Source organism: Paenibacillus sp. 23TSA30-6 (genome assembly GCF_014858585.1).
Lineage (GTDB): Bacteria > Bacillota > Bacilli > Paenibacillales > Paenibacillaceae > Paenibacillus.
Map to the genome: position 1 here is coordinate 57,672 of NZ_SLTL01000020.1, position 48,564 is coordinate 106,235.

Genomic DNA, 48,564 nt, shown 5'->3' on the forward strand with positions numbered 1-48,564 from the left:
ACAGCTCTCCCGCAGGCTATTCGGCACCGTTACACCGCGTTCGTTCTTGTCGGACAGCACATAGACGAGATCGAACAACGGCGACGGAGCATGAGATACAGGAATGGTCAGTTTGTCCTCAGTCATATGCAGTGGCGCCGTAAACGTATAATCCGGACTTTGAATATAGTCCAGCTCCCGCATAAAAGCGACTGACGCTGCGCTGCTGTAGCCAAATTGGGCTGCCTGATCGCTTTCGCTGACCAAAACGTACAAATCCATCTGCACCGACTTAAAGGACTGCGCAAAAATGTATTCCGCCAACAGCGTAATCTCGGGAACCAATACATTCATGGGATCGTCGGCTGTCGTCAGGATCGACAAATGGACACGCTCGAACGAGGAATACAAGCGACCGTAATCCGCCAAGTGCCCACTAGCCCGGCGCAACGCGGCGTTAAGCTCAATCAACTGCGATTCATGTGTATAAAAAGCCTGATGCAAATCACGGCGTCCGGTTTTGTGGCTGCTTTCCTCCGGTACCGCTACTGTATGGGCAATGACATCCATCGAACGGTCAACAGCGGCATGATCCTCCTGCGAGCGGATGTGGATGTACGTTACCCCTGTACTGTTATCCCACTTGGTCCGGTTGATATCTGCAATGGTGTTCATCGCCGGGCCCATACGGTCACCGATAAAAAGAAACACGGACGGGAAATGGATGCTGCTGCGTCCATCCCCGCTACCGATTAATTGATCCTCTGCGACTGCATAGTCAGCCGCATAACGTAACAGCTGCTCCCTCATACTTTACTTCAACTTTCTGCGGATATCGTTTAGTTTCCCGGACATTTGAGCGTAGAACGCATAGAGTTCCGCTCCGTTAGCCAGCTCCACCTTTTCATATTCCAATTGATTCCGGGCTTCCATGTAGGTTGCAGCCAGTTCATCCAGTTTCGCCAGCAACGGCGTAATATCCTCGGACGAAGTCAGGACAGCATCACGACGATCCGCCTTACGCATCAGAGCTGCATATTTCTTCTCTTCCAGACCACGGAAGTTCGTAAACACTTCAAACTCCACGTAATTGCGGCTCTTCATGACATTGGCAAACGGCTCCCAAGCCTCTTCCTCTTCGTCACGGTCATAGACGTACAAAGCGCCTTTCTTCGTAATCGTGTCGGTATAGAGTGCCTGAATGAACTGATCCAGCCATTTTTCCTCATCCTGATATTTGCCCAGCAAGGCTTCCAGCTCGGCAGCCTTCGCTTCAATTTGAGTATATTTCGTCAGCTCTTCACGAACCACCTGCGTTAACTCCGGTGAACGGATTAGATTTTCCTTCGCCATCTCTTCATTGATGCTGCCAAAGATGTCCTTGCTTCCCGCCTGTTCCAGCCCTTCAGCCAGCAGACGTTTTAGCTCAGACCATGCTCTCTTCACCTCACCCAGATTCGGCTTGGATTCCTGCAAACGCATATCGTAGCCTGCCAGCAGACCATTCAGATCCAGCGCACGTGAACGCAGCACAGTAAAGCGGCTGCTCGTATTCTGGTCAACATCCTTCTCACGGATCACGCCAAGTGACTTGGCACGGTCGAAGTCATTACGAATGCGGGCATTATAGGCTTGCACACGCGAATTGACATACGTTTCGCCCCAGGATTTTTCAGGAATCGGCGACGGCAGATTCGTCCAGTTGTTTTGGCCTGTTTGCACCAGATGGCGGCCAATACCTTCGCGGTCGAGAATCGTTTTTTCATAGCTTTCTTCATACACCTTGAGCGGCGTATAAACAAACAACGGCACACCATTGCGCGTATTGAGCCAGAAAATCCGGTTACGGACTTCGCTCTCTTTAATTGTAAAGTGTGATTTACCAATGGCATTATTTTGATAATTGCGAACGCCTTTCAGGATATTAGGCGACTGTACAGGTACCGAAACGAAGCCCCATGACGGGAAGTACAGGTTACCGGAGCTATTGCTCAGATGGAAAACAGGCACGGCTTCTTCATCCAGTTTGCTCGCAATATAGCGCTCCACGAATTTTTCAATGGCCTCATCCTGCCCGTATTTCATAACGAGGAAATCCTCCATCGAACGGGTAATCAGATCACCGAACTTGTCGGTCAGGAAGTTGGAGATGGAACTAATGATGTCGATATCCTGATCCTTCACCCATTGATCTGAATTTTCTAACAACTCTTGGGCAAAATCACGAATCAGATCATCACCGTCGCGATTATCCAGCAACTTGGTTACGACTTCGGAAATATCCGGCACGCTGACCAGATTCCAATAGTACGTCTTGTTGCCTCTGTGATCGGACTGTTCTTCGCCGTTGATCAGCAGATCGCCATTCTTCTCGAAAATCGCGCTCAGTGCGTTCAAAATTTCAGTAAATACATTATAAATGCGGCTGTTTTCCTTATTCAGCAGATCATACAGGTCTTCATAAAATTCAATAAGCTGCTCTGTACGCTCCACATCGGCCCGAAGCCAGTATTCATTAATTTTCGCTTCGATGTACGCATTTTTCTTTTTATCCTTGGACACGAACGCGCTCTTGGCGTCGCCCAGCTTTTCGCCCGCCTGTTCACGCGCCCATTCAATATCCGTAGGGATACGATGCAGTGATTCACGCAGCGTCTCAATGTACGAAAGCAGCATTTTCAGCAAGCTAAAGCCTTTTTCCGTATAAATCATACGGGATACATAAAACGGCCCTTGCTCGGGATGCAGGAACATCCGGCGAATTTGGTCGGTAAACTGCCCGGTAATTTCACCCGGAAGCTGCTTCTTCGCCTTGATATATTCCTCGCGGGCACGGGTCAGGAACGTCTGCTCCAGCTCTGTGTCCATATTAACGACTTGCATTTTGACCACATTGTTGTAGCTTAGTCGTTCACTGTTTTCAAAGCCCGGCAGCGGTTCAGGTACACGAGATTCAAAGTTTTTGATCATGCTGTCCAGATCGACACCCAGCTTGCGAGCAAACTTTTCGACATCCTCTTGATTCGGTGATTGCTCGAACATTTTGGACATTTTGCCAAACATCCGGTAGGCCAGGTATGTTGTCATTTCCTCCATCGGCAGTACCGCTGAGGAAGCCCCGATAATATTGTAATCGTAGTTGGCAGGATATGCCTTGTTCATTTGTGCAATATTGGTGCGAATGTTGCTGATATAGTCATGAATGGCAAACTCTTCGCCCGATTGCTTTTCCTCGCTCGCCATAAAGTTGGTGATGTTCTCGGCGGTGACATTCATGCAGTAATCATAAGCGTTTTCCAGTAGCTTGCCTTCTGTATTCGTCGCTGAAATGAGATGACACAGATTAAATGGCGGCAACGGTGAATTTACGGTCAAAATGTTGCCATACTGCTGTTTGAACCGTTCACTGCGGCTGTCCACATTCATCCAGTAATCCAGCTCTTTCAGCGCAGCATAGCCGTTCTTTTTAATATATTCACGTGTATGCTCGCTCAAGCTTTTGTTCGCCAGATTAATGTCCGGCGTAAACAGATAACCGAGTGTGTTCACGCGGTCCACACCTGCGGAGCCGTAATCACGCTCAATAATCCCACGGACGATATACGAGATATCGAGGAAGGTACCGCTTCCCGTACCGCCGGACAACCCGGACAGGAGGAACACCATCAGCTTCTTATTGGTGCCTTCAGACAGGGTTTTGATTTTCTTATCAATGCTTTGCACGACTTGATTGATTTTGGTGAACAGCAGCAAACGTCCAGCCTGACGCACCCCTGCGGCCCCGTTCATGCCATCGGTAATGCTCAGCTCGGGTGATAGCCAATCCGTAATGTACGGCTCCAAAATGCTGCGGTTTTGCAGCAAGCCACCGATTTCCGCATTGGACAGCAGGACAAACTCGTTGATCGGGTCCAAGCCAATACCTTTATATTTTTTGTTACGGTCCTGTTCATTCGTTTCAAAAGCGAGAAATTCCACGTTGTCCGGCTTCTCGCTCTTTTTCTTGGAAACCGGATCTGCTGGCAGCTTGAATCTGCGGTTAATTTGATATTTCAAACGGAGGAGGGCATCAATCCCCGTCCCTCCGAGTCCGATAATCAAAATGGGATTATCAATGGTATCAACCCTGATTTTATCGCTTACGATCCCTCCGCCGAGTGATACATCTAATTGCTGGATATGCTCTCTAACTACTGGTTTCATAGATTTGACCTCCTAAGGGTTCGTTTAGCTGTTTACTGAAATGAATTCCAGCAAAATGGTTTTGTCCACGCTTGCCAGCGGAATCGTCAGACGATCACCGTTTTTCAGCTCAAGACCACTGCCTGTATCTACAGCGCGTCCGGATTTTTCAATCGTAATCTCCGGAGTGCTGCGCACAATGATACGGTCCTGATTGGCTGGCGTGAACACCACCTTATCGGTTCCGGCAAATTCCGGTGCCAGTTGCAGCAACTGGTGCAGATTGAATTTGCCCCGGAAGGTGTTCAGCTTTTTGTATTGCGGATACGTTTTTTCGCCGGTATTTTCGTCCCGAATCTCCAGAACGATTTGTCCGACAAAGCCGCGGTTGGCTTTTTTGACAGCCTTCCAGATAAAGTAAGCTGCAATCAGCAGAACGATCAGTCCCAGCCCCAAAAGAATGAGGGGTAGCAGTTTGGACTTCTCGGCAGGTGCTGCTGGCGCCGTCGTAGTACCGTTATTCGTGCTACTGCCCGCCGCAGCCTTGGCACTGATGGTCACAGGCTGGGTTTCACGGTAGAAGCTCTTTTCCTCTGCTCTGACGGTCAGTTCATAGTCATGCTCATCCGGTATCGTGTAGGAGCCGGTAAAGGCGTCTCCCTCATTCTTCAATGGAACCTCATTCGTTGTACCGGAATCAAGGTCCTTGACCTTTAGAACTGCATTCATATTTGCATACAGTTCCTGATCCTGAAGCTGCTGGTTGTTACTCGTCAGGTAGGAACGAATTTGGACTGCGTCACCTTTTTTGTAAGCTTTGGCAGGCGGTGCATCCAGTTTCAGTTCCAAATCATAGTTGAACACCAGATTAATATCAATCTGATCCTGCTGGACTCCCTTGACCTGGAGCTTCCAGTCGCCAGCCACAGGCTTGAGCAGCTTAATCAGCGAGTAGCTTTTCGACTTGGACAGCAGTACATCACTTGAAGGAATCGGCTTGGTATTGCCCGACGGGTCTATCAGTCTCGCATCCACCGGCTTGGAGGACATAATCGAAATATTAGCCTCCAGCACGCTATCGTTCGGTACAGTTACCGTAACGTCCTGATAGTTGCCGTTAGCCGTAATGGACTGCAAGGGAACAACCTTCAGCTTCAAATTGCTGGCGAAAATTTCACTCAAGATGTTCGGCAGATCATCCGCCGAGCTTGTAATAAAGGATTTACCGCCCGTTTGCTGCGCAATGTCTGCGAGCTTGTTTTTATTCAGTTTTCCGTTTGCATTCAAACCGATGGTGTAGATCGGAACGCCGCTATTTTTAGCTTCGGCCACAGCCTTTACCATATCCTGATCGGATTGGCTTTCAGTTCTGCCCGTCGTTTTATTTAAATCGTTGTTACCATCGGCCAGCATGACGATCATAGGCGCATGTCCCGCTGTTTTGCCATCCTTCAAAATTCGGATCGCTTCCTTGACACCTACGGAGGTGTCAGTATACGCCCCCCGGTTCAGCCCGTCAATGAACGACTTCAGTTCCTGCTTGTCCGCTTCGGACGTAATATTAAGCAAAGCCTTCTCGCGCTGTACGACATCCGTATACGCTACAATGCCGACCTTGTCGTTTTGCGTCGACAGCATATCAATGAACATTTTCATGGCTTCATTGCCAATTTTGCCTGGATCACTGGTGTTCATGGAATTACTCACATCGACGAGCAGCACCGCATCCACCTTGGAGGCGGAGGTTGAAGCGGCATTCGCCGTCTGCGGCTGCCATGCCGAAATTGAGGTCATGATCATTGTACATATGATTCCGATGACCAAAAACCATTTTCTGTCTCTACTAAACATCGCCTGTACCCCTTTGCCGATTAGTTCTCATTCTAAATTACAGTTGTACTCCCCTACTATTAAATTATAATGAGTTTTACATGAGAGCTAGCTGAAAATGGTGCCCGAATAGCCTGAATACACCCAAGAAGTCTATTACACCGCAGGATTTTACCAATATCCTGCAGTAATGATATAATTATACCCCAACGAGGGCAATTGGGCACCAGCCTTCTCCTTTATACGACAAAAATGACAGAAGCGAAACCCGCCCTTGTAAAATATCGCTGTAAAAATCTGAGCAGAAAGAGGAAGTACACTATGATCTCATACGGATGTTTGGCGATTTTGTTTCTTTTTGTCGCCATCAAATTAATCATTTACTCTATACATAAAAAACGCGCTCCCTCGATTACGCAAATGAACACTGAGCTTCTAGCCCTGCTGAACCGGAGAAGTGATCGCAATGAGTAGTTCCAAGCAGCCTGTACAATTTCGTCCGTTTACCCACACCGAGCATGCGTACCAAAAGCTGCGGATCTGCAAACGATGCGGACAGTTCACTGCCCTATGGGAGAAGGAATGTACGTCATGCGGTCGCGACGCACTGGTGCCTGTAGAGCAATATGCCAACCGCAAAGCCAAGCTTTATTTTCGCAAGGACCTCGCCTTCGGCATCGCGCTGCTGGCCGCCGCCGTCTTTTTCGGTCATTCAACCCAGCAAATGCTCCTGTGCGGTATCATCGGCGCGCTTCTCCTGCTACCCTTGGTGCTTCTACAGCAGCATATTCGTCCCTATGAGCAGCACAGGCAGCTTATACGCCTGTTCAGAGGCCGCATAGAACAGATTAAAGAGGGCCTGAGCATCAATCATAAAAACGCGGTTGCCCTGCGACAGCTCAGCGAGCGTGTCTCCTATGAAATGCTGCGTGAGATTGCCGTACTCATTCACAACGACCGGATAAGGCTCCAACAAGTCGCCTTGCTGCAATCTTTTGTTCTCCGCAAGGATATGGAGCTAACGCTCGACCCTCTCCTGATCAAAAGCTTTGAACCGCTTATGGTCAGATATATTGGAGAGATTGCGAGATTAAATCGCGAGCTAATTAAGGATCGAACGTTCCGTTACGTCACCTTTTATGAGCGCCGCATTCTGGAAATGGCAGGAGGCGAGGATATTCTTGTCCGTGTTGCCAGCGCAGCAGTCCGTAAAAAGCGCTATGTGGTCATGCACGCCAGTTTTATTTCCAGATATGTGCGCAAACTGCCAAAGGAACGAGTCCAGCGTTTATATCATATCATTCAGGAGAATCCTTATGAACCCTTTGGCGATTTGGCCGATGAGGTCAAGATCGTATACCTGATGGAGCAGTATAAAAACTGATCTGTCCTAACACCCTTCTATATATGACGTCATTACCATGACAAACCACTGCAATGAAGCAGCAAAAAAACCGTCAGGATCGCCAGCGCCTCCGGACGGTTTTTTAGTTCTGGCTTTTGGATCAGCCTTGCAGCTTTTGCTGCGCTTGATTTATGGAAGTAAAATTAAAAGCACGTACACCCTTGCTGTCATACACGATAATATCCTTATTCAAATACGGGTGCAGACCGTTAAAATAACCGGGCATAATCAGTCTGCGCGTGAACAGGTTTTTACCTAGCATGCGGGGAGAATTTGTCGCCACAACAAGCATTTGTTGGCTTTTGGACCACGGGGCAGGCTGGATATACGAAAGACAATACTCGCCTGCCGTAAAATCGCCGTCCAGTATATACCCTTTTTCCGTACAGGTGATCTGCAAATGGGCTTGATGCCGCTGAAGCAGCTCATGTCGGGACAAGCCCGAGGTGATACAGATAACGTTACTGTCAGCCAACTCTTCCTCCGAAATAGCATGAGAAGCCACGACAGGGTAATGAACACCGATATACGGATTCCAGGTTGATGTGCGTGGGCTGGCCAATGCCTTCGCCGTCCGTTTTACCGCCTGCTCTTCTTCGGGTGTAGCATAGCTGGACGGAAGGACAATGTGCAGGCGCCCCATATAAACGTCGAGCACTCCCATACCATGGCCAGAAGGATTCCGACCTGCGCTTTTTAACCTGAACGTTGCCGTTTCGTCATCCGTTTCTTTTCCAGAACTCCCATACGTTTCGCTACCCCGTTCAGCAATCAATCGATATTCAGGTGAGGGGCGTTTCCGCGACTCTATTTTAACAAAGCGAAAGCGGTTATATTCTAGTAAATCCAACACGAAAACCCGCGCTCCAATACGGACATGGACAAGCTCCAATGGTACGATCTCATGTGAGAGGTGAATAATAAATTCATCAACGTGGACGGCTCTAACATCCAGTTCACCCGTTTTGCTCAATTCACCGTAAAGTTCGGCGTATTCCTCGGTTTCATCCACTTGTGTCAGCTCCAGCCAATAAGCCCGGTTATGTCTCCCCCGCTCCGTTCGGTAGGCAATACGCTGAGGTACCATCACTCTCTTCCATTGCATTAGCCAGCTCAGTACACCGTCCAAAAGCCTCAGTTCATGCGTGTCCCAATGGTTGGCCCACCGTTCCACTACTCCTTTATAATGGTCGGATGAAAGCTCGGTTTCAGGAGCCGTATAAGCTTGCGCAAACAAGTAATCCTGATCTCCAACCACATTGAATATGGGCATATTCAGTAAGTTCATCAGATGCTTCGGATGCGGTGCGCCAGCAATGACAGCAATAGCCGCAAAACGCGAAGGATACGCCTGTGCCATCGCCCAGGCAGCGTATGCGCCGTTAGAATAGCCCGTCAGATAGATTCGGTCTTCATCCACCCGGTACGCTTGCAGAATGACATCCAGAGCCTCCAGAAAAGCGGCTTCGCCAATGTAACTGCCTAGCGTAACTCCACGGCACGAAAAAGTGACGAATATCGCCTCTTCCTCCCAGCCCCGTCCAAAGCCCCGTTTCTGAAAGTCCGGCAGACCCAGCTCATACCGTTTGCCCGGCATCAGGACGATCAGAGGATACTGCCGATCCGCCGAATAGTTTCGGGGAAGCTGTATCGTGTAGCGTTGAAGGCTGTTGTCCAAACGGGAGACAAAAAAGCCTTCGCCAATCCCGTCAGGGCACAAAAGGATGTTATCTTCCCGAGATGGATGCTGAGGTCGTTCCGTATATGCATGTGTGAAAATCCGTTTTAGCAGCTTGATATATTCCCGCACTATGCGATAATCCCAGATTTCAAAAGGGTCTTCCGGCAAAGCCGTTAACCTTTTCAGTTCCTCCAGCAAGCCTTCTGCCTGTAAATTCCTCGCAGAGCCGGGAGCATCTATATTATAAAAATGATTATACTGGTCGTACTCTTCTTGCAAACCCTCCACAACCGCCGACAAAGGCCGCACAAGCATCGAGTACACAAAATAATGCTCTCTTGCCTCATGGTCCTGATATGTAACCGTAAAATGCAGCATCCCCGTATTCCCGGTAACTTCCTCATTCCAGGCATATTGCTGCTCCTGCTCCCAAACCGCTTGAAACCGATCCAGCAGCGTTCCCTCATCATTCGTTACCTCGACCCACAATGACTGATCTACAGGAAGATCTATACGATCCTTGCGCAGCAAATAAAACGAGACCGGACTGTCTTCCCCCTCTCTGCCAGCGGGTTTCTCCACCTCCAGCCATGCCATATGAAAACGTATATTGCGCTCTACGAATTCCTGATGCAGCTCCGCCACATCTGCACTGTCATAAATATGAGTTCCACTAATCCGAATAGAGCGAGCTTCATCGGGAATAAAGGCTACAACGACCACCACCGTATGATTACCTTCCTCCAAATACAAGCGCAAAGGACCGGATTCCGCATATACCAATATGCCGTCCACCCAAATTTGTCCTGTTCCTTCAAACGGTCTGAAAATAACTTCCTGTGCTGCCGCGCAGCGGAGATTCGAAACCAGCAAAAGCCTTTCTTGCTCAGTCAGGGGCGGAAAGACACCTAAATTCAATTCGGCGTTTCGAGGGTCCAGCTCAGTTAATAAGCGGCACGCTACCTTTCCTCCAGCCGAAAGCTCCAGTCCTTCTTCATTACAAGCCCTTTCCAAATCCCATTCCTCAGGGGTAAAATGATCAGACCATGCCCTACCCACACCGCAATTTTCCGGCAGCTTGACCGGACCGACTGCATAAGCAGACGTCAGACGAACCGGATGATCCAACAGCACAGTTGTCGCTTTTTCCAGATGCGTGAACCTCATAACATTCCCCCTCCAGGTTTTTGTTTCCTCAGAGACGTCGCGATAATATTCCGTTAACATTCATTTTAACTATATAAAGCTATTCGTTATCACCTTTGCGTACTCCTTTCTTCCTCCCAAAAAAAGAGGCTATTCTTATAAAACAAAAAAACGAAGAAAGCAGAGTGCTTAACTTCGTTATTGAAAATTTCTATACTTATAAACCTGTTTTTAGCTGTCATGATTATTGCTATCTCTACTAGGGTATAGTATGTTTAGGAAGAAGTTACTATTTCCAAATGATGAGGAGGGAAAACAATGGAAAAGATGTGTATGGAAATGATGATGACCATGTGTATGGAAGACATGATGGCTAAAATGAAAAGCATGAACATGTGCATGGAAAAAATGTCGGATATGGATATGATGGACATGAACATGGATATGATGATGACTAAAATGCAAGAATGCGACGAAATGATGACGATGATGATGAAAATGATGCGCGACATGAAACAAACTTCAAAATAATTTCTTTGTATTGAGCATTATTTTTCAACTGATTTTCGCGAATTCTTGGCATTGCAGTTACAGCTGCATGCCTTTTTTTATCTAGTTTTGTTATATTTATTGGTATGCCGAACCCTTAATAATGTGCATAACTCGCTTGAATTTGCTTTTCTAACTTGATGCGCTCCAGCTTCAGTTCCCAAATCTGTTCGCTCCACGAATTTCTCTCTACCGTATTATTACTATTTCGTAAAAGATCAAACAACTCCAATAATCTATCGTTAATCTGGTCAAAATGCTGCCAAAGCGCATTGATTTCAGAATCTTTAGTCTCTTTGCCATTCTCCAGCAATTGATGCTGTAAGGCTTCTTTAAGCTCTTGCTGCCACTCTGTATCGTTTAATTGTTTCGCATAATTAAGTAGATCCAAATAGTCATCCACTTGCAGATAGCTATGTGTTTTTATCAGTTGCATATTGTCTCTCTCCTTATGATGCACCCTATTACCAAGTATTATACTCGGTTATCTAGGGAAATCAATACCTTCTTCCACATTTTCGAAAAAAAAGAGGCGGCCTCAGCCACCCCTTACTTTTCAAATGATTCTTAGCCTTGCAATGCCGCCTGTAAGTCTTCAATTAAATCCTCAAGATCTTCAATTCCTACTGAGATCCGCACCAGTCCTTCGGTAATTCCCAATTCTGCGCGGCGTTCTACCGGAATAGATGCATGTGTCATGCGTGCCGGAACACTGATCAGACTTTCAACCGCTCCCAAGCTTTCAGCCAGTGTAAAATATTTCACCTTTTTCAGAAGTGCAACCGCGTTAGCGTCGCTACCTACATCAAAGGAAATGATGCCGCCAAAGCCTTCGGCCTGGATTTTGGACAGCTCGTGCTGCGCATGGCTTTCCAGTCCAGGATAGTACACTTTGCTAACCTTCGGATGTTTTTCCAAAAAGGCTGCAATTTCCTTCGCATTTTGCTCAATCGCTTCCATACGCAGACCCAATGTTTTAATACCGCGGATCAGTAACCAGGAATCATGTGGGCCGAGAATAGCACCAATGGCGTTTTGCAGAAAATGAAGCTGCTCTCCCAACTCGTCGCTGTTCACAACAGCCAGACCAGCTACAACATCGCTGTGGCCGCCCAAATATTTGGTAGCAGAGTGAATGACGATATCGGCTCCAAGCGTAAGTGGTGTCTGCCAATATGGAGTGGCAAATGTATTGTCGACGATTAGCAACAGGTCGTGCTTTTTCACCAGCTCCGAAACCGCACGGATATCCGTAACTTTCAGCAGCGGGTTCGTTGGCGTTTCTACATACAGTGCCTTCGTATTTGGTCGGATCGCTTTGGAGATGGCCTCCAGGTCGGTCGTATCCACAAAAGTAGCCTCTATGCCAATCCGGTTAAGCACCTTGCTTACAATACGGTAGGTGCCGCCGTATACATCATCGGTCAACAAAATATGATCTCCTGCATTAAACAGTGAAAATACCGCATGGATCGCCGCCATCCCCGAGCCGAAAGCAAAACCGCGTTTTCCTTCCTCCAGCTCCTTGATCAACTCTTCCAGCGCAAAGCGGGTCGGATTGCCTGTACGCGAATATTCGTAGCCCTTATGAACGCCGATTTCCTCTTGCTCATATGTGCTTACCTGATAGATAGGGACGTTAACTGCACCTGTATGCGGATCGGTAGGGAGGCCGCCGTGAATCAGCTTTGTTTTACGTTTCATTTTATATCCCGCCTTCATATATTTTTTTGCTCAGATAACGTTCACTGCTATCCGGGAAAATGGTGACGATATGTGCGCCATCCGCTGCGTTCTCTGCTTCCAGTAAAGCGGCATGTAATGCCGACCCGGAAGAGCTGCCGACAAGAAGTCCTTCACGCGCTGCCAGCTCCTTGACACGGTCAAACGCATCGACGTCGCTAATCGTGTGAATGGCATTAAAATAACCCTTATCGATAAACTCAGGAATCAATTCCATGCCAATCCCTTCGGTTTTATGCGAACCCGATTCTCCGCCGTTCAAAATGGAACCTTCCGGCTCCACGATTACGGTTTTAATGGATGTATTTTGTTCCTTAAGGTAACGCGAGGTTCCCATAAAGGTTCCCCCCGAACCTGCTCCTGCTACAAATACATCTACTTTTCCGTCCAGATCGTTCCAAATTTCCGGTCCCATCGTCGTGTAATAAGCCTCTGGATTATCCGGATTGCTGAATTGACGTGGCAAATAAGCATCTTGAAACTCAGCAGCCAGCTCCTTCGTTTTCTCGATGGCTCCCTTCATCCCCTCACTTGTCGGGGTATGAACGATACGTGCTCCCAGCGCCTTCATCAGATCCTGCTTTTCTTGACTAAACTTTTCAGGCACAGCAAAAATAACCGAGATATTATAATGGAGCGCTGCCATAGCAAGACCAATACCTGCGTTGCCTGCTGTGGCTTCAATTAAAGTTCCGCCAGGCTTTAACTGACCGGTTTTTAAGGCTTTTTCAATCAGAGCCTTGCCCACCCGGTCCTTCACGCTACCGCCGGGGTTCATAAACTCCAGCTTGGCGAACAGACGAATCCCCCTCGGCAGAGAATAGCTGTGCAGTTCTACTAGCGGCGTGCGCCCGATTAATTCCAGCGTATTATGATATACATTCATGATTTCAAGCTCCTTTTAATGACGAATCCTAATAAACCAATGGTCAAAAATACAGACCTATTGTCGGAGAAGTTCGCTATCATCTCCGAGAAAACACAGTAATACGGTAAGTATTGACGCAATAAGATTTTATGTGTATTTGAAGCTTTTGTCAAATGACATCCTTCACAGCACCCACACCCCTGACCTTCTTCCTCGATATGATAGATGGTGTGTTACACAATGGCTATAATCATAAGGAGGATTTCATATGGGAAAGCAATTCATTAAAATAGCTGCTGTGTATTTTGCCCTCGGTGCGCTGCTTAATATGATTATTGGCGTGTCGGGGGATTACAGCCTGTCCAGCGTTCAGTCTCATATTCATTTGCTCGGTTGGACGGCTCTCGGAATGATAGGTTTGGTCTATATCGCCTTTCCTGCGCTTTCGGTTACCGCACTGGCACGCGCCCATTTTTGGCTGCATAATATCGGCCTTCCGTTATTAGTATTAGCGATTGCAGGGAAAACGTATGGGGTGCCTGATATTGGGATTTTGATCATCATAGGGTGGGTACTACTGGCGGCCGGGGTTGTGCTGTTTATGGTGAATGTGTGGGACAAACTGCGCTGAGACAGACGAATATTTTTGGAATGAGCATGAAAAAAGGAGCCTGATCAATTACATCAGGACTCCTTTACATACTTCGTTATACGGGGGCTATCACACCCAAGCGTTCTATTTCGTTACTTTACGGCTCCGTCCTGCACATGCTCTTTGCAGAAGCTCTCAACAGCCTGCAACTCATCCTCTTCCAATTCAAGCTCGATGTAACGGTTCGTTACTTTTTCAATCAGCTCGTATTTCAATATTCCTGTTTTCTCTTCGTCTACTAAATAAAGGGTGCGAATATACAGCCCGTTTTCGGTGTAGAGCTCGTCGTCCTCTTCAACCTCTACATCAATTATAAATTCATAACGCTGCCCACTCAAAATACCAAAAGCGTCTTTAATCTGATCTACCGTGTACGTTGTAAAATTTAACATGTCTTCATTCCCTCCGGATTTCCTTCGATTACAGTGCATTCTACGCCCGCAGGCAGTAGTTGTAAAACCTGTGTACGTACTTCTTGGCGGTTCAGATCCTGGCCCATGATGGAGATCCAGCCCCGATCATTTCGCGAGCGAATTAATCGCCCGATGCCTTGTCTGAGTCTGAGCGCCATGTGAGGCATATCTATTTCCATAAACGGATCTGTCGCATCCTTGCGCAGTGCCGTAAAAACCGGATCATTCGGAGGAAAAGGCAGCGACCAGATAATGACGTGCGACAGGGACGGGCCCGGAATATCCAGTCCTTCCCATAACGTAACAGCACACAAGACGCTTTCCTCATCATTTTGGAAAGATGAGATCAGATGGCTGATTTCAGCCGATCCTTCATATAGAAAACGAAAAGCAGACGCTTCACGGTAAGCCGCGAGACCCGTTCTGAATGCAACCAGTTCCTCCTGTGATGGAAACAGGATAAGCGCTCTTCCCTGCGATTTCTCCAGCAGGGCCAACGCTCTCTGGATTGGATCATGCCCCACCTGCAATGGATACAAGGCCGCTTGCATCTGGTCGTTGTAATCATACGGTGAAGCAACGGAAAACGTGAGCGGATTCTCAATACCGAGACTTTGCGCCATATAATCAAAGGAGTTCTCCACGGAAAGTGTAGCTGAGGAGAATACAATCGGTATATGCTGTGCAAATACCCGTTCTTTGAGAATCTCTTTTACCATCTTGGGCATAACCACAAGCGTTAATCCATCATGATCCTCCATTACCCACGAAATCAGGAGTTCCGGGCGCTTAAACAAGGCCAACGCCGTCTGAATCATTTCCAGATGTTCTTCCACGATTTTGACCTGGTACTCATCCAGAGAGAATAACCCGCTTTCAAATACAAGCTCTTCTTCAATCGTGCCAATCAGTTCGCCAAAGCGGTTTACCTCTAGAATCAGCGACTCATTCAAGGTAAACTCCTTGCGATTAGAACCCTGTACAGGCTGACTGTTCTTATCGAGCGCAGCGAACAAAACCTCACTTTGGGTTATCGCATCTTCAATCGTCATTGCCAGCGATTCTCGCACTTCCCCCTCTAGCAGACGGGTAATAATGGCCTCGAATTGAGCGTGCTTCAGCTTATAAGTGAGTGCATTCTGCGCCGCTGTCTCCAGCAGATGCCCTTCGTCAAAGACGACAGAGCTGTGCTCCGGCAGTAACGACAGCTGACCCTCACGCTTTCTCGCTTCATAGGTCCATACATGCTCCATATAAAAATCATGAGAGCAGATCACCAGATCCGCTGCTTTGCGGTAATGATCACGGGACAACGTCTGTCCACAACGATGCCGCTGATGGCAAACGAGACAATCTTGAAATACATCCCAGCCCAGTCTGCTCCACTGTCCGTCCGTTAGCTCGGGATACTCTTTGCGGTTCCCGTAAGGGGTAAAGGATTGTAGCGTATCCGGAAAATGGACAAAATCCGGCAGGTCCTGATAGATATCACGGAACACATCCGCGTCATCATCCAATCCGCCTCGTACGTTATCCAGCTTGTTCAGACAAATATACTGATCTGGCGACTTACCCAGTCGGGCATCAATCGTCAGGCTCAAATGCCGCGCCAGCTTGGCGATATCCCCCTCCGGTTTCACCAGTTGTTCAATCAGCGACTCGTCCGCGCAGGCGATAATCGCGGGCTTTCTCATGTACCGGGCATATGCAATAGCGTACAGGAGGTACACCAGCGTTTTGCCTGTGCCCACACCTGCTTCCGCGAAAATCGTTTTCTTTTCCTTATAGGCACGCTCCAACTGGAATGCCATATAAATTTGTTCATCCCGAACCTCAAAGCCGACTTCAGGCAAAACTTCATAAAATACATCCGCAATCCAGTCACTTGCCTGCTCAATAAACGGCTTGGACGGATCAAAGGCAAAAGGATAAGTAGTCAATCGGGCTGTGCCTCCAATTCGTTCATAATGTGCATCCTTTCATTATAACGCAAAACAAGCTAAAAAGAACATGGAAACTGTGCGAACAGCTTACATTTTTTTATTTCGCTATGAAAAGGAAGAGATTTCTCTGTAAAAGAAAGGGCATGGGTGGTCGGCTGTGTGAAGGCGATACGCGTAGGATTTGATCTTACGATCGCTGTTGCCGTCTGTTCATCAATTCATGATATTCGTAGATACCGGGGATAAAGACGGATGCTGTTCATGTCGTTGCAGCTCTTTTTTATTCACAACCAAGGTTTTGGCACAAAGATCGTGTAGTCCCTGTTTTTTTGCAGTAAAAGCAACAACGATGTAAATAATATGAACAAATACACCAGAAATAGCTTTAATCCAATAACGCCCGGAGGCGTGCATGAATCCAAGACGCTTTCCTTCCTCGTTCACGACAATTAGAGAAAACGCAAGCTTGCCTGGTGTCGCTTGAGCATTCGATGACTCCCACAACACACAATACAGCCACGGCACTATAAGCCATAGGATCAGCGGCCACAACATATGTAATGCTTTTATGAAGCCAACCTCCTCCATGTCTAGAAGGACTGGAATCATGGAAAATATTCCCGCTACTAAAAGAGCCATTACAGTTACAATGATCAGATCAATCACAAACGCAGCCGTCCTTTTCCAAAACCCTCCGTATATCTGTTTTTCACTATCGTTCGTTGTTTCCATGGTGATGCATAACTCCTTTTTAAATGAGATTTAAAACCCAATTTATCCCTTTATCCAAGAAGTTATCATACGGATGCCTACCCCCTTTGTCAATTTACGAATAAATTCTCATAAACAAGCAACAGGACCTATATCCATGCATTAAAATGAAAAATTTTATAAGAGCTAAGAGCTTATCTTTAATATTTTCCCTCTGATTTAATATGAGCTAAACAAAGCTATCCCCTCTCTTCTACTAGAAGTAGTTCTTTAGCATCGAATTGCAATCAGCTATTTCGGTTATAAAAAAACAGCGTATATGTAATTGAAAATTACACACACGCTGCCTTCACCGGCCCTACAAGGCACCTACGCAAATAATAGTCCGGCCTGCCGTAGATTTTCCGCATCCCGATTCCCCGATAATCCCGAATTACACACTAAACAAGCCTTCTTCTCCACGCAGCTTTGCCAGCGCCTCGACAAAGAAATAATCGCCGTAGATGATGGGAACGTTAATGTACTTTTGCTCGGGATAATGTACAGTTCCATTCATGAGCAGTCCCTCCTGATCCTGCTCCCATGCTGTACAGGTCTCATGCAAGCCCTTGAGAATGGATTTCGCTGCCGTCGTAAAATGCTCCGCACGCGTCGAGTATTTTGCCAGCTCCAGTAGGCCACTCGCTGCAATCGCAGCAGCAGACGAATCCCAAGCTTCACGGTGCCCCTCCTCCGCTCTAAAATCCCACACAGGCAGGCAAGCATCGCCCAGTTGGGACAGGAAAAAATCTGCCGTGTTCTCGGCCACCTTCAAATAACGCGAATCGCGCGTGTACCCGTACGAAAGCGTAAAGCCGTACAAAGCCCATGCCGTGCCACGTGCCCAGGCAGAGCCGGGTGCAAATCCCTGTCCGCCGTGCTCGGCGCGTTTTTTTCCAATCTCCGGGTCGAACTCGATCACATGCGCAATCGAACCGTCAGCACGGACAAACTCACGCGCTACGGTATCGGCATGCTGCACAGCCAGAGCGGCAAAACGCGGGTCCCCGCTTTCCTGCGAAGCCCAATAGAGTAAGGGCAGATTCATCATGCTGTCTATAATCGCTACGCCCCGCGTATCCATGTCCTTGGCGTGGAAATTCCACGCGCGAATAAAACGGCCATTCACGTTAAATCGGGCAGCCAGCAGGTTAGCGGCTAACAGCCCACGTCTTCTGGATTCTGGATCTCCAGTCAACCGATGGGCTGCCACACCGCTCAACAGCCAAATAAAGCCAAGATCATGGTCTACGGCTTCACTGTTGTAGAGCACCTTTTCCAGACGTTCCTCGCACTGCTGTGCAATTCTAGCTGCTTCGCTGTCAAGGCGCGCCCGATGTATCAGCCATAGCAAACCCGGATAAAAGCCGGCCGTCCACCATTCTTCCTCACGATGATCATAACGTCCACCTTCTGCAACATGTGGAAAGGAGTCCCCCAGTCTTGCCGCCAAGGCAAGCGTTTTATCCAAAGCCAGCTCCCACGATCGTTCCAGCCACGCTTCTGTTTCAGTCATTGCTCTTCACTCTCCCTTTTCCACATGTTAAAAAATCGATTGTTCCGACCCTTATTTATGCTGGCAAATGAATGATAAAAGAAATACGGCTACCCTCGCATTCCAGACGTGCTCCCTTGAGTAGTCCATTCCGACAGGCCACAGAAGCCAGTTCTTCTGGCCACACGACATTCGTTCCTTTCGTTGCTGGAATAACTTCCAGACTCGCACCTGCATATTCCACCCGAATGCTTTCCTTTTCTTCACCTGCCGACATGACATGGTGAATGACACTGTGTTCCTGGCCGTCATACGCCATTAAAGGAATAAGCGCCCCCACCGACTGAATATTGCCTTGAAGCTCATACGTCACTTCAATTTTGCCGGATACCTGCCGATAATGCGTTCGAATTTCCCATACGCCCGGGAATGGACCCTTCCACAACAACGTAAAATCAGTCTCTCCATCAGATGTGGTGCTTTGCTCCATCTGTACCGATCCTCCGCCGTCCAGCGGATCAATGCCTCCGTCCCGGTCGAACTCCAGCGTGCCGGGAATGCCTTCCGACAGGCTGTGCCATTTCCCATCCTCCGTTTGCCAGGCCGGGGTATAGCTGAGCGGGAAAATATCCCCTTCCGCAAAGCCTGTAAAGCCGCGGTCTGCATGCCCTGCCGAGGACGGACCGATGAGCGGCGGCAGCGTGGAACGCTGGATACGTGCGATGCCGGGAATATTGTACGGGTCATTGACCGATGTTTGCACAAGCATTTGCTGTCCATCTACGGTCGCAATGACGGTCTGGAACCAGCCGTCCGTTTCCAGCACTCGGCTGCCGATTTCCGCCGGAATTAAGGATGGTGAAATGCGCTCCACATCCGCTCCGTGCAAAAGTGTGTAAGCCAGTGCAGCGGCCGTCCACAGGCTGTAGCAGGTATGGTTCGAATACACCTCGAAGCCATGCCGCGCCTCGGACGAATAATGGTTGCGGACGATATGCAGCTTGCCTTCGTCGGTCTGCCAGCGGCCAATTGCCTGCCAGCACAGGTCCGCTGCCCGCCGGAATGCGCCTGCCAGCCCATGCGCGCCCGCTGCAAAAGCCTGCTGCGCATGTGTCGTGAAAACGAAGGCCGCTGCCGCTTCGTTCCACTGATGCTGCGCGCTTCTTCCACGCGGCGGAATTTCCCCGTGTGGGGATAACGCCAGCAACGAACTGAGCGCCCCCTTGCGAAGATGGTCGCGCAGCTCAGTGGCGCAGCCGCCATCATATCCACTTTCCAGCATCACGCCCAGATGAAAGCGTGTGACGATGTCGTAGGCGAACGGGCTATTGGGCCGATCCAGCGGACCGTCCTCATACAAGCCCAATCCGGTAAAGCGCGGCAAATGATAACTGCGGATATACGTCTCCATCCATTCCGAATCCGCGGCAATTCCTTCTGCCGCACGCATAAACTCACCGGACATCATAATTGCATTCCAGTTGATCATGCGGTTCGGATTTTTCATTTTGCTCATCGTAAAAATGTAGGTGTCTTCCGGCTGAATCCGGCTCAACTGCTGCTTCCATGCTGTGGCCTGCTCTGGCAGCAGGTTTTTGAGCAGCCGATACGCCCCCATCATCATGATCGGAAAAAAGTCCGGATGGTGATCCGGGGCCCTTTCCTCCACCACACATGCTATGCTGTGTGTTAGAGCCGCCGCAGCGGATTCGAGCAAGTCATGCCGACCTTCTTTGACCAGTACCGCCGCTGCCAAAGCATAAGATGGAGTCGAGTAATACCGTTCACTATCAGAATGAGGGTCGATAATGGCCCCATTTTCATCCTGATGCGGAGTATAAGCACGAACCAGCTTTTCCAGCACGGCAAGCTTACGTTGGTGAGTCCAGCCGTCATCTACTCGATTCAGCCCGTTTTCCAACTGTTCATCCAACTGCTCTATAAATTCCTCCAGCTCCGTCTGCCAAGGATACACGCTGCCTGTATGCAGCTTATTCATCCTGTCTGCCTCCCATTCAAAATGAAGATTGATTTATGGTAAAAAATAGCCCGCAATCCACGCTTGCAGCGCCGCCACAGCGATCCGGGACCAGGCTTAACGATGTTTTGTAAAACACAAACGGTACCCCGTCATGATCCATATGCTGCACAGCCTCTACCTCCAGACGCAGCAACCTGGCATCATAATCCAGCCTGACCAATGTATTCGCTCCCTTCCATTCCACGAAGCCCGTGCCCGTGTAAGGCTGAATACGGCTGATCAAGTTCTCTTGCACATCCCACGGCTGTATGCTCCCGTCCGAAGACGCTACAAACTCAAAATGATCTGTGACGGTAAGCCTCGCCCCCTCGTTTCCCTCCAATACATTCCAGACAAATGAGCGGGTGAACAGCGCCAATTCTTCTACGGGATACGCAGATGTCAAATCCAGCTTCAGCCTCGCCCCCGCCAGTACCGCCCCTTGCTCTTCCAAGGCAATATCCAGCACAACCGCCTGTGCCTCCGCACCTGATTGCTGCATGGTCCCGTTAATGACAGGCACAGAATGACCACCGGAAGAAATGTTGATGATCGACTCTCGCCCCGGTGAGAAATAGGCTTTCGTATATAAGCCGGCTCCCAGATCACACAGCAGATTTTCACCACCGCCATGAAGGATAAAATGTCCCAGATCATTATGATTGTGCGGTTCATCGTTATGTCCACCCTTAGATGAAAAGGCAAATATCGTGCCCTGTTCAACTGTCGGGGTTCCAGATATGCTGTGGCTGTGGCTGTGGCTGCGGCACACCAACCACCCGAGTTGTGGCAAATAATCGACTACAGCCTCACTGTTCCCAAAGGCCAAAGGATCCGTCCAGACCAGATTGCGCAATACATGCGCCCAACGACGGTAAGGGTCCTCCAGCAGACCCGGTACGCGGAAAGGCAGTGTGGACGGTCGTCCCTGCAAAGCATTCACACGAGAGATGAGTCCGGAAGGAAGACGTTCGGTTTCGCTGCTGTCCGAATAATTGGCGAAAACGCCGTCCGATAGATGAACCCGCTCCGCAAAGGCCGCTATTTGCCTAATCTTTTGCGAGCTGAGGATATCCACAGCACCTTCGGTAAGCTCACCCAGCATATCGGCAAAATAAATAAAATAGCCGAAGCCGTACACCCAGTAGCCGACACCCTCGGGACAGCCGCCGTCCTCCTTGTACCCTGCAAGAAAGCAATCCAGTGCACCTAGCATTTTCTCAATAGCCGCAGCTTGGCGCGGGTTATCTTCTGATAGCAGCAACACGGCGATTCCACAGCCGGACGCGCATACAGCCGCCCAGTTGTGATCCGCTGTTTCCCATTGAAAGTGACGCGGCTCCCAAAATACAGGTTCTACAACACGCCGTTCTACCTCACCGCGCACCTGAGCGACCACATGGCTATCCAGTTGCTCGCCGAGCAACAGTATGATTTCAGCCAGCGTTTGCGCGGTTTCGGAAGCGAATAAATCCACCTGCTGCCAGGGCGGCGTGACCGTATCCTCTTCCCTGACATGTGCAGGAAGTGCCCATGTATACTCCCTACAGATGTCCAGCAGACCGCGTTCCACCTCTTTGATCCGCCAAGGCTCTGGCTCGGCAACGGCTGCCAGCACGAGGGCAACCAGTCGTCCACGCCGTTCAAAGTACACATCCTCATACGGCTTGCGCTTCCCTGTATTCGCAAATTGCCTGAACAGAGTCAACGGAAGCGTCGGCCATGATATTTGCCGGTTATTCTCACAGACACGCTCAATATCCTTCCAAAGCCCGGTATATATCGGCTCAGAGACAGTCGCCCGCAGCCTTTTTGTCCACTCACGCCTTAACCGTCGCCTTGCTGCATCCTGCACGCCGCCAGTCAGCACCGTGACGAGCCGCGAAGCAGGCCAAGCCTCCTTCAGAAGACTCATTTGCATTTCCTCCCCATGAGACACATTCGTTTCGGCTTCTTTTTTGTTAACGCTTTCATTGTATCTAACAATCACCCTAAATTCAAAGGGGTAGAAAAACAATACCGCAAAACACAAAAGAACCTCCACGCCACGTTGCTGTGGTCATGGAAGTTCTTGTTTTACTCTTTTGCCAGACTGAGTCCAGATTGGCCTGGATTTATCGTTTCTAGACCTTTGGCTTTTCCGGTTTCCAGTTTTTAATCCCGTCATCCTCCAGAATACCAAGCGCAGCGTCTGAGATATTAGGATCACGTAACAAAGCATCCTCGACTCTGAATTTGATATCGTCCGCATCTGCCAGTGTCATTCCCGGTGTAAGCTCGATCAGTCCTTCTACGTGATAATAGCGTCCCTCCTGCAAAATACGCATTTGGTAAATATCCGTCACATGCGTATCTGCAAGAATAATGGAAGCCACGTGTTCTTCGATATCAGGGGGAGCAGATACCCCAATCAAGCCCACCATATTGTCGTAGCCGACCCGAAACGCAACGCCTACCATAAGACAGCCGATGAGAATACTAGATATTCCGTCAAGCAGTTTAAAATCTGTCAGCGATGTGACCACAACAGCCAGCAGGGCAAGCACACCACCCGTTGTTGCTACCAGATCCTCATAAAATACCAGACGAGTTGGCGGTGCAGCACGTCCCACATTGCGAAACGCAGAGGTGAAAATGCCGAACCCTTTCGCCTTAACTCTGGATTCATGCAGAACTTCCTTCATCGCTTTGCTCCATACAAAACCGTCAACCACCAGAGACAAAATCAGGACCACTACATTAATCCAAAATCCATGCGTGGATTCAGCCGGATGCTGCAACAAATGGATGCCTTCCAATGCGGTTTCATAGGCCATGATCGTTACAACAATAACAGCGACCATACAAAACAGGTTAATCACCCGGCCAAAACCGGTAGGAAAGCGCTTTGTCGGCTTTTTCTCTGCCAGCACGCTGCCCGCGAATACAAACACCTGGTTCACCGCATCTGCAATCGAATGCATCATCGTGGCAAACATGGAACCGCTGCCTGTCAGGGCAAACGCAATCCCCTTAATTAACGCAATACCGGTATTACCCAGCGCCGCCGATCCTGAGGATTTGTTCCCCTTTTTCACCAGGCTCCAAAATGAATCCTTTTTCTGCTGCTCAACCATCCTGTAGCTTTCCTCCTGAGGTATACATAATCTGATAACGCCACATTATGTAATCTTTAGTTATGTATTATTTTTAACCCGTCCATATTTTACCTAACCATCCGGGGAGAATCAATACAAACGGCAATATAAATGCCCTAAAAAAGAATGCTCCACGTCATCCCATGACGCGAAGCATTCTATGCTTGCCCTTCTCCGATACATTGGATCAGGTTAAGAGCACGGATAACCTGATTACCAACTGGCTTTCGTAACGCCTGGAATTTGGCCTTTATGAGCCAGTTCGCGGAACGCGATACGGGATAGCTTGAATTTGCGCAGGTAACCTCTCGGTCTGCCTGTCAGCTCGCAACGGCTTTTCAGGCGAGTCGGGGAAGAATCACGCGGAAGCTTCTGTAATGCTTCGTAGTCCCCTTTTGCTTTCAGTTCACGTCTCAGGTCTGCATATTTAGTTACAATTTCCTGACGTTTCTTCTCTTTTACTACTTTCGACTTCTTAGCCATGTAAAGCTCCTCCTTGTGATATATGCCAATCATGAAGGCTCTCCACCCCTGCCACTGGATGGACGAACACGGAAATGGACATGATTTTTATCTAAATAGTAATCGTTACGATTATTATTTAATATAACGCTGTTTTGGGTGGGTTGTCAACCCAAGCGGCTTGGATCACAACATTATTAAAAAGCCGCTGAAACAACAGAACCGATTCATTGTGATTGAACGGTCTGCCGTTTCAGCGGCTTTAAAAACTTGTGTCCCAGCTCTATTCATTCAGCCAAATGGCAAGCCACCCAATGATCTGGTCGAGCCTCACGATAGAGAGGCACTTCCTTGGAGCAGCGGTCAATCGCAAAGGGACAGCGGGTATGGAACTTGCAGCCGGAAGGTGGATTAACCGGACTTGGGATATCCCCTTTGAGCAAAATCCGCTCTCTTTTTAGCTTCGGCACCGGGATCGGTACAGCCGATAGCAGCGCCTTCGTATACGGATGAAGCGGATTCCCGAACAGCTCGTCACGCGAAGCCGTTTCGACCATGGAGCCTAGATACATCACTCCTATGCGAGAACACAGATGCTCCACCACGCTCAAATCATGCGAAATGAACAAATACGTCAGCCCCCGCTCGGCCTGCAACTTGGAGAACAGGTTAATAATCTGCGCCTGAATGGACACGTCCAGCGCCGATACTGGCTCATCTGCGATGATCAGATCCGGCTGGAGCGCCAGCGCGCGGGCAATGCCGATCCGTTGGCGCTGTCCTCCCGAAAATTCATGCGGAAAACGGTCAATATGATACTCCGACAATCCGCACAGCTTGAGCACGTCCAGCACAATCTGCCGGACCTCCTCCTTCTTCGCTATACCGTGATCCAGCAGCGCCTCCCCGATGGCATCTCCGATGCGCACGCGTGGGTTCAGCGAGCTGTACGGGTCCTGAAAGATCAGTTGGATTTTAGGACGAAGCTCCTGCATCCCTTTTGCGGACAGGCTGTGCAGATCGACGCCTTTGTATTTAATGGTGCCATCCGTCTTGTCTGTCAATCTGACAATCGTGCGGCCCACAGTGCTTTTGCCGCTGCCCGATTCGCCCACCAGACCGAAGGTTTCCCCCTGACGGATCGTAAAGCTGATATCGTCCACCGCCCGCACATACCCCGTTGTACGGTTCATAAACCCGGACTTGACCGGAAAATACGTTTTTAAGCGGTCGATTTCCAGCAATGGCTCAGCCATGAACAACCGCCTCCTCATATAACCAGCAGGATGCCTTCTGCTGTGCTGAAACTTCTTTTAATACAGGCTCCTTCACGCGGCATATGTCCATGCAATGCCCGCAGCGGTCATGAAAATAGCAGGATGTGGTGAGCTCCAGCGGATTAGGCACTTGTCCAGGGATGGAGTACAGCTCCTTTTGCCGCAGGTTCAGCACGGGCTTGGATTTTAGCAATCCTTGCGTATAGGGATGCTTGGGATGATTAAATAGCTGTACCACTTCGCCTTCCTCAACAATCTTGCCTGCATACATCACAATCACGTAATCCGCCATTTCTGCAACAACGCCCAGATCATGGGTGATCAGCATCAGCGACATATTGGATCGGGCCTTGAATTCACGTAGCATGTCGAGGATCTGCGCCTGTATCGTCACGTCCAGCGCCGTAGTCGGCTCATCCGCAATGAGCAGCTTGGGTCCGCAGGACACGGCAATGGCAATCATAATGCGCTGTAGCATTCCACCGCTCAGCTCATGCGGATAGCTTTTCATAATCTGCTCAGGTCGGGAAATGCCTACCTGTTCGATTAGCTCCAGCGCCCGCTTGTGCGCTTCCTTGCGGCCCAATTTCAAATGCTCGATCAGCGGCTCGGATAACTGTTCTCCAATGGTCATGACCGGATTCAGCGAGGACATCGGCTCCTGAAAAATCATGGATATCTCATGACCACAAATCGTGCGCATCTCATTTCTGCTAAGTCCCAGCAGATCGGTATCCTCAAAACGAATACTTCCGCCTGCCACTTTACCGCCGGGACCCTGGATCAAGCCCATGATTGACATCGCGGTAATGCTTTTGCCACAGCCTGATTCGCCGACAATGCATACCGTCTCGCCCGGCTTCACACGGAAGCTGACATCATCCACCGCCTTGACCGTGCCTTCTTCGGTATAAAAATGAGTGCTTAAATGCTCAATCGAAAGTAAATTGTTCATGGTGTATGATCACCTACCTCTTATGTTTCGGGTCAAGTACGTCCCGCAGTCCGTCACCAAAAATATTAATGGCGATGACTGTAGCAAAAATGGAAAGGCCGGGCGGTATCCACATCCACGGACGCTGTTGAAAATCCAGCACATTGTTGGCCGCATCAATCATGTTGCCCCAAGTCGGTGTTGTAGGTAGCACGCCAAGGCCGAAGAAGCTAAGTACAGATTCACTCAGGATAGCTCCGCCAATGTTCAGTGTGGCGATGACAATCAGCAACGGCATAATGTTGGGAAATAAATGCTTGAACAGCTTGCGTCGGTTCGACAGCCCCAGCACCGTCGCAGCCTGCATAAATTCACGCTCCCGCAAGCTAAGCATCTGGCCTCTCACCATCCGCGCAATCCCCGGCCAATTGACCAGACTCAGCATCAGCATGACGATATACATACGTTGATCTGGCGGAACCTTCCAGTCAGACAACAGTGCGCCCATAATGAACAGCAGCGGCAAACTCGGAATGGTCAGCAGCAAATCAGCGATCCGCATAATGATCTGATCCGCAATCCCGCGAAAATACGCCGATATGACGCCCAGCGTAGCTCCCAAAAAGACAGACAACACCATAGATGCCAATCCCACGGTGAGGGAAATTTGGCCTGCCTGCATCACACGGGTCAGCACATCCCGTCCTAGTTTGTCCGTTCCCAGCCAGTGATGGATGTTCGGTGCCTTGTTCATCATTAATATATTCGTTTTGTTATCGGCATAGGGAGAAAATAACGGGCCGATAAAACAGAGCAAAAACATAAAAACAACCACGAGCAGCCCGGCCATAGCCAGCTTGTTTCTGAACAACTGCCGCAGCGCTTGCCGCCACATTGAAGATTTTGCAGCTATTCGCAGTCTGCCGCTGCTTTTGCTCAAATTACTGCTAACGGATGACATTCCATAGCCCCCTCCTTACACCTTTACACGCGGGTCCGCGATACGATACAGAATATCGGACAGCAGTGTCCCCATGACGCTCAAAATAGCAATCAGCATCGTGAAGCCCATGAGCAGCGGGTAATCCCGAAGCGAAAAGGATAACATGTACAGCTGACCAATTCCCGGCCAGTTGAAAATCTTTTCAATAATAAGAGATCCGCCAAACAACGCGGGCAATTCGAAGCCAATCAGCGTAATTGCAGGCAGCAACGCATTTCTCAACGCGTGTGTAAAAAGTACCTTTCTTTCCTTTAAGCCCTTCGCACGAGCCGTGCGGATATAGTCTTGCTGGATCACATCGATCATATTGCTCCGGAAGTAACGGGTCAGTGAACCCAGTCCCAGCAGCGTCATGACGGTCACCGGCAGGATCATATGCTGAAGGACCTCCTTCACATACTCCATACCCGTAGCATTACTGCCTGTATTGAGCATACCGCCCGGTGGCAGCCATTTGAGATCGACCGCTGCAACTTTGATCAGATACAGCCCGATAAAAAAAGATGGAACAGACATCGCGGCAAAAATCACCACCATGACGAGGGTATCGAACCACGAATACTGCTTATAAGCAGCAACCACACCAATAATGACGGCAATTACCCACGTCAGGAAGGTCGATACAATCGCCAGTAAAAACGAGTTCCAGATATATTCATTAAACAAGGTCAGCACTGGCTTTTGCTGGGCAAGTGAATAACCAAAATTGCCATGCAGCGCATTCCACAGCCAGCTTCCGTAGCGTTCCAGAATGGGCTTGTTCAGACCGTATATTTCCCTCAGCTCCGCCTTCCTCTCTGGCGACAGCTTGAGATCGCCGCTGATGAAATCCCCCGGTGTCATGGCGTACAGAAAAAAAATCATCATCGAAGCGGCCAATAAAATAACGATCATATACGTCAGTCTTTTCGTTAAAAACGAGCTCATGACAGACTCCTTTCATTTCACCCCATTTGGGAGGCCCCTTGATCGGAACCTGACGATTCTTCACAAGGGGCCCGCAAGCATGGCTTTATTTAAGGGACCATTCAAACAGATTGCCGGACAAGCCAATGAACGGACTGACCTTTACATGTTCCATACGGCCATTGTAGGCATACACTGTTTTCTTATAGTTTGTGAAAATGACGGGCAGCTCATCGTTAAGCAACAAGTACAGTTCTTTATATATTTTTTTTCGTTCCTCAATATTCGTCGTGGATAAGCCTTTTTCATACAGCTCTTTTACCTTCGGATTGTTATACCCCTTGATTTCCCCATCGACGAATTGCTCGATTCCATCAGATGGGTCAGTCAGCATCGGTGTGGAGAAGGAAGCCATATCGTAATCCTTACCATCTACCTTGGCGACCATCGCATTAAAGTCTGCAAAAATTTCCGGTTGGAAATCAACGCCAATCTCCTTGTAATTTTCAGCCGCGAGTGCAATAAATGTGTCTGTTTCCGGGCGTTTGGAGGTCAGCATGTGAATGGTCAGCTTCTGACCATTTTTCTCACGGACACCGTCACTGCCTGCTACCCAGCCCGCCTCATCCAGCAGCTTTTTCGCTTTTTCCGGGTCATAATTATACGGATTTACCCCGTCTGTCGTGTAGGACCAGAAAATAGGAGAAGACGGAATGTTAGCCACCGATCCTGCACCCTGCGCTGCATCTACATAAATGGTTTTGCGATCCAGACCATAAGTTAGCGCCTGACGAACCTTCTTATCCTTCAGCTTTTCATTCTCCAGATTTAATTGAATATATCCGTAAGTGCTTGGGGTATAGGGCAAAATGCTCAAAAAGCCAAGCCCTTTCAGTTTAGCAATGTTCTCCTGAGTCGCGGTGAATTGGGCAAAGTCGGTATCGCCCGTCTCAATAAACTGCCAAGCATCGCCTTCCGCTGTTTTGTAGATAAAATGCTGTGTTTTCGGTTTGCCTTTGAAGAAGTTTTCATTGGCCTCCAGACGAACCTCTTGCCCCGGAATGAATTTCTCCAGCTTGTAAGCGCCATTGCCCAAAGGACTACCGTGCAGGTTTTTAAAGTAATCCAGTTGTCCGAACTTGTAATCCTTGCCGTAGTAGGCTTTGGACAAGACATTGGAGCCCAGAGTTGTCAGTGCCAGCGCGTTTGGCTTTTCCAGCGTTACCGAGATCGTTTGCGGATCAATGACCTTGATGCCGTCAATTTGTTTCGATTTGCCCTCGGTATAGGCCTTGCCGCCTTTGATGTTCAGCTTGCGGATGGGGCTGTCTCCGGCATAGGCTTTGTCATAAATCAGCGTCCATGTAAAAGCCACATCCTCTGCCGTCAGAGGGGAACCGTCGCTGAATTTCGTATCGGGAACCAGATGAAACGTGTACGTCAGATTATCCTTGGAGATATCCCAGCTCTTAGCCAGATTCGGCAGTGGAAGCCCTTTCTCATCAACCGTGACCAGCGGAGTCCACAACTGCGAAATCACGTTGCCGTCATAGCCACTTTGGTTGAAATAAGGAGTGAACACCCCTGCCGGGTCGGTCAGACCGACAATAATTGTGTCGCTTCTCTTTTTGGACACATCCGGCAGCTTGGTCAAATCGGATGCCTGTACCAGACTTGTCAAAGGCTGTGCAGTAGCAGCCGTCTGTGCAGCATCATTACTCTGCGGAGTGGCGCTGTTAGCGCTGTCCGATCCACCGCTGGAGCAAGCCGCTAGTAAGGCTGAACTTGCTAGTAGTAGACTGCTTAGTAGAATGATTCCTTTTTTCAAAATAATCCCCCCGCGTTAATTAGTTAAATTCCGATCAAACAAGTTGTAATTAATTAGATAAATCCCATTATAGGAATCTAATGCGGTTCTGTAAAGGGAGAACTCGACTTTTTTTTGTATTTAGACAAAAAAAACGCCGGATCATCTGGATTCCATCTCCAGGTGACCGACGTCTATTTGTTTAAAGTATTAAAGTCTATGGGTACGCCGCAGCTTATTTCCGTTCCATATAGCTGAGGATACTGCTATGTATTTCATTCACCGCTGAAAGCCTTGAACTATAGCCGAGCAACGTTTCGCTATCAAAGTGGGCATGGATGAAGCCGGAGGCACGCAGCTTGAAAATATGGTCGTGCGTAATGCCCTTCGATAGCTTGAGGTGACGGACAATTTCAATAAAGGTGCGCGGTGCATCGCTTTGGTGTAAATATTTTAAAATCTTAAGCCTGCTTTTCTCTCCCAAGCTTCGAATCATCCGGTATGCCTGTGGAGATAAAAAATCGTCCTGCTGAAAATAAATGCCCGCTGAATAATGACACAGCAGGAGCGACCCGAACCGATAAATGATATTAAGCGGCTGAAAATGGTAATGCGGTACCAGCAGTATCCGCGTCAGTCCATCGGAAGGCTCAAACTGGAAGCCATTGGTTATTCGATCCACCCATTCCGCAGTGCTATAGACCTCCTTCTCCTTATTTCTCCGCTCGGCTTCCTGTTCCAGCCCAATCAGAATGTTAGCGTCCGCATAGCGAAAGTATTCCTCATACCAACCGGATAGCAGCCGTAAAGCAAGACTGCGGAGCTTCTCCATATCCTCAGATAACGGGATACCATAGGCTAATGCCTGCTCATGCAGTTCCAGTGCTGTCCGGCTCTCCAGACGATCTATAACCTCGTCACTGCCCCCTTCTTCGGAAAGCATACAGACGAGTCCGTATATGACCTTCCAGTCTGCATTGATTTCCATGGAATCCAGCAGCTCGGACAGACCTGGCGACAGCTTGCCACGTACCTGCTCGGCCCACCCGGATGACAAATCCGTCTTCTTGTATGCCTTGCGGCAAATAAAGGTATGCAAACTGCTAAGCAGCTCAAACATCTGTCCAAATCCCACATGTACATCGTAAGGGGCTTTCACGTCGTAGGTCATCACTTTCCGTCCTCTTTTCATTCATGTCTGACGTTCATTATACATATTATTGTACATCCGTTCATTCCCAGTGATCCTTGCATACAAATATGAACGAAACAAGCGACATAATCAAGATGCAAAAAAAGCCTGATATGATCAGACTCCAGTTGTTCCAGCTATGAATTAGAAAAGGCTGTCTCCTGCAATATCGCAAGAGACAGCCTTTAAAATAACTTATTGCTTAGCCGCAACTTTCCACTCCAGGATTCCGGTAGATGCGGAACCATTGGATACCATTTCGATTCTTAATTTCGCTGTTTTTACAGGAGCAAAAGTGGTCGCATTATACTGATCTGCCGCAGTACCCAATCCTTTGGCCTGCTTGACATTAGACCAGCCTTGACCATTCCAGTACTTAATCTTGTAAGACTTAGGCACATCGATGCCAGCGCCATCCTTAAACCAATAGACATCCGTTTGAGATACCGTATGTTCTTGATCAAAATCGTATTGAACCCATTGCGTTCCTGTTTCAGGCCAGTTGCCATACATGGCATGACTTCTATCGTTGGAATTGGCAGGTTCAAATCCATCATTTAGCGCGCTTATATTTTCCCAGGATGAAGTATAAGAGCTACTAGCCGTTGCCGAAGGCGCTATGTTCACGATTTCATTCGGATCTGTTTCAATTGGGCCATCGTCGTCTTTAGTCGTGGTTGGAAAACGAGCTGTATCCTTTTTGAGCTGACTCCATGTGAAACGCAGCATCCAAATATCCCAGTCGGTGATATGATCGGAATTTCCAGCCCACATAATCGTGTTCGTTGGGAAGCCACCCGGTGGACGCTCGTGTTCTTCATAGAAATCGTTTAATCCAAAGCCATGTCCAATCTCATGTTCAGTAATCTCAATCTCATCAGCGTTCACCGTACTCAGAACGTATTCATCATTCATACGTTGTCCCCAGTCACCGCCGGCTCCCCCACCGAAATTTTCTGTAGCCCAAAGATACATATCAAAGCGTTTATCCAATCCACCCGGATACGAATAGTTGGGGTCTGAAAAATGCTCAAATCTGGATATTTCATTAGGCGCAACGGGAAGTGCAGCAGGAATTCCCGGTTGTTCAGAAGCTAATCCATCTGCAATAGTATCCGTATAAACAACCTCGTCAGGCTGCTTGTCCAGCAGCAGTGAAGGATTAGCAACAGCCCAGCCTACCACTTTAACTTTAATATCCTTATAGGGCCATCCATCATATCCCTGGAGATGCTCCGTCCAATGGTTCATCTGACGATCTAGCATTCTGGCAATATCTTGACGCTGTTGTAGTGTAACCGGCTTAGAAGATTGCCAACGTACGACATAATTTAGAGTTCCTTTTCCCGCAAAAATTTGATCAAAAATCAAATTTTTACGGTTAGTCGAGCCTTCGGTCAGCATTCTATTCTTCCAAACCCACTCAACCGATGATTTGAGATAAGCTGGCATGTCCGCCAATGTCGAATTACTTGTTGCCGCAGCCACGGCACTCCCATTCATATGCGCATCCGCTGATACAAAACTAGCATTTCCCATCAGTAATGAACTAGCAATCAGCACAGAAAAAGAAGCCGCCATCATTCTTTTTTTCTTCACCATTCATTTCCCCTCCATAATCATTTCAAAATATTATTTATTGTTTAGCCGCTACTTTCCACTCTAAAATCCCCGTGGATGCAGAATCTTTGGATACCATTTCAATTCTTAATTTCGTTGTTTTTACAGGCGTAAAAGTGGTGGTATTATATTGATCTACCGCAGTACCCAATCCTTTGGCCTGCTTGACATTAGACCAGCCTTGACCGTTCCAATACTTAATCTTGTAAGACTTGGGAACATCAATGCCGGAGCCATCCTTGAACCAATATATATCCGTTTGAGATACCGTATGTTCTTGATCAAAATCATATTGAACCCATTGTGTTCCCACCTCAGGCCAGTTTCCGTACACAGCATGACTTCGGTCATTGGAGCTGGCTGGATCAAAGCCGTCATTGAGTGCGCTCACATTTTCCCAAGGTGAAGTATAAGAAGTGCTGGCCGTTGCAGCAGGCCCAATGTTCACGATTTCATCGGGTGATGTTTCGATAGGACCCTCGTTACCTTTAGTCGTGTTTGGGAAACGAGCCGTATCTTTTTTGAGCTGACTCCAGGTATACCGCAGCATCCAAATATCCCAGTCGGTGATATGATCGGAATCACCAGCCCACATAATGGTGTTGGTTGGGAAGCCACCCGGTGGACGCTCGTGCTCTTCATAAAAATCAGTTAAGCCAAAGCCATGTCCAATTTCATGTTCCGTGATTTCGATCTCATCCGAGTTCAAAGTGCTAAAAAGATAATCATCATTCACACGTTGGCCCCAATCCTGACCGGTTCCTCCTACAAAATTTTCGGTTACCCACAAATACATATCAAAGCGTTTATTATATCCACCCGGATACGAATAGTATGGGTCCCAATAGTGCTCATATCTGGACAAGGCTGCAGGCGCAACCGGGAGTACAGCGGGAATTTCCGGTTTTTCGGATGCTAACTCATCTCTAGTTGTTTCCGTATAAACGACCTCATCCGGCTGCTTGTCCAGCAGCAGTGAAGGATCAGCAACAGCCCAACCTACGACTTTTACTTTAATATCCTTGTAGGGCCAGCCATCATATCCCTGGAGATGCTCCGTCCAATGGTTCATCTGACGGCCTAGCATACTAGCAATATCCTGGCGTTGTTGTAGTGTAACCGACTTAGAAGATTGCCAGCGTACGACGTAATTTAGAGTCCCTTTTCCCGCATCAATTTGATCAAAAATCGTGTTGTTACGAGCCGTCGAGCCTTCGGTCAACATTCTATTCTTCCAAACCCACTCCACCGATGATTTGAGATAGGCTGGCATATCAGCCAGTGTCGAATCCCCCGTTGCTGCAACCGCTACACTCCCATTTTCTGAAGAAGCCGCAGACATGATCGTAGCATTTCCCATCAGCAACGAACTGGCGATCACCGCTGAAAAGGAAGCCATCATCATACCTTTTCTATTCAACATACATATACCTCCATAACTTTTTATATGATTACGGTAGTTTTCCTGAAATGATTAATTCAATCACCTCTTTTTCGTGTTTATGTATTGATCTATGAGATCAACGATAATCTATCAATCCTCCTTGTCGTTTTTTGTAAATAATCACAAATCATATTATCACTGGATTATTGCATCGTCAATATTTTCCTTAATGAATTAAATTAGGTATTTCGAGATCATATTGGAACGAATTCGCCCCTTCTTATGCAAAAAACTGGTATTTTGTGAAATAAAAAAACCGCTTCTCCACTAAAATCAATTCCATCACAGAATTTGATTTTGGAAGAAACGGTCCTATTCATCAGCTTTTTTGCACTATTCTACGTATCTTTTATCGGATAGGAAAACGAGAGGTATCCTTCTTGACCTGGCTCCAGGTATAACGCAACATCCAGGTATCCCACTCTGTTATCTTGGAAGAATTTCCGGCCCACATAATGGTTGGTGTAGGGAATCCACCAGGCGGACGCTCATTTTCTTCATAGAAATCAGGCAGGCCGAATCCATGACCCATTTCATGCTCCGTAATATGAACTTCATCAGAGTTCAGGGTGCTCAGGATATAATCATCAGACATGCGTTGTCCCCAGTCACCACCGGCCCCACCGCCGAAATTAGCTGTTCCCCACAGATACATATCAAACCGCTTGTCCAATCCGCCGGGATAAGCATAGTTGGGATCATTAAAATGTTCAAATCTGGATAGTGCATCAGGCGCAACTGGGAGTTTAGCAGGAATACTCGGGTTCGTTTTGCTTAAATCATCTGTGATTGTGTCAGTGTAAACGATTTCATTTGATTGTTTGTTAAGAATCTGAGACGGATTTGCAACGGCCCAGCCTACTATTTTTACTGTAATATTGTCATAAGGCCAGCCATCATACCCTTTCAACTGCTTATTCCAATTATTGACTTGGCGACTCAGCATGGAAGCCATATCCTTGCGTTGTTGAAGCGTGAGATTTTTGGGAGATTGCCAGCGCACTACATAATTCAGCGTTCCTTTTCCCGCATATATTTGATCAAAAATCAAATTTTTACGGTTGGTTGAGCCTTCTTTGACGATTCTATTATTCCAAACCCATTCTACCGATGGCTTAAATTTTGCAGGTATATCTGTAGCAGCCAAGCTAACACTTGTGGACTCTATTACAGAAGTGCTTTCCAAATTAGAGGCTGCTGCACCAACATTAGCCCCGCCAACCAGTAAAGAAGCAGCTACTACCAATGAAAAAGAAGCCATCATCATTCCTTTTTTCTTCGGCATTTCTTTAACCTCCATACCTTTGTATTTGATTATTGACTTCATAAAATGGCAATCGGAATCTCTTATCTCTCTCCTTTCTTTTGATTTGAAAAAAAATACAATTTTATGTTATCATTAGGATTCTATAACGTCAATATTTTCCTTTATGCTTTAGAAAAAGGTTATTCTTTTGATCTTTTAACAAATCAGAAACCCCTTCTCTATACAAGAAGGGGCCTAGCATTGAAAGAGTAGACTCACGTCCTGCCTTACTCTATTTATACCAATACCGATTCTGCCAGTGAAGCCAGCAGCTTCGCGGTTCCCGGCAACGCGCGTTCGTCCAGATCGAAGGCTGGATGATGCCATTCCTGACTCCCCGAAGTGCCGACAAAGACGAACACACCGGGGATGCTCTTCTGGTAAAGCCCGAAATCCTCGCTCGCCGAGGAAGGCACGGGACGAACAACCTCCAGACCGGCTGCTTGGGCCGCTTGCTCCGCGAGGACGGCCAGCTTGCCGTCATTCAGCACGGGGGGCGGGCCCTCGATCCAGCGAATGTTCGCTTTTGTGCCAAAAGCATCGGCGACGCCCTTTACGACCTGCTCGAAGCGTTCAGCCACCTGTGCGCGCACGTTCTCATCGAACGTCCGGATCGTGCCGTCCAGATGGGCACGGTCCGGAATGATGTTCCAGGCGTTGCCGCTGTGCAGCTTCGTCACGCTAATCACCGCGCTGTCCAGCGGGTTGACGCTCCGGCTCACAATGGATTGCAGCGCCGTGATGATGTGCGACGACACGACGATGGGGTCAATCCCTGCTTGCGGCACAGCCGCATGCGTGCTCAGGCCCTCTACCTCGATGTAAAAGCCGTCTGCCGCCGCCATCAGCGGGCCTTCCTTAATGCCGACCGTGCCTACAGGCAGGTCCGGCTTGTTATGCAGGCCGAATATAGCCTGCACATCTGCCAGCACACCGCTGTCCAGCACTTGGGCTGCGCCCTTAGCCTTTTCCTCTGCTGGCTGAAACACAAGGCGAACCGTGCCTTTCAGCTCCTGCTCCCGCTCTTTTAACAATACGGCAGCTCCGAAGAGGGATGCCGTATGAAAATCATGCCCACAGGCATGCATCTTGCCCGGATGCAGTGAAGCATAGGGCAAGCCCGTCTCCTCCTGAATCGGCAACGCATCAATATCCGCGCGAAGCGCCACAATCGGCCCCTCCTGCTGCCCGCCGATTTCCGCCACCAGTCCGGTGCGCAACGGCACATCCAGAATGGTTATGTTCTGTTCTTCCAGCAGACGACGGATATAGGCGGTAGTTTCAACCTCCTCGTTAGACAGCTCGGGATTCTGGTGAAGATGGCGACGAATGTTTACCAACTTCTGCTCCAAAACCTGCTCCTTCGTCCCGGTTGATCCACTCATCCCTATTCCTCCTTCGTATAAATCCAAAATGGTTACAACTTTCTCAAGCCAACAACACCTAGGACTGTACAGGCAGACCAGCAAAAGCTTCATGCAACAGCTCAAATGAGCGGACGCGCTTTCCGATATCCCGTATTCCTGTCGTTACGATCAGCTCATCAGCCTGATATTTAGCTTGAATTTCCGTCAAAGTAGCATAGATTTCCTCTTTATTTCCCTTGTTAATTTGCGCTTGTGTAACTTCAATCGTATATTCTTCACCCGATTGCTTACCGAACTCCTCTGCACTTCCCAGCGTGCCCACCGTAGCCGTTTTGCCGCTGGCCAAATGAATTTTGTACAGCTTGTGCTCACCTGCCAACTCCGCAGCTTCCTCGGAAGTATCCGCTACGATGACCGCAAGCGCAAAAAGAGCCTTCGGCTCACGTCCATGACTATAGTCAAAGGACTCCCGATACGTGCGGAATGCATCCAGTGCAACCTGTTCGTTACTGTTGATAAATTGCGAGAAAACATAGGGCAACCCCAAACGCGCAGCAATTCCAGCACTGTCTGTACTTGTACCCAAAACGTAAATATCCGCTGGTGTTTCTGGAATCGGATTCGCCTGTAGCCCTGCTAGCGGTCCCTCTTCGGACGGAATATTATGAATATAGCGACTTACTTCATCAATTTTTTCTTCGAGAGAAGGCGCGTCATGAACGTTTCGTTGTAACGCCTGTGTGGATTTCGGCAACCCGCCCGGCGCGCGTCCGATTCCCAAATCTACGCGACCCGGTGCAAGAGAGGACAGCACATTAAAGTTTTCAGCTACTTTATAAGGGCTGTAATGCTGAAGCATCACTCCACCAGAACCGACTTTAATACGCTCAGTGCGTGCCAGCAAATGGGAAATGAGTACCTCTGGCGAAGAGCCCGCAACCTGCTCGGAATCGTGATGCTCTGATACCCAGAAGCGCGTAAACCCCAATTCCTCTACACGCTGTGCTAGCTTAATCGTATTACGAAGGGCCTGCGCTGCTGTTTCCCCCTCGTGTATAGGGCTTTGATCCAATACTCCGATTTTAATACTCATGTCTCCCTCTCCCGTCTAAATTGAATAGTTATATTCCGGTGTAATCCGTTTCAGGAATTGTTTAGTGCGTTCCTCTTTGGGGTGGTTAAAAATGTCGTCCGGTGTGCCTTCCTCGATAATATGACCGCCATCCATAAATACCACATGATTTGAAACATCGCGCGCAAAGCCCATTTCATGTGTAACGACAATCATTGTAATGCCTTCCTTCGCAATCTTGCGGATCACCGACAGCACCTCACCCACCAATTCAGGGTCCAGCGCCGAAGTCGGCTCATCGAACAAAATCACTTCCGGGTTCAGCGCCAAAGCACGCGCTATGCCGACACGCTGCTGCTGCCCGCCGGATAGCTGGCTTGGATAATGGTTCAGCTTTTCACCCAGACCGACCTTTTCCAGCACTTCAATGCTAATTTTTTTCGCTTCCTCCTGCTTGACCTTGCGGACAACGACAAGTCCCTCCATGACATTTTCCAGCGCTGTTTTATGCTTGAACAAATTGTATTGCTGGAAAACCATAGCCGTTTTTTGACGTAGAGCCAAAACATCCTTCTTCGCAGGTCGCTTGCAGTTCACTGTAAAATCGCCAATGCTGACTTCCCCATCATTCGGCTTTTCCAGATAATTAATGCAGCGTAGCAGAGTCGTTTTTCCTGAACCGCTCGGGCCTAAAATAACGACGACCTCGCCTTTGTTCACGGTCAAATCAATGCCTTTGAGCACTTCATGTTTGCCGAACGACTTCGTTATATTTTGCAGACGGATCATGATGCTCGACCTCCATTAAACACATTGATTTTTTTCTCCACCAAGCCGGATATTCGCTCAATTAATACCGTCAAGCCCCAAAATAGCAGTGCAGCCGCGATATATACCTCTAAATATTTCCAGTTGGTAGATGCTAGAATTTCAGCCTGTGCCTGGATTTCTGTGACCGAAACCGTGAAGGCCAAGGTAGAGCCATGAAGCATCCCAATAACGGAATTCGTCAGGTTTGGCAAACTCACCACGAACGCCTGCGGAAATACAATCCGTCTCAGCACTTGCCACGTCGTCATACCAACGGCATAAGCCGCCTCGATTTGCCCCTTGTTGACCGATTGGATTCCAGAACGGACGACCTCAGACATATACGCGCCACTGGTAATGGAAAACGAAATGAGTGCAAATACCATATAAGGAACATCTTTGGAATGCAGAGGCCAGCCGAAATGCTTCGCTCCCGCATCAATCAACAAAGGCAAACTGAAATAAATAAGCAGCAAATGCATCAGCATCGGTGTGCCACGGATAAAGGTAACGTAACCGTGAGAAATTTGGGACAACACAGGAACCTTATAGATTCGCGCCAGTGCCGTTATAATACCGATGACCAACCCTGCCAGTACGGAAACCACCGTAATAATTAAAGTGTTGGGCAGCGCGGAGAACAACCCTAAAAAGGCAGTATATATAAATCCAAAATCCAGACTCATATGCCTTTACCTCCTTTACTAAGACGAGGACTTCTCAGGTAGCGCACCACAAAACTTTTTCGTTTTTCGGGTTCTTTCTGTACTGCATCCCAATGCTCATGCCGGAGAAGCGTATTTTCCAGCACCTTGAACAATTTTTGTAAAATCAGACTGATCACCAGATAGATAAGGGATAACGCGATATAGGTTTCAACAAAATGCTGGGTAGCCGACCCTAATGTCTGTGATTTCCCTGTCATCTCCATCGCTCCGATCGTAAATGCCAGCGAAGTATCCTTCAGATTGCCAATCACCAGATTGGAAAATACCGGAACCACCACAGCCAGCGCTTGTGGCATTATGATACGTGTGAAGGTCTGATAGCCTGACATGCCGACGGACTGCGCAGCCTCGATTTGTCCTCGATCTACTGCCTCTACTCCTGACCTGATAATTTCGGAAATAAAGGCTCCACTATTGAGCGCGTAGGTCGCTACGGCAAACCACAACACATCCCATCTGGAGGAATTGATATTCACCAGCTTCAGCAGCTCAGGCAAGCCGTAATATACCAGAAAGAGCTGGATCAGAATAGGTGTTCCACGAAAAAATGAAACATACACCTGAGAGACACGTTTGAGAAAAGGAATATTATACATACGAGGCAGCGCAACCAACAGGCCGATGATTAATCCTAACAATAGCGAGCTTGCCACAATAAACAACGTGATGTGTAAATAAGACAGCATTTTCGGAATAAAGCTAAAAACATAATCGATATTAAACTCTCTGCTCATATGCCTGCCTCCTTTCCTATACATCAGCGGTCAGAATACACGGGGTACCCTGACCGCTGAAATATTCAAGCTTATCGCTACTTCTTGCTGATTGTGCCTTCTTTTTTCACATCTTCCAGAGACTTCGTGAAATCTTCTCCGAGCCATTTGATGCTCAGCTTCGACAGTGTACCGTCGTCCTTCACTTCCTGAATGGCTTTGTCCAGGTCATCCGCCAATCCTTGCTCATTTTTGTTCAGTACATACAGTACATCCGATTGAGTCAAAGGATCACCAACGGTCTTCAGAGCTACTTCTCCTTTTTCATCGGTGTTAAAACGGTTCGCAAAGTCTGTCGTAATGGTAGCATCTATACGGCCGCTCGTAATTTGTTGCACTGTATCATTGGCTGCACCGCTTGTATAGACAATGTTCAGGGCATCCCCGTGTGTTTTGTTGTATTCCTTCAACACATATGCCGCATTACTCGTCGGGCTGGTGAGTATCTTTTTGCCTTTCAGATCATCAATCGAGTGAATCGTATTGTTATCCTTCGCTACAGCGACTCTGTTCAGGAAAATGCTGTACGGATTTTTGTTGAACAGATACTTCGCTTCACGCTCCGGGTTTTTTTCCATTTGATGCGATACCAGATCAATTTTACCGGCATCCAGACTCAGCAGCAAATTGCCGAAGTCCATCGTTTTGAATTCAAATTCGTATTGAGGCAGGCGCTTGTCCAGCTCCTTAATCAGCTCAACATCAAAGCCTGTTAAATTTCCGTTTTCATCAATAAAGCATACATTTTTAAATTGAGTGCCTGTACCTACAATAATTTTTTTCACGTCACCGTTTGAACCGGACGCGCCAGACGCGTTAGACGCATTATCAGAGGAACCGCAGCCTGCCAACACCAGAATAATCGCCATAACGGATAACATTGCAAACCACTTTTTCATATGAATCCCCCTCGTCTCTTTGTATATCAGCAGTTTGCGACATACATGGTAGCTGCCACATTAAATAAATAATAATTCCTATGAGTTTAATTGGTTTTAGGATGTGACTAATTTAACACCTGCGCTCATTTACGTCAATCCACCAGGCAATAGAACATTTCATCCATTTGCAAAAAACGGTTTACAAAACAGCACCCCGGAAGCCTTCTGTCAGTGCATCTGCAAAATCCGAGCTTACCGCGCAGTCTTCTTTGGTCGCCACAATGCTGATCTGCATGGACACCCCGGCTACCTCTGGCACATGGATGCGGAACAGCTTCTTATCCTTCAGCTCACGGTTCACACAAACGTCCGGCAAAAAGGCGATGCCCGCTTCTTCCAGCACCAGCTTTTTGGCTGTAACCACATTATCTACCTGAAAGGCAATATCCGGTGGCTGCTCCAGCGATTCAAAAGACCGATGAATCCTCATCCAGTCCAATGACCCGCATTCAAAAAATACCAGCGTTTCATGCTGAATATCCTGTATGCTGGCCTTTCCTGTCTTCATAAACGGATGACCGTCATATACATACAGGGAAATGGGATCTTCATAAAAAGCAAGCGTACGAATGGCCGGATGCATCACTTTACGGACAAAACTAATGTCTACCTCACGGTTCAACAGCTTATGTACCAATTGATCCGTCGTAGCTGTTACAATTTTGTAGTTAATCTCCGGATAACGAGCGCGGAGTTGCCTTAATATCTCAGGAATGATATAGTTCGACACCGATATCGTGCAGCCAATCCGAACTTGCTGAGGGGATTTTTTACGCTGTTGAAGCTTTTGCTTGCCCCGTTGCAGCACTTGCAGCATTTGCTCGGCATAAGGAAGAAACTTTCGTCCATCCTCCGTCAAAATGGTTTGCTTGCTTTGGCGGTCGAACAGCTTGCATTCCAGTTCGCGCTCCAGCGTCTGAATCCGAGCTGTGACAGAGGGCTGTGACAAGAACAACGCTTCTGCCGCCTTGTTAAAACTGCCATAATGATTCACGTATACAAAGGCTTCCATATTCTCGATATTCATACACAAGTCCCCCAGTGAGTTTTAAATACATTTATCCAATACGTTAACTTGGTTTTTTGTATCATAAAACTCACTGAACGCCCTGTCAATGTAAAAATTGAAAATATTTATTACTTCAATAGCTCCGTCAGCTCTTTAACAGAGCGATCCAGCCGTGAAACCAGTTCCTCCGACAGCCCATATGCTCCATCCGGCAACCGTTCAACCCACTGATCTACCGCATACACACCGCCGAGAATATGTCTTCCTCCCAACGCGTTAAGCACTGGCTTCAAAGCGTAATCAATGACCAGCAGGTGAGCCAGCGTGCCTCCGATAAATAAAGGAAGTACGGGCTTACCTCGTAGCCCCTCCTGCGGCACCAAATCCAAAAATATCTTCAACAAGCCGGAATAGGCGGCTTTATACACGGGAGAAGCCACGATAATGGCGTCTGCTGCTGCAATCAACGCAAGTGCTACTGTAATATCGGGACTGTTAAAGTTAGCCCTCACCAGATCCTCGGCTGGCAAATCGGCCACATTCAGCAATGTGACCTCCACTCCGGCCTGCTGCAATTGCTTGGTCGTATAGTTAATTAAGCCGTATAGACGGGATTGTGTAGATGGACTGCCTGATAGGATGACAACCTTGGACATGCTTTTCCCTCCTTCTTGTTATGCGTCTACCTTCACTTTGGATTTAGCTGCTGTGTAGCGGTTCTCAGGAATAGATACACCCAGGTTTTCACGCAATGTGCTAAATTCATAATCCTGACGGTAAATACCGCGCTCCTGCAAAATAGGCACAACCAGATTTACGAAATCATGCAGACCCGACGGTACATCAGAACCGATAATGAATCCATCTGCTCCTTTTCTTTCAAACCACTCCTGCACCCGATCTGCCACCTGCTCAGCTGTACCGATAAAAGAGGTTCTAGGCGTTGCCGAACGTAATGCCACCTCGCGCAACGTCAGATTTTGCTCTTTGGCTGTCCGTTTGATTTTATCGGTGCCGCTACGGAAAGAATTGCTGCCGATACCATCAAGCTCAGGGAATGGCTCATCCAGCGGATATTGTGAGAAATCATGATGATCGAAGAAACGGCCCAAAAATTTTAACGCAGCCTCAATCGTCACTAAATTGGTAATCTCCTCATACTTACGCTCTGCTTCTTCCGTCGTGCTACCGATAATCGGTGAAATTCCCGGCAAGATGACAATATCCTCTTCGGATCTGCCATAGCGTACCGCCCGTTCCTTCACATCACGGTAAAACTGCTGCGCTTCCTCCAGCGTTTCATGTCCCGTAAAAACAGCATCCGCTTCCTTGGCGGCCAGATTTTTGCCATCTTCCGAGGAGCCTGCCTGGAAAATAACCGGCTGTCCCTGCTTGGATCGTCCAATGTTCAACGGACCCTGCACAGAAAAAAACTCGCCTTTATGGTTCAGAGTATGCAGCTTTTCAGGGTCAAAGAACACGCCGGATTCCTTATCACGAACGAACGCATCCTCTTCCCACGAATCCCACAGTCCTTTGGTTACCTGCAAATATTCTTCCGCGATTTTGTAACGCTGTGGATGCGATGGATGCTCGCCTTTGTTAAAGTTAAGAGCAGAGCCTTCCAGCGGGGAAGTCACTACATTCCAGCCTGCACGACCACCGCTAATATGGTCAATAGAAGAAAACTGACGTGCTACCGTAAACGGTTCGCTGTAGGAAGTCGACAGCGTGCCAACCAGCCCGATATGCTTCGTCACCCCGGCCAAAGCGGACAAAATCGTAATCGGCTCAAAACGGTTCAGAAAGTGGGGAATGGATTTTTCGTTAATGAACAGACCGTCTGCGATAAAAACAAGGTCAAACTTGCCTTCCTCTGCCTTTTGCGCCTGTGTTTTATAAAATTCAAAATTAACACTCGCGTCCGCAGGCACTTCAGGGTGACGCCAAGTCGTCATGCTTCCTCCAACACCGTGAATAATGGCACCAAATTTGATTTGTCTGTCTTTCGCCATGAATTGTTCCACCTCTCTTGAAAATTATTGTTATCCTAGGGCTAATCATTTTTTCAAGGCAGCTATGCTGCTACATCTTTGTAGGACAGTCTACACTGCTTGTATTGTATAGGCAGCGTAGCTACTGACCTTTTCCCGTTGGCTTATACCGCCTGACTGTAACTTTCCAGCACTTTACCCAGCTCTTCCAGATCCGGGTTGAGCAGTGCCTCATATTTGTTATCCCCACCTACCTCAACAACAGGGACAAAGCGAACACCATATTTTGTCTCCAGCACGTCACGCAGGGCATCATTTCCGTCTACCTGAATATTTTCATAAGGCTGATTTTGGGATTCCAGATATGATTTAATCTCTCCACAAAAATGACAACCTGTTTTACTCCACAAGACAACTTTGGGTTTGGATGACATATACATACCTCCGTGAACTTAATGTTTATAATCCCGATGAACTAAATAAGAATTATATTTATAATGTATCCTGCTCACCCTTTTCCGTCAATCGCCTGCGTAATAGACATTGATAATGCAACGATAGAAAATCTTAATACGATTTAAACGGTTATCTAAAATTGGATGACCCAGCGTTTAAACAAACCTTGGTGCGGACATGCTTGGAATATCAGCGCACTTGCGGCGGAATGAAATGAGGTTGAGCATATGCAGGAATGGGCCGAGGTTGCTTTACGCACGCTAATGGCTATCGCTATATTATTTTTAATTACCAAAATTCTCGGGAAACGTCAGGTATCTCAGCTTTCCTTGTTCGAATATATAACCGGAATTACGATCGGTAACCTGGCTGCTTCCATTCCCCTGGAACGAGAATCCGCTTGGTATTTGGGCTCTGTATCCATGGCAGTATGGGTCCTGACAACGTTTTTCATTGAATTGTTGCAAATTAAAAGTAAGAAGGCCAGAGATTTTATCGACGGAAAGACGACCACTTTGGTCAAAGACGGAAAAATTTTAGAGGATAATCTGAAAAAGGAACGACTTACACTGGATGAACTCATGGAGCAGTTGCGGAGCAAAAATGTATTCAAGGTTGCTGACGTGGAATTTGCCCTTATGGAGACCAGCGGTGAGGTCAACGTGCTGCTGGCCAAAGACAAGCAGGCTGTGACGCTTAAGGATCTCAATATGCTGCAGCTACCGGAGAAAGAACCCACAGCCATTATTATGGATGGACAACTCATGGAGCAGGAAATGGCGTACATGGGAATTACTCAACAATGGCTGGATGCAAAGCTGAAAGAAAAAAGCCTGACGGTCAAAGACGTATTTTTCGCCCAGTTGAACCCGCAAGGGGAGCTATACATTGACCAATACAGCGATAATGTGCAGATGTCCAAGGTACAGGATTCTAATCAAGCCGTGCTGACGCTGTTGGAAAAATGCACGACGGAATTGCAAAAGCTGGCGGCGGACTCCAGTGAACAGCAAAGAAAACAACTGTATGAGCAATGCTCCCAAAGTCTGAAGGAAGCCATACAGGATATGAAGCCGATCAACTCTGCCAATTCCTGAGCACCTCATATTTTAAGATCTGAAACATCCAAAAGGGAGCATTTTCAAAGCCAAAAATGGCTATGAAGGTGCTCCCTTAAACTTATAACTACCTTACTTTACATTTCAAAAAAATAATCCCGTTCTACCTTACATACTCTAAGACCGTAGCTTTTATACCATTCTGCTTTTCCTTTTTCCTGTGCGACTTGGTGCGTTTCATGATGCTTCCAACTCCTGATAGCGTCTAAGGACTCCCAATATGAGACGGTGATGCCTACTCCTTGTGAGTCACGAACACTTTCCACGCCTAAAAAACCAGGTTGTTTAGCAGCTAATTCCAACATTTTGGCACCCATTTTTTCGTATCCACGATCTCCTTCGTTACGTTCAGAAGTAAAAATGGCCGCATAATAAGGCGGCTGTGGAGTTTTAGCAATTGAGTCCATGTGTACCTCCCAAGAACAAAATAAGTAATCTTTCTTTAATTTGATTATAATCATAATTATTAAATAAAAAAAATGAATTTATATGATACGATACATGAATAGAGAGCGTAAAATATATTGTGTAAATAGAAAAAGGAAGACCTTTTCTAGTAGAATTGAGTTACCACACAACAATGGCTCTTCGCTCTATTGGATGGGTAAAGCCAGCTAGAGTAGAAACATAGGTTGGACTATTTTAATAGACTTCTAACCCCTTGGTATAAAAGGGGAGGGGAACTACCCTCGACGAGCTGCAAGCGTTGGAAGTCTAAGCTTATTCGCCGTCATGTACACCATTGCGATCAAGTTTTGGACATTACGGTAGCCCCGTGCCTTTCTCTTAGCAGCTTGGATCAGCCCATTTATACCTTCCAGCAAGCCGTTCGTCATCCGGCTGTGAAACCATCGTAAAATGCCTTCTTCATGTCGCTTCAAGGTTTTAGATAGCTCCATCATAGGTTTCAGTTGGGAGCGTCTGGCCCAACCCAGCCATTCTCGTAAATAGATGTCCGCTAAAATATGAGGTTGTGTCCAGAATTCCTGCAGAGATAGCTTTAAGCGATAAGCTGTCCCGGTTTGAAGATGTCCGTCCTTTAGCTTACTCAACTCCACTTTCTGTTTCTCCTTTAAAGCGGATGCGTTTTTTAGCCAGAGATATCTGCTGTGTTTTAGTTCAGGAGCTTGCTTTTGTTCCTCTCTACGAACGTCGTCAACGGCTTCATTCACCATTTTCATGACGTGGAATTTATCAAAGGTAATTTCAGCCGTAGGGAACTGTTCCTGAATACCTCGAATGAAGGCGGGCGACATATCACAGCAGATTTCTTGAATCTGTGTGGCTGTAGCCCCTTTATGAATCAGATGTTGCTTAAATTTATCTAGCGTATCCTTGCTCTTTCCTTCCGTTGCAAACAGTACCGTTTTGGTATCTACATCTACAAATAAGGTAATATAGCGGTGCCCCCGGCGTGACGATGTTTCGTCTACAGCAATTCGCTTCACTCCGGTCAGATTCAGTTCATTCATGGCTACATGAACATAGTGATGAAAAATTCGCCACATCCGCGTATCGTGTTCCCGGAGCTCTCGAGCGGCTGCATTCACCGGCATCTCAGCCATGAGACGCATGGCCCAAGCATCGAATTGCAGGGTAAAGTGTGACATGGGTCGTGACCACTTGACAGGGACAAGGGTCACCTTGTTGCAGTTCGTGCAGTTGGTTCGAGGGACACGGGCATGCATATAGGTTTTCCAGTTCCAAAAATCCAGATGGCGCCATTGCTTCTTCTCCGCATCATAGGCTTTGCAGGTAGTCCCACACGATGGACAGGAAAACAGGGCTCCTCTCTCGAAGTCAATGAAAAGATGCCAGGCTCCGTTTTTGTCGTCATATTCAATATGTGTCAATTCCCAGGGTTCTTCAAGCTCCAAAGCGACCTTAAACATTTCGGCAATTGTGTTATTTTTACTACTTAATGAGGTCCACATCGTCATTACCACCTATTAAAGTTATTTACTAGGCAGTATCGACAAATCCTCTATTCAACAGACATTAGGCATTCACTACAGCGAGGAAGCACAACAATTCAGAGAGAGGTCTTCCCTATGAATCATTTTACAACAGATTTAGTTCAGGCTCTAGTCACAAAACAGGATATTACGGAAGTATTTCGCAGCCATTTAGAGTCTGCCATGAATCATCTGCTCGAAACCGAGCTTACGGCATTTCTAGATTATGAAAAATATGACCGTGCTGGCGTGAATTCAGGTAACTCTCGTAACGGATCGTACACCCGTACGCTTCCGACTTGCAGCTCACTATGCCTCGGGATCGGAATGGAGAGTTTAAACAGCAGACTGTAGCCCCGTATAAACGTTCCAACGACACCTTGGAATCCTTCGTCATTCACCTGTTTCAAAAGGGCGTCACCATGATGGAAATCGCTGACCTCATCGAGAAAATGTATGGTCATCACTATACGCCTCAAACGGTATCCAACATGACCAAAGTGATGACCCAGCATGTCGATGCCTTTATGAAACGCCCCTTGGAAAAGCACTATGTCTGCGTCTATATCGATGCGACATACATCCCCGTAAAGCGTG

At 47.8% G+C, this 48,564-nt stretch carries 40 protein-coding genes and 1 pseudogene (1 of these 41 cut by a window edge); 5 read left to right on the plus strand and 36 right to left on the minus strand.

Translation table 11 applies throughout. The annotated features are described in order from the left end of the window. The 3 genes in view from E0698_RS17945 to E0698_RS17955 are tightly spaced (at most 24 nt apart) and all read right to left on the minus strand, a layout consistent with a single transcriptional unit that may run on beyond the window. Positions 1-789 carry the 5' end (the start) of a transcription initiation factor TFIID gene (locus tag E0698_RS17945; protein WP_192512434.1) on the minus strand. 1,578 nt of this gene lie to the left of the window's left edge, so only the first 789 of its 2,367 coding nucleotides appear in the window; it begins with the start codon at positions 787-789; its stop codon lies off the left edge, out of view. Positions 790-792: 3 nt separating this feature from the next. Beyond that, the gene (locus E0698_RS17950) at positions 793-4,182 is read right to left on the minus strand and encodes a tubulin-like doman-containing protein (RefSeq protein ID WP_134909839.1); all 3,390 of its coding nucleotides are present in this window, start codon (positions 4,180-4,182) and stop codon (positions 793-795) included. A gap of 24 nt (positions 4,183-4,206) precedes the next feature. Continuing rightward, positions 4,207-6,012 carry a vWA domain-containing protein gene (locus E0698_RS17955; RefSeq protein ID WP_192512435.1) on the minus strand — a complete coding sequence of 602 codons (1,806 nt, stop codon included), beginning with the start codon at positions 6,010-6,012 and terminating at the stop codon, positions 4,207-4,209. A 445-nt stretch (positions 6,013-6,457) separates the two neighbouring features. Between E0698_RS17955 and E0698_RS17960 the strand changes: the two genes are divergently transcribed. After that, complete coding sequence (locus E0698_RS17960) at positions 6,458-7,375, plus strand: hypothetical protein (RefSeq protein WP_192512436.1); 918 nt, start codon at positions 6,458-6,460, stop codon at positions 7,373-7,375. Between the two features lie 121 nt (positions 7,376-7,496). On the opposite strand, the gene E0698_RS17965 is transcribed toward E0698_RS17960, so the two are convergent. After that, entirely contained in the window at positions 7,497-10,244 is a 2,748-nt protein-coding gene (locus E0698_RS17965) for a PHB depolymerase family esterase (RefSeq protein ID WP_192512437.1), read from the minus strand. A 297-nt stretch (positions 10,245-10,541) separates the two neighbouring features. On the opposite strand from E0698_RS17965, the gene E0698_RS17970 reads away from it, so the two are divergent. Further along, positions 10,542-10,754, plus strand: coding sequence for a hypothetical protein (locus E0698_RS17970; protein ID WP_134909843.1), 213 nt, complete (start codon positions 10,542-10,544; stop codon positions 10,752-10,754). Positions 10,755-10,869: 115 nt separating this feature from the next. On the opposite strand, the gene E0698_RS17975 is transcribed toward E0698_RS17970, so the two are convergent. The 3 genes from E0698_RS17975 to E0698_RS17985 all read right to left on the minus strand — a co-directional run bounded on the left by E0698_RS17975 (position 10,870) and on the right by E0698_RS17985 (position 13,401). Continuing rightward, positions 10,870-11,208 carry a hypothetical protein gene (locus E0698_RS17975; protein WP_134909845.1) on the minus strand — a complete coding sequence of 113 codons (339 nt, stop codon included), beginning with the start codon at positions 11,206-11,208 and terminating at the stop codon, positions 10,870-10,872. A gap of 131 nt (positions 11,209-11,339) precedes the next feature. Further along, positions 11,340-12,476 carry a bifunctional cystathionine gamma-lyase/homocysteine desulfhydrase gene (locus E0698_RS17980; RefSeq protein WP_149094110.1) on the minus strand — a complete coding sequence of 379 codons (1,137 nt, stop codon included), beginning with the start codon at positions 12,474-12,476 and terminating at the stop codon, positions 11,340-11,342. A gap of 1 nt (position 12,477) precedes the next feature. Then, positions 12,478-13,401: a PLP-dependent cysteine synthase family protein gene (locus tag E0698_RS17985; RefSeq protein WP_134909849.1), complete on the minus strand. Its 924-nt coding sequence runs from the start codon at positions 13,399-13,401 to the stop codon at positions 12,478-12,480. 250 nt (positions 13,402-13,651) lie between these two features. Here E0698_RS17985 and E0698_RS17990 point away from each other — a divergent pair, with 250 nt between their 5' ends. After that, positions 13,652-14,014 carry a hypothetical protein gene (locus E0698_RS17990; protein ID WP_192512438.1) on the plus strand — a complete coding sequence of 121 codons (363 nt, stop codon included), beginning with the start codon at positions 13,652-13,654 and terminating at the stop codon, positions 14,012-14,014. 113 nt (positions 14,015-14,127) lie between these two features. Here E0698_RS17990 and E0698_RS17995 read toward each other — a convergent pair whose 3' ends face one another. The 27 genes from E0698_RS17995 to E0698_RS18125 all read right to left on the minus strand — a co-directional run bounded on the left by E0698_RS17995 (position 14,128) and on the right by E0698_RS18125 (position 44,872). After that, the gene (locus E0698_RS17995; RefSeq protein ID WP_192512439.1) at positions 14,128-14,427 is read right to left on the minus strand and encodes a DUF6509 family protein; all 300 of its coding nucleotides are present in this window, start codon (positions 14,425-14,427) and stop codon (positions 14,128-14,130) included. Then, the gene (locus E0698_RS18000) at positions 14,421-16,388 is read right to left on the minus strand and encodes an ATP-dependent DNA helicase (RefSeq protein ID WP_192512440.1); all 1,968 of its coding nucleotides are present in this window, start codon (positions 16,386-16,388) and stop codon (positions 14,421-14,423) included. Before E0698_RS18000 ends, E0698_RS17995 begins: the two co-directional genes overlap by 7 nt. Before the next feature lie 216 nt (positions 16,389-16,604). Next, positions 16,605-17,057 (minus strand): RDD family protein, encoded by a 453-nt coding sequence (locus tag E0698_RS18005; protein ID WP_337916343.1) that lies wholly within the window; start codon positions 17,055-17,057, stop codon positions 16,605-16,607. Positions 17,058-17,535: 478 nt separating this feature from the next. Continuing rightward, a complete protein-coding gene (locus tag E0698_RS18010) occupies positions 17,536-18,657 on the minus strand; it encodes a glycoside hydrolase family 88 protein (RefSeq protein WP_192512442.1) in 1,122 nt (373 codons plus the stop codon). A gap of 55 nt (positions 18,658-18,712) precedes the next feature. After that, positions 18,713-20,635 (minus strand): glycosyl hydrolase, encoded by a 1,923-nt coding sequence (locus E0698_RS18015; protein WP_192512443.1) that lies wholly within the window; start codon positions 20,633-20,635, stop codon positions 18,713-18,715. A 16-nt stretch (positions 20,636-20,651) separates the two neighbouring features. Next, complete coding sequence (locus E0698_RS18020) at positions 20,652-22,571, minus strand: heparinase II/III family protein (protein WP_192512444.1); 1,920 nt, start codon at positions 22,569-22,571, stop codon at positions 20,652-20,654. Positions 22,572-22,779: 208 nt separating this feature from the next. Continuing rightward, positions 22,780-23,772 (minus strand): cation diffusion facilitator family transporter, encoded by a 993-nt coding sequence (locus tag E0698_RS18025; RefSeq protein ID WP_192512445.1) that lies wholly within the window; start codon positions 23,770-23,772, stop codon positions 22,780-22,782. A gap of 234 nt (positions 23,773-24,006) precedes the next feature. Beyond that, positions 24,007-24,276 carry a 30S ribosomal protein S14 gene (gene rpsN, locus E0698_RS18030; RefSeq protein ID WP_134909863.1) on the minus strand — a complete coding sequence of 90 codons (270 nt, stop codon included), beginning with the start codon at positions 24,274-24,276 and terminating at the stop codon, positions 24,007-24,009. A gap of 266 nt (positions 24,277-24,542) precedes the next feature. Then, complete coding sequence (locus E0698_RS18035) at positions 24,543-25,511, minus strand: ABC transporter ATP-binding protein (protein ID WP_192512446.1); 969 nt, start codon at positions 25,509-25,511, stop codon at positions 24,543-24,545. Continuing rightward, positions 25,504-26,487: an ABC transporter ATP-binding protein gene (locus E0698_RS18040; RefSeq protein WP_192512447.1), complete on the minus strand. Its 984-nt coding sequence runs from the start codon at positions 26,485-26,487 to the stop codon at positions 25,504-25,506. Before E0698_RS18040 ends, E0698_RS18035 begins: the two co-directional genes overlap by 8 nt. Before the next feature lie 13 nt (positions 26,488-26,500). Next, a complete protein-coding gene (gene opp4C, locus E0698_RS18045; protein ID WP_192512448.1) occupies positions 26,501-27,427 on the minus strand; it encodes an oligopeptide ABC transporter permease in 927 nt (308 codons plus the stop codon). Positions 27,428-27,442: 15 nt separating this feature from the next. Further along, positions 27,443-28,396 (minus strand): ABC transporter permease, encoded by a 954-nt coding sequence (locus tag E0698_RS18050; protein ID WP_192512449.1) that lies wholly within the window; start codon positions 28,394-28,396, stop codon positions 27,443-27,445. 85 nt (positions 28,397-28,481) lie between these two features. Then, the gene (locus tag E0698_RS18055; RefSeq protein ID WP_192512450.1) at positions 28,482-30,203 is read right to left on the minus strand and encodes an ABC transporter substrate-binding protein; all 1,722 of its coding nucleotides are present in this window, start codon (positions 30,201-30,203) and stop codon (positions 28,482-28,484) included. Between the two features lie 214 nt (positions 30,204-30,417). Beyond that, on the minus strand, positions 30,418-31,353 hold the full coding sequence (locus E0698_RS18060; RefSeq protein ID WP_192512464.1) for an ArsR family transcriptional regulator: 936 nt from the start codon (positions 31,351-31,353) through the stop codon (positions 30,418-30,420). A 216-nt stretch (positions 31,354-31,569) separates the two neighbouring features. Next, entirely contained in the window at positions 31,570-32,976 is a 1,407-nt protein-coding gene (locus tag E0698_RS18065) for a discoidin domain-containing protein (protein WP_192512451.1), read from the minus strand. A 34-nt stretch (positions 32,977-33,010) separates the two neighbouring features. Beyond that, positions 33,011-34,417: a discoidin domain-containing protein gene (locus E0698_RS18070; protein ID WP_192512452.1), complete on the minus strand. Its 1,407-nt coding sequence runs from the start codon at positions 34,415-34,417 to the stop codon at positions 33,011-33,013. A 370-nt stretch (positions 34,418-34,787) separates the two neighbouring features. Further along, a complete protein-coding gene (locus E0698_RS18075; protein WP_192512453.1) occupies positions 34,788-35,723 on the minus strand; it encodes a dockerin in 936 nt (311 codons plus the stop codon). A gap of 257 nt (positions 35,724-35,980) precedes the next feature. Beyond that, positions 35,981-37,129 (minus strand): amidohydrolase, encoded by a 1,149-nt coding sequence (locus tag E0698_RS18080; RefSeq protein WP_192512465.1) that lies wholly within the window; start codon positions 37,127-37,129, stop codon positions 35,981-35,983. Between the two features lie 58 nt (positions 37,130-37,187). Beyond that, positions 37,188-38,204, minus strand: a complete 1,017-nt coding sequence (locus E0698_RS18085) for an LLM class flavin-dependent oxidoreductase (RefSeq protein ID WP_192512454.1) — start codon at positions 38,202-38,204, stop codon at positions 37,188-37,190. A gap of 15 nt (positions 38,205-38,219) precedes the next feature. After that, a complete protein-coding gene (locus tag E0698_RS18090) occupies positions 38,220-38,972 on the minus strand; it encodes an amino acid ABC transporter ATP-binding protein (protein WP_025722945.1) in 753 nt (250 codons plus the stop codon). Further along, complete coding sequence (locus tag E0698_RS18095) at positions 38,969-39,679, minus strand: amino acid ABC transporter permease (RefSeq protein WP_023988356.1); 711 nt, start codon at positions 39,677-39,679, stop codon at positions 38,969-38,971. The genes E0698_RS18090 and E0698_RS18095 overlap by 4 nt, the downstream gene beginning before the upstream one ends. Continuing rightward, entirely contained in the window at positions 39,676-40,455 is a 780-nt protein-coding gene (locus E0698_RS18100; RefSeq protein WP_192512455.1) for an amino acid ABC transporter permease, read from the minus strand. Before E0698_RS18100 ends, E0698_RS18095 begins: the two co-directional genes overlap by 4 nt. Before the next feature lie 77 nt (positions 40,456-40,532). After that, positions 40,533-41,393, minus strand: a complete 861-nt coding sequence (locus E0698_RS18105; protein WP_192512456.1) for a transporter substrate-binding domain-containing protein — start codon at positions 41,391-41,393, stop codon at positions 40,533-40,535. Between the two features lie 181 nt (positions 41,394-41,574). Then, positions 41,575-42,462, minus strand: a complete 888-nt coding sequence (locus tag E0698_RS18110) for a LysR family transcriptional regulator (RefSeq protein WP_192512457.1) — start codon at positions 42,460-42,462, stop codon at positions 41,575-41,577. Between the two features lie 110 nt (positions 42,463-42,572). Further along, positions 42,573-43,100, minus strand: a complete 528-nt coding sequence (ssuE, locus tag E0698_RS18115) for an NADPH-dependent FMN reductase (protein WP_192512458.1) — start codon at positions 43,098-43,100, stop codon at positions 42,573-42,575. Positions 43,101-43,118: 18 nt separating this feature from the next. Further along, complete coding sequence (locus E0698_RS18120; protein ID WP_192512459.1) at positions 43,119-44,459, minus strand: LLM class flavin-dependent oxidoreductase; 1,341 nt, start codon at positions 44,457-44,459, stop codon at positions 43,119-43,121. 143 nt (positions 44,460-44,602) lie between these two features. Beyond that, a complete protein-coding gene (locus E0698_RS18125) occupies positions 44,603-44,872 on the minus strand; it encodes a glutaredoxin family protein (RefSeq protein ID WP_044645553.1) in 270 nt (89 codons plus the stop codon). Positions 44,873-45,121: 249 nt separating this feature from the next. Here E0698_RS18125 and E0698_RS18130 point away from each other — a divergent pair, with 249 nt between their 5' ends. Further along, on the plus strand, positions 45,122-45,991 hold the full coding sequence (locus E0698_RS18130) for a DUF421 domain-containing protein (protein ID WP_192512460.1): 870 nt from the start codon (positions 45,122-45,124) through the stop codon (positions 45,989-45,991). 98 nt (positions 45,992-46,089) lie between these two features. Here E0698_RS18130 and E0698_RS18135 read toward each other — a convergent pair whose 3' ends face one another. Both E0698_RS18135 and E0698_RS18140 read right to left on the minus strand, forming a co-directional pair. Then, positions 46,090-46,419 (minus strand): antibiotic biosynthesis monooxygenase family protein, encoded by a 330-nt coding sequence (locus E0698_RS18135; protein ID WP_192512461.1) that lies wholly within the window; start codon positions 46,417-46,419, stop codon positions 46,090-46,092. A 276-nt stretch (positions 46,420-46,695) separates the two neighbouring features. After that, complete coding sequence (locus E0698_RS18140; RefSeq protein WP_192512462.1) at positions 46,696-47,946, minus strand: ISL3 family transposase; 1,251 nt, start codon at positions 47,944-47,946, stop codon at positions 46,696-46,698. 117 nt (positions 47,947-48,063) lie between these two features. Between E0698_RS18140 and E0698_RS18145 the strand changes: the two are divergent. After that, positions 48,064-48,564: pseudogene (locus E0698_RS18145) on the plus strand (transposase); the annotation flags it as partial.

Coding starts and splice junctions, on each gene's coding strand:
- E0698_RS17950 (WP_134909839.1), bottom strand. CDS start 4,182: ATGAAACCAGTAGTTAGAGAGCATATCCAGCAATTAGATGTATCACTC.
- E0698_RS17955 (WP_192512435.1), bottom strand. CDS start 6,012: ATGTTTAGTAGAGACAGAAAATGGTTTTTGGTCATCGGAATCATATGT.
- E0698_RS17960 (WP_192512436.1), top strand. CDS start 6,458: ATGAGTAGTTCCAAGCAGCCTGTACAATTTCGTCCGTTTACCCACACC.
- E0698_RS17965 (WP_192512437.1), bottom strand. CDS start 10,244: ATGAGGTTCACGCATCTGGAAAAAGCGACAACTGTGCTGTTGGATCAT.
- E0698_RS17970 (WP_134909843.1), top strand. CDS start 10,542: ATGGAAAAGATGTGTATGGAAATGATGATGACCATGTGTATGGAAGAC.
- E0698_RS17975 (WP_134909845.1), bottom strand. CDS start 11,208: ATGCAACTGATAAAAACACATAGCTATCTGCAAGTGGATGACTATTTG.
- E0698_RS17980 (WP_149094110.1), bottom strand. CDS start 12,476: ATGAAACGTAAAACAAAGCTGATTCACGGCGGCCTCCCTACCGATCCG.
- E0698_RS17985 (WP_134909849.1), bottom strand. CDS start 13,401: ATGAATGTATATCATAATACGCTGGAATTAATCGGGCGCACGCCGCTA.
- E0698_RS17990 (WP_192512438.1), top strand. CDS start 13,652: ATGGGAAAGCAATTCATTAAAATAGCTGCTGTGTATTTTGCCCTCGGT.
- E0698_RS17995 (WP_192512439.1), bottom strand. CDS start 14,427: ATGTTAAATTTTACAACGTACACGGTAGATCAGATTAAAGACGCTTTT.
- E0698_RS18010 (WP_192512442.1), bottom strand. CDS start 18,657: ATGACTGAAACAGAAGCGTGGCTGGAACGATCGTGGGAGCTGGCTTTG.
- E0698_RS18015 (WP_192512443.1), bottom strand. CDS start 20,635: ATGAATAAGCTGCATACAGGCAGCGTGTATCCTTGGCAGACGGAGCTG.
- E0698_RS18020 (WP_192512444.1), bottom strand. CDS start 22,571: ATGAGTCTTCTGAAGGAGGCTTGGCCTGCTTCGCGGCTCGTCACGGTG.
- E0698_RS18025 (WP_192512445.1), bottom strand. CDS start 23,772: ATGGTTGAGCAGCAGAAAAAGGATTCATTTTGGAGCCTGGTGAAAAAG.
- rpsN (WP_134909863.1), bottom strand. CDS start 24,276: ATGGCTAAGAAGTCGAAAGTAGTAAAAGAGAAGAAACGTCAGGAAATT.
- E0698_RS18035 (WP_192512446.1), bottom strand. CDS start 25,511: ATGGCTGAGCCATTGCTGGAAATCGACCGCTTAAAAACGTATTTTCCG.
- E0698_RS18040 (WP_192512447.1), bottom strand. CDS start 26,487: ATGAACAATTTACTTTCGATTGAGCATTTAAGCACTCATTTTTATACC.
- opp4C (WP_192512448.1), bottom strand. CDS start 27,427: ATGTCATCCGTTAGCAGTAATTTGAGCAAAAGCAGCGGCAGACTGCGA.
- E0698_RS18050 (WP_192512449.1), bottom strand. CDS start 28,396: ATGAGCTCGTTTTTAACGAAAAGACTGACGTATATGATCGTTATTTTA.
- E0698_RS18060 (WP_192512464.1), bottom strand. CDS start 31,353: ATGACCTACGACGTGAAAGCCCCTTACGATGTACATGTGGGATTTGGA.
- E0698_RS18065 (WP_192512451.1), bottom strand. CDS start 32,976: ATGGTGAAGAAAAAAAGAATGATGGCGGCTTCTTTTTCTGTGCTGATT.
- E0698_RS18070 (WP_192512452.1), bottom strand. CDS start 34,417: ATGTTGAATAGAAAAGGTATGATGATGGCTTCCTTTTCAGCGGTGATC.
- E0698_RS18075 (WP_192512453.1), bottom strand. CDS start 35,723: ATGCCGAAGAAAAAAGGAATGATGATGGCTTCTTTTTCATTGGTAGTA.
- E0698_RS18080 (WP_192512465.1), bottom strand. CDS start 37,129: ATGAGTGGATCAACCGGGACGAAGGAGCAGGTTTTGGAGCAGAAGTTG.
- E0698_RS18085 (WP_192512454.1), bottom strand. CDS start 38,204: ATGAGTATTAAAATCGGAGTATTGGATCAAAGCCCTATACACGAGGGG.
- E0698_RS18090 (WP_025722945.1), bottom strand. CDS start 38,972: ATGATCCGTCTGCAAAATATAACGAAGTCGTTCGGCAAACATGAAGTG.
- E0698_RS18095 (WP_023988356.1), bottom strand. CDS start 39,679: ATGAGTCTGGATTTTGGATTTATATATACTGCCTTTTTAGGGTTGTTC.
- E0698_RS18100 (WP_192512455.1), bottom strand. CDS start 40,455: ATGAGCAGAGAGTTTAATATCGATTATGTTTTTAGCTTTATTCCGAAA.
- E0698_RS18105 (WP_192512456.1), bottom strand. CDS start 41,393: ATGAAAAAGTGGTTTGCAATGTTATCCGTTATGGCGATTATTCTGGTG.
- E0698_RS18110 (WP_192512457.1), bottom strand. CDS start 42,462: ATGAATATCGAGAATATGGAAGCCTTTGTATACGTGAATCATTATGGC.
- ssuE (WP_192512458.1), bottom strand. CDS start 43,100: ATGTCCAAGGTTGTCATCCTATCAGGCAGTCCATCTACACAATCCCGT.
- E0698_RS18120 (WP_192512459.1), bottom strand. CDS start 44,459: ATGGCGAAAGACAGACAAATCAAATTTGGTGCCATTATTCACGGTGTT.
- E0698_RS18125 (WP_044645553.1), bottom strand. CDS start 44,872: ATGTCATCCAAACCCAAAGTTGTCTTGTGGAGTAAAACAGGTTGTCAT.
- E0698_RS18130 (WP_192512460.1), top strand. CDS start 45,122: ATGCAGGAATGGGCCGAGGTTGCTTTACGCACGCTAATGGCTATCGCT.
- E0698_RS18135 (WP_192512461.1), bottom strand. CDS start 46,419: ATGGACTCAATTGCTAAAACTCCACAGCCGCCTTATTATGCGGCCATT.
- E0698_RS18140 (WP_192512462.1), bottom strand. CDS start 47,946: ATGTGGACCTCATTAAGTAGTAAAAATAACACAATTGCCGAAATGTTT.